This is a genomic window from Nocardia sp. (genome assembly GCF_025465275.1).
Classification (GTDB): Bacteria; Actinomycetota; Actinomycetes; order Mycobacteriales; family Mycobacteriaceae; genus Nocardia.
In genome coordinates, this window is the sequence record NZ_JAODNK010000051.1 from 56,274 (window position 1) to 112,878 (window position 56,605).

At 67.2% G+C, this 56,605-nt stretch carries 54 protein-coding genes (2 of these 54 only partly in view); 29 read left to right on the plus strand and 25 right to left on the minus strand.

Going from position 1 to position 56,605, the window contains the following annotated elements; translation table 11 throughout:
• Positions 1-3,226: the 3' portion of a tetratricopeptide repeat protein gene (locus tag JWN03_RS11505; protein WP_297613678.1), read on the plus strand. It extends 224 nt beyond the left edge of the window; only the last 3,226 of its 3,450 coding nucleotides appear in the window; its start codon lies off the left edge, out of view; it ends in the stop codon at positions 3,224-3,226.
• On the opposite strand, the gene JWN03_RS11510 is transcribed toward JWN03_RS11505, so the two are convergent.
• Positions 3,219-4,628: an ABC1 kinase family protein gene (locus tag JWN03_RS11510; protein WP_297613679.1), complete on the minus strand. Its 1,410-nt coding sequence runs from the start codon at positions 4,626-4,628 to the stop codon at positions 3,219-3,221. The two genes, JWN03_RS11505 and JWN03_RS11510, sit on opposite strands and share 8 nt — an antisense overlap.
• On the minus strand, positions 4,625-5,158 hold the full coding sequence (locus JWN03_RS11515; RefSeq protein WP_297613680.1) for an Imm42 family immunity protein: 534 nt from the start codon (positions 5,156-5,158) through the stop codon (positions 4,625-4,627). The genes JWN03_RS11510 and JWN03_RS11515 overlap by 4 nt, the downstream gene beginning before the upstream one ends.
• A 299-nt stretch (positions 5,159-5,457) precedes the next feature.
• Here JWN03_RS11515 and JWN03_RS11520 point away from each other — a divergent pair, with 299 nt between their 5' ends.
• Together JWN03_RS11520 and JWN03_RS11525 are read left to right on the plus strand one after the other, a co-directional pair.
• A complete protein-coding gene (locus JWN03_RS11520; protein ID WP_297613682.1) occupies positions 5,458-6,132 on the plus strand; it encodes a TMEM175 family protein in 675 nt (224 codons plus the stop codon).
• 48 nt (positions 6,133-6,180) lie between these two features.
• Complete coding sequence (locus JWN03_RS11525) at positions 6,181-6,825, plus strand: DedA family protein (protein WP_297613684.1); 645 nt, start codon at positions 6,181-6,183, stop codon at positions 6,823-6,825.
• Between the two features lie 21 nt (positions 6,826-6,846).
• Here the strand turns inward: JWN03_RS11525 and JWN03_RS11530 are convergent, their stop codons facing one another.
• From JWN03_RS11530 to JWN03_RS11555, 6 genes are all read right to left on the minus strand, one after another.
• Positions 6,847-7,650 carry a transglutaminase-like domain-containing protein gene (locus JWN03_RS11530; RefSeq protein WP_297613686.1) on the minus strand — a complete coding sequence of 268 codons (804 nt, stop codon included), beginning with the start codon at positions 7,648-7,650 and terminating at the stop codon, positions 6,847-6,849.
• Between the two features lie 21 nt (positions 7,651-7,671).
• The gene (locus JWN03_RS11535; RefSeq protein ID WP_297613687.1) at positions 7,672-7,863 is read right to left on the minus strand and encodes a hypothetical protein; all 192 of its coding nucleotides are present in this window, start codon (positions 7,861-7,863) and stop codon (positions 7,672-7,674) included.
• Positions 7,864-8,016: 153 nt separating this feature from the next.
• Positions 8,017-8,973, minus strand: coding sequence for an AraC family transcriptional regulator (locus JWN03_RS11540; RefSeq protein ID WP_297613688.1), 957 nt, complete (start codon positions 8,971-8,973; stop codon positions 8,017-8,019).
• 70 nt (positions 8,974-9,043) lie between these two features.
• Entirely contained in the window at positions 9,044-9,973 is a 930-nt protein-coding gene (locus JWN03_RS11545; protein ID WP_297613689.1) for an AraC family transcriptional regulator ligand-binding domain-containing protein, read from the minus strand.
• 56 nt (positions 9,974-10,029) lie between these two features.
• Complete coding sequence (locus JWN03_RS11550; protein WP_297613690.1) at positions 10,030-10,407, minus strand: DUF5073 family protein; 378 nt, start codon at positions 10,405-10,407, stop codon at positions 10,030-10,032.
• A gap of 3 nt (positions 10,408-10,410) precedes the next feature.
• Positions 10,411-11,235 (minus strand): heavy metal-binding domain-containing protein, encoded by an 825-nt coding sequence (locus JWN03_RS11555; RefSeq protein WP_297613691.1) that lies wholly within the window; start codon positions 11,233-11,235, stop codon positions 10,411-10,413.
• Between the two features lie 120 nt (positions 11,236-11,355).
• On the opposite strand from JWN03_RS11555, the gene JWN03_RS11560 reads away from it, so the two are divergent.
• The gene (locus JWN03_RS11560) at positions 11,356-12,069 is read left to right on the plus strand and encodes a TIGR00266 family protein (RefSeq protein ID WP_297613693.1); all 714 of its coding nucleotides are present in this window, start codon (positions 11,356-11,358) and stop codon (positions 12,067-12,069) included.
• Between the two features lie 274 nt (positions 12,070-12,343).
• Here the strand turns inward: JWN03_RS11560 and JWN03_RS11565 are convergent, their stop codons facing one another.
• Positions 12,344-14,038: a DEAD/DEAH box helicase gene (locus tag JWN03_RS11565; RefSeq protein ID WP_297613694.1), complete on the minus strand. Its 1,695-nt coding sequence runs from the start codon at positions 14,036-14,038 to the stop codon at positions 12,344-12,346.
• Between the two features lie 254 nt (positions 14,039-14,292).
• Positions 14,293-14,700 (minus strand): hypothetical protein, encoded by a 408-nt coding sequence (locus JWN03_RS11570; RefSeq protein WP_297613695.1) that lies wholly within the window; start codon positions 14,698-14,700, stop codon positions 14,293-14,295.
• Positions 14,701-14,903: 203 nt separating this feature from the next.
• Between JWN03_RS11570 and JWN03_RS11575 the strand changes: the two genes are divergently transcribed.
• On the plus strand, positions 14,904-15,380 hold the full coding sequence (locus JWN03_RS11575; RefSeq protein WP_297613696.1) for a hypothetical protein: 477 nt from the start codon (positions 14,904-14,906) through the stop codon (positions 15,378-15,380).
• Between the two features lie 55 nt (positions 15,381-15,435).
• Here JWN03_RS11575 and JWN03_RS11580 read toward each other — a convergent pair whose 3' ends face one another.
• Both JWN03_RS11580 and JWN03_RS11585 read right to left on the minus strand, forming a co-directional pair.
• A complete protein-coding gene (locus JWN03_RS11580; RefSeq protein WP_297613697.1) occupies positions 15,436-16,524 on the minus strand; it encodes a DUF6745 domain-containing protein in 1,089 nt (362 codons plus the stop codon).
• Entirely contained in the window at positions 16,521-16,823 is a 303-nt protein-coding gene (locus tag JWN03_RS11585; protein ID WP_297613699.1) for a hypothetical protein, read from the minus strand. Before JWN03_RS11585 ends, JWN03_RS11580 begins: the two co-directional genes overlap by 4 nt.
• Positions 16,824-17,023: 200 nt before the next feature.
• On the opposite strand from JWN03_RS11585, the gene JWN03_RS11590 reads away from it, so the two are divergent.
• The 5 genes from JWN03_RS11590 to JWN03_RS11610 are packed head-to-tail and all read left to right on the plus strand — an operon-like array spanning position 17,024 to position 22,096.
• Positions 17,024-17,977, plus strand: a complete 954-nt coding sequence (locus JWN03_RS11590; RefSeq protein WP_297613701.1) for an STM4015 family protein — start codon at positions 17,024-17,026, stop codon at positions 17,975-17,977.
• A complete protein-coding gene (locus tag JWN03_RS11595; protein WP_297613703.1) occupies positions 17,974-19,104 on the plus strand; it encodes an STM4014 family protein in 1,131 nt (376 codons plus the stop codon). Before JWN03_RS11590 ends, JWN03_RS11595 begins: the two co-directional genes overlap by 4 nt.
• A complete protein-coding gene (locus JWN03_RS11600; protein ID WP_297613705.1) occupies positions 19,091-19,921 on the plus strand; it encodes an STM4013/SEN3800 family hydrolase in 831 nt (276 codons plus the stop codon). The genes JWN03_RS11595 and JWN03_RS11600 overlap by 14 nt, the downstream gene beginning before the upstream one ends.
• Positions 19,918-21,243 (plus strand): STM4012 family radical SAM protein, encoded by a 1,326-nt coding sequence (locus tag JWN03_RS11605; protein ID WP_297613707.1) that lies wholly within the window; start codon positions 19,918-19,920, stop codon positions 21,241-21,243. The genes JWN03_RS11600 and JWN03_RS11605 overlap by 4 nt, the downstream gene beginning before the upstream one ends.
• Before the next feature lie 4 nt (positions 21,244-21,247).
• Positions 21,248-22,096, plus strand: coding sequence for an STM4011 family radical SAM protein (locus JWN03_RS11610; RefSeq protein ID WP_297613709.1), 849 nt, complete (start codon positions 21,248-21,250; stop codon positions 22,094-22,096).
• A gap of 228 nt (positions 22,097-22,324) precedes the next feature.
• Here JWN03_RS11610 and JWN03_RS11615 read toward each other — a convergent pair whose 3' ends face one another.
• Genes JWN03_RS11615 through JWN03_RS11625 form a run of 3 tightly spaced genes read right to left on the minus strand, consistent with a single transcriptional unit; the run spans position 22,325 to position 25,823 of the window.
• Positions 22,325-23,362, minus strand: coding sequence for an SIS domain-containing protein (locus JWN03_RS11615; protein ID WP_297613711.1), 1,038 nt, complete (start codon positions 23,360-23,362; stop codon positions 22,325-22,327).
• The gene (locus tag JWN03_RS11620) at positions 23,359-24,309 is read right to left on the minus strand and encodes an ROK family protein (RefSeq protein ID WP_297613713.1); all 951 of its coding nucleotides are present in this window, start codon (positions 24,307-24,309) and stop codon (positions 23,359-23,361) included. The genes JWN03_RS11615 and JWN03_RS11620 overlap by 4 nt, the downstream gene beginning before the upstream one ends.
• Before the next feature lie 56 nt (positions 24,310-24,365).
• Positions 24,366-25,823: an APC family permease gene (locus JWN03_RS11625; RefSeq protein WP_297613715.1), complete on the minus strand. Its 1,458-nt coding sequence runs from the start codon at positions 25,821-25,823 to the stop codon at positions 24,366-24,368.
• A gap of 128 nt (positions 25,824-25,951) precedes the next feature.
• Here JWN03_RS11625 and JWN03_RS11630 point away from each other — a divergent pair, with 128 nt between their 5' ends.
• On the plus strand, positions 25,952-27,130 hold the full coding sequence (locus JWN03_RS11630; RefSeq protein ID WP_297613717.1) for an ROK family transcriptional regulator: 1,179 nt from the start codon (positions 25,952-25,954) through the stop codon (positions 27,128-27,130).
• Positions 27,131-27,203: 73 nt separating this feature from the next.
• On the opposite strand, the gene JWN03_RS11635 is transcribed toward JWN03_RS11630, so the two are convergent.
• Together JWN03_RS11635 and JWN03_RS11640 are read right to left on the minus strand one after the other, a co-directional pair.
• Complete coding sequence (locus JWN03_RS11635) at positions 27,204-27,992, minus strand: hypothetical protein (protein ID WP_297613719.1); 789 nt, start codon at positions 27,990-27,992, stop codon at positions 27,204-27,206.
• A 127-nt stretch (positions 27,993-28,119) separates the two neighbouring features.
• Complete coding sequence (locus JWN03_RS11640; RefSeq protein ID WP_297613721.1) at positions 28,120-28,692, minus strand: lipoprotein LpqH; 573 nt, start codon at positions 28,690-28,692, stop codon at positions 28,120-28,122.
• A 146-nt stretch (positions 28,693-28,838) separates the two neighbouring features.
• Here JWN03_RS11640 and JWN03_RS11645 point away from each other — a divergent pair, with 146 nt between their 5' ends.
• From JWN03_RS11645 to JWN03_RS11660, 4 genes are all read left to right on the plus strand, one after another.
• Positions 28,839-30,140 (plus strand): hypothetical protein, encoded by a 1,302-nt coding sequence (locus tag JWN03_RS11645; RefSeq protein WP_297613793.1) that lies wholly within the window; start codon positions 28,839-28,841, stop codon positions 30,138-30,140.
• Positions 30,137-31,153 (plus strand): hypothetical protein, encoded by a 1,017-nt coding sequence (locus JWN03_RS11650; RefSeq protein ID WP_297613723.1) that lies wholly within the window; start codon positions 30,137-30,139, stop codon positions 31,151-31,153. Before JWN03_RS11645 ends, JWN03_RS11650 begins: the two co-directional genes overlap by 4 nt.
• A 67-nt stretch (positions 31,154-31,220) precedes the next feature.
• Positions 31,221-32,675, plus strand: coding sequence for a tetratricopeptide repeat protein (locus JWN03_RS11655; protein WP_297613794.1), 1,455 nt, complete (start codon positions 31,221-31,223; stop codon positions 32,673-32,675).
• Between the two features lie 76 nt (positions 32,676-32,751).
• Positions 32,752-34,017 (plus strand): CHAT domain-containing protein, encoded by a 1,266-nt coding sequence (locus JWN03_RS11660; protein WP_297613725.1) that lies wholly within the window; start codon positions 32,752-32,754, stop codon positions 34,015-34,017.
• Positions 34,018-34,059: 42 nt separating this feature from the next.
• Here JWN03_RS11660 and JWN03_RS11665 read toward each other — a convergent pair whose 3' ends face one another.
• Positions 34,060-34,347: a hypothetical protein gene (locus JWN03_RS11665; RefSeq protein WP_297613727.1), complete on the minus strand. Its 288-nt coding sequence runs from the start codon at positions 34,345-34,347 to the stop codon at positions 34,060-34,062.
• Here JWN03_RS11665 and JWN03_RS11670 point away from each other — a divergent pair.
• The 3 genes from JWN03_RS11670 (at position 34,312) to JWN03_RS11680 (ending at position 37,809) form a co-directional block, all read left to right on the plus strand.
• Positions 34,312-35,814, plus strand: coding sequence for an MFS transporter (locus tag JWN03_RS11670; protein ID WP_297613729.1), 1,503 nt, complete (start codon positions 34,312-34,314; stop codon positions 35,812-35,814). The genes JWN03_RS11665 and JWN03_RS11670 overlap by 36 nt on opposite strands.
• A 150-nt stretch (positions 35,815-35,964) precedes the next feature.
• Positions 35,965-37,395, plus strand: coding sequence for a DUF1254 domain-containing protein (locus tag JWN03_RS11675; protein WP_297613731.1), 1,431 nt, complete (start codon positions 35,965-35,967; stop codon positions 37,393-37,395).
• Positions 37,396-37,608: 213 nt separating this feature from the next.
• Positions 37,609-37,809 carry a hypothetical protein gene (locus JWN03_RS11680; RefSeq protein ID WP_297613733.1) on the plus strand — a complete coding sequence of 67 codons (201 nt, stop codon included), beginning with the start codon at positions 37,609-37,611 and terminating at the stop codon, positions 37,807-37,809.
• Between the two features lie 83 nt (positions 37,810-37,892).
• On the opposite strand, the gene JWN03_RS11685 is transcribed toward JWN03_RS11680, so the two are convergent.
• Together JWN03_RS11685 and JWN03_RS11690 are read right to left on the minus strand one after the other, a co-directional pair.
• Positions 37,893-38,546: a double zinc ribbon domain-containing protein gene (locus tag JWN03_RS11685; protein WP_297613734.1), complete on the minus strand. Its 654-nt coding sequence runs from the start codon at positions 38,544-38,546 to the stop codon at positions 37,893-37,895.
• 126 nt (positions 38,547-38,672) lie between these two features.
• The gene (locus tag JWN03_RS11690) at positions 38,673-38,927 is read right to left on the minus strand and encodes a hypothetical protein (RefSeq protein WP_366914387.1); all 255 of its coding nucleotides are present in this window, start codon (positions 38,925-38,927) and stop codon (positions 38,673-38,675) included.
• Between JWN03_RS11690 and JWN03_RS11695 the strand changes: the two genes are divergently transcribed.
• From JWN03_RS11695 to JWN03_RS11705, 3 genes are all read left to right on the plus strand, one after another.
• On the plus strand, positions 38,891-39,454 hold the full coding sequence (locus tag JWN03_RS11695) for an MmyB family transcriptional regulator (protein WP_297613735.1): 564 nt from the start codon (positions 38,891-38,893) through the stop codon (positions 39,452-39,454). The two genes, JWN03_RS11690 and JWN03_RS11695, sit on opposite strands and share 37 nt — an antisense overlap.
• Positions 39,455-39,509: 55 nt before the next feature.
• Entirely contained in the window at positions 39,510-40,832 is a 1,323-nt protein-coding gene (locus JWN03_RS11700; RefSeq protein ID WP_297613736.1) for a serine hydrolase domain-containing protein, read from the plus strand.
• A gap of 77 nt (positions 40,833-40,909) precedes the next feature.
• On the plus strand, positions 40,910-43,027 hold the full coding sequence (locus JWN03_RS11705) for a heavy metal translocating P-type ATPase (protein ID WP_297613737.1): 2,118 nt from the start codon (positions 40,910-40,912) through the stop codon (positions 43,025-43,027).
• A gap of 121 nt (positions 43,028-43,148) precedes the next feature.
• Here the strand turns inward: JWN03_RS11705 and JWN03_RS11710 are convergent, their stop codons facing one another.
• Positions 43,149-44,573 (minus strand): DUF1254 domain-containing protein, encoded by a 1,425-nt coding sequence (locus JWN03_RS11710; RefSeq protein WP_297613738.1) that lies wholly within the window; start codon positions 44,571-44,573, stop codon positions 43,149-43,151.
• 191 nt (positions 44,574-44,764) lie between these two features.
• On the opposite strand from JWN03_RS11710, the gene JWN03_RS11715 reads away from it, so the two are divergent.
• Together JWN03_RS11715 and JWN03_RS11720 are read left to right on the plus strand one after the other, a co-directional pair.
• Positions 44,765-44,893 carry a hypothetical protein gene (locus tag JWN03_RS11715; RefSeq protein ID WP_297613739.1) on the plus strand — a complete coding sequence of 43 codons (129 nt, stop codon included), beginning with the start codon at positions 44,765-44,767 and terminating at the stop codon, positions 44,891-44,893.
• Positions 44,894-44,941: 48 nt separating this feature from the next.
• Positions 44,942-45,616 carry a DUF3159 domain-containing protein gene (locus tag JWN03_RS11720; RefSeq protein WP_297613740.1) on the plus strand — a complete coding sequence of 225 codons (675 nt, stop codon included), beginning with the start codon at positions 44,942-44,944 and terminating at the stop codon, positions 45,614-45,616.
• On the opposite strand, the gene JWN03_RS11725 is transcribed toward JWN03_RS11720, so the two are convergent.
• Together JWN03_RS11725 and JWN03_RS11730 are read right to left on the minus strand one after the other, a co-directional pair.
• Complete coding sequence (locus tag JWN03_RS11725; RefSeq protein ID WP_297613741.1) at positions 45,605-46,189, minus strand: QsdR family transcriptional regulator; 585 nt, start codon at positions 46,187-46,189, stop codon at positions 45,605-45,607. The two genes, JWN03_RS11720 and JWN03_RS11725, sit on opposite strands and share 12 nt — an antisense overlap.
• Positions 46,186-47,154, minus strand: a complete 969-nt coding sequence (locus tag JWN03_RS11730; protein WP_297613742.1) for a patatin-like phospholipase family protein — start codon at positions 47,152-47,154, stop codon at positions 46,186-46,188. Before JWN03_RS11730 ends, JWN03_RS11725 begins: the two co-directional genes overlap by 4 nt.
• 101 nt (positions 47,155-47,255) lie before the next feature.
• Between JWN03_RS11730 and JWN03_RS11735 the strand changes: the two genes are divergently transcribed.
• From JWN03_RS11735 to JWN03_RS11745, 3 genes are read left to right on the plus strand one after another with little or no spacing between them, the layout of a single operon-like run.
• Positions 47,256-48,422, plus strand: a complete 1,167-nt coding sequence (locus tag JWN03_RS11735; RefSeq protein WP_297613743.1) for an acyl-CoA dehydrogenase family protein — start codon at positions 47,256-47,258, stop codon at positions 48,420-48,422.
• 8 nt (positions 48,423-48,430) lie between these two features.
• A complete protein-coding gene (locus JWN03_RS11740) occupies positions 48,431-49,573 on the plus strand; it encodes an acyl-CoA dehydrogenase family protein (RefSeq protein ID WP_297613795.1) in 1,143 nt (380 codons plus the stop codon).
• Positions 49,573-50,730, plus strand: coding sequence for a zinc-binding dehydrogenase (locus tag JWN03_RS11745; RefSeq protein ID WP_297613744.1), 1,158 nt, complete (start codon positions 49,573-49,575; stop codon positions 50,728-50,730). The genes JWN03_RS11740 and JWN03_RS11745 overlap by 1 nt, the downstream gene beginning before the upstream one ends.
• Positions 50,731-51,002: 272 nt before the next feature.
• Here the strand turns inward: JWN03_RS11745 and JWN03_RS11750 are convergent, their stop codons facing one another.
• Positions 51,003-51,635: a TetR/AcrR family transcriptional regulator gene (locus JWN03_RS11750; RefSeq protein WP_297613745.1), complete on the minus strand. Its 633-nt coding sequence runs from the start codon at positions 51,633-51,635 to the stop codon at positions 51,003-51,005.
• A gap of 463 nt (positions 51,636-52,098) precedes the next feature.
• Between JWN03_RS11750 and JWN03_RS11755 the strand changes: the two genes are divergently transcribed.
• Both JWN03_RS11755 and JWN03_RS11760 read left to right on the plus strand, forming a co-directional pair.
• The gene (locus tag JWN03_RS11755) at positions 52,099-53,940 is read left to right on the plus strand and encodes an alkyl/aryl-sulfatase (RefSeq protein WP_297613796.1); all 1,842 of its coding nucleotides are present in this window, start codon (positions 52,099-52,101) and stop codon (positions 53,938-53,940) included.
• Positions 53,941-53,989: 49 nt separating this feature from the next.
• Entirely contained in the window at positions 53,990-55,891 is a 1,902-nt protein-coding gene (locus tag JWN03_RS11760; protein ID WP_297613746.1) for an alkyl/aryl-sulfatase, read from the plus strand.
• Positions 55,892-56,021: 130 nt separating this feature from the next.
• Here JWN03_RS11760 and JWN03_RS11765 read toward each other — a convergent pair whose 3' ends face one another.
• A complete protein-coding gene (locus JWN03_RS11765) occupies positions 56,022-56,333 on the minus strand; it encodes a hypothetical protein (protein ID WP_297613747.1) in 312 nt (103 codons plus the stop codon).
• A 225-nt stretch (positions 56,334-56,558) separates the two neighbouring features.
• Between JWN03_RS11765 and JWN03_RS11770 the strand changes: the two genes are divergently transcribed.
• Positions 56,559-56,605, plus strand: the 5' portion of a protein-coding gene (locus JWN03_RS11770) for an LLM class flavin-dependent oxidoreductase (protein WP_297613748.1). It continues 1,069 nt past the right edge of the window; only the first 47 of its 1,116 coding nucleotides appear in the window; it begins with the start codon at positions 56,559-56,561; its stop codon lies off the right edge, out of view.

Here is a 56,605-nt window from a genome sequence, read left to right on the forward strand (position 1 = left end):
GGAGCCGGTGCTGGCGACGCTGATCTATCTGGCGCAGCAGAAGCGTGATCAGGTCACCGGGGTGCAGTTGAATGTGGTTGTCTGGCAGCGGCTCTGGGAGGACGCCGTGGTGGAGGCCGGTGCCGGGTCGGTGGCCGCGCCGGTCCCGCAGCAGGTGATCCCGCCGCGCCTCACGCTGACCGACACCCTCCCGCGTGATGTGGACACGCTGATCGGCCGCGAGGACGAACTACAGCGCATTCTCGCGGTCGCCGGGGCCGAGCGGGTGGTATCGATCCACACCATCGACGGTATGCCCGGAATCGGCAAGACCGCCTTGGCAACTCGGGCGGCGCACCGTCTCGCAGACCAGTTTCCGGACGGGCGCTTCTTCGTCAATCTGCACGCGCACACCCCCGGGCACATCAGCCCGAAGCCCGCCGATGTGCTGGCCGGGCTGCTCACCGATCTGGGCATGGACCCCCGCGAGATCCCCGACAGCCTCGACAATCGCCGCAGCATCTGGCGAGATCGGCTGGCGGGCAAGCGAATTCTGCTGGTGCTCGACGACGCCCTGGATCACGCCCAGGTCGAGCCGCTGCTGCCCAACGGGCCCGGCTGTCTGACCCTGATCACCAGCCGGCGGCGACTGGTGGCACTGGACGGCTCCCAGCCCTTCGCGCTGGACACCTTGGATCCGGCGAAGGCGGGTGAATTGTTCTGCACGCTGGCACGCCGCACCCCCAGCGCGGACGAGCGCCCGGCTGTGGCCGAAATCGTCCGGCTGTGTGGATATCTGCCGCTGGCCATCGTGCTGCTCGCCAGCCGCCTGGCCCATCACGCCTCGTGGACCATTCCCGGTATGGCCGCCGATGTCGCGACGGCGCAGGATCGGCTGAGCGAGCTCGAAGCCGGGGAGCGGGCCGTCTACGCGGCCTTCACCATGTCCTATCGGGATCTGCCGCCGGAGCGGCAGCGCCTGTTCCGCCGGCTCAGCCTGCACCCAGGTCCCGATATCGATACGCACGCCACCGCGGTCCTGGACAGCATTCCGGTGAGTGCCGCGCGGCGAGAGCTGGACGCGCTCTTCACCGATCACCTGCTGGACGAACCGGCGGGCGGGCGCTACCGGATGCACGATCTGCTGCGGGAGTACGCGGTCGCGCTCGTCGCGGCCGATCCGATCGAGGACCGGCGCGAGGTTGTCGAACGGCTGCTGGATCACTACCAGCACCTCGGTGAGGCTGCGGACCGCTATCTGGCCGGGCAGCTGCGCCCGGCGGCCGACGCCGGTGCGCCGCATTTCTCGGATCGGGCGCAGGCGCTGGCGTGGCTTCGGGCCGAGCGCGGCAATCTGCTCGGCTGTCTGGAATACGCTGCCTCCCATCATCAGTCGGCCCGGGTGGTCGGGATGACCAGCGTGCTGTCCGGACTGCTGCGGCTGGACGGGCCGTGGCCGCTGGCCATCAAACTGCATCGGCGCGCGGCCACCATTGCCGAGCACAGCGGCGATCGGGTCGGAGCCGCCGACGCGCTGAGCGATCTGGGCATGGTCCGATACGCGACCGGTGACTATCCGGGGACCGCGGATCTGGTGCGGCAGGCGCTGGTGAGTTATCAGGAGATCGGGGACCGGATCGGCCAGGCCCGGGCACTGAGCAGCCTGGGACGCTTGGGATATGCGACCGGTGACTACCCGGCGACGGCGGATCTGGTGCGGCAGGCGCTGGCCATCTATCAGGAGAGCGGCGATCGGCGCGGGCAGGCCTACGCCCTCATCGGGCTCGGGGTGGTGCGGTATTCGACGGGCGACTATCCGGGCACGGCGGAATTGCTTCGCCAGGCCCTGGGCATCTTCCGGGAGATCGGCGACCGGTTCGGTGCAGCTCATGCGCTCAATGAGCTCGGCGTGCTGCGGTATTCGACCGGTGACTATCCGGGTGCGGTGGAGCTGGTGGAGGAAGCGCTGGCCATCTATCGGGATATCGGCGACCGCTTCACCGAGGCGAACGCGCTCGAAGATCTGGTGTCGGTGCGCTTCGCGACCGGCGACTATCCCGGTGCGGCCGAACTGGTCCGGCAGGCGCTGGCGATCTATCAGGACGTCGGTGATCGGCTCGGGGAGGCGTACGCCCTCTGTAGTCTCGGCCGACTACGGCATGCCACCGGCGACCTACCCGGTGCTGCTGAACGGATGGAGCCCGCACTGGCCATCTTCGCCGAAATCGGTGATCGGGTCGGCCAGGCCTACACCGTCAATGACCTGAGCCTGGTGCAGTATTCGACCGGCGACTACGCGGGCGCGGCCGATCGCATGGAGCAGGGACTGGCCATCTTCGCGGAGATCGGTGATCGGGTCGGGCAGGCGTACACGCTCATCGTGCTGGGGTTGGTGCGGTATGCCGGTGGCGAATACGAGCGCGCGGGTGACCTCATGCAGCGGGCGCTGGCGATCTTCCGGGAGATCGGTGATCGGGTCGGTGAGGCCTATGCCCTCTGCAGTCTGGGTCGGCTGGAATACGCGGCGGGCGATCTGCCAGGCGCGGTGCAGCGCGTGCAGCGGGCCTTGGATATCTTCCGGGAGATCGGCGACCGGGTCGGTGAGGCCTATGCCCTCAGCAGCCTCGGCCGATTGCGCTTCGCCACCGGCGATGCCGCCGGAACCGATGATCTGGTGCAGCAGGCCCTGACCATCTACCAGGAGATCGGCGACCGATTCGGGCATGCCTTCGGCCTGGGCGGCCTGAGCATTCTGCGGAACTCGACCGGCGATTACGCCGCCGCGACCCAGCTCGCGCAACAGGCGGTGGATATCTTCCGCGATATCAATGACCGTGTCAGCCAGGCGTATTCGTTCGTCGGGCTGGGATTGCTGCGATATCAGGCCGGCGATTACACCGGTGCGGCCGAACTGGTGGAACAGGCGCCCGCGCTCTTCCGGGAGATCGGCGACCGCCTCGGTGAGGTGTACGCCTTCATGGGGCTGGGACTGGTCCGGTACAAGGCCGGCGACTATGCCGGGGCCGCCGATCTGGTGCAGCAATTGCTGGCCACTTTCCGGGAGATCGGCGAGCGCCCCGGTCAGGCCGAAATGCTCGACAAGCTCGGCGCGCTCTGGGAATTCAGCGGGCCGCAGGATGCGGTGGTGTCGTACGTCGATGCCACCCGGCTGGTGCGCGAGATCCAGGTGCGCTGGAAGAAGCGCCGGGTGTGGCGGGATCTGCCGGTGCCCGATACCGCTAGGTAGCCGTCCCGGCGTGGCTGTCGGCCTGACGGCTGATCTTCCAATCCCGGTGCCGCAGGCCCAATTCGGTGACCGGGTCCGCGCCGTTGATCCATTCCCGTGCGATGTGGTGCCAGTTCGCGGTGGCCCGCAGCTGACCCAGCGTGGCGCAGGTCCAGAAGTCGACGCGGCGGGAGAACAGGTGCTCGGGCGGCAGATTCTGCCGTCGCATCCCGTCGAATTCGGTAATGCGCGGGTCGATGGCGTGCAGGAACGCGCCGGAGGCCAGCTCGGGGGTGATCGGCAGCTCCTCGTCGACCAGGCACCATTCCGCAGCCGAGAGTACGTAGTTGTAGCACTCTTCAGCGGTCACGGTGGAGTGCTCGTCGATGACGCCGCGCTCGATCATGAGCCGGAAGAGATCGTCATAGCGATCCTCGGCGGCGGCGCGCAGGCAGGTGGCCTCGAAGGCGATGTGCTCCGGGGCCATTCGCTTGTACAGGCCGAAATCGAGGAAGACCACCCGGCCGTCGGCGCGCAGCAGCACATTGCCCGGATGCGGATCACCGCAGAACTCGGCGAACTCGAAGAGGGAACCCACATAGAACCGGTAGATGATTTCGCCGATCCGATCGCGTTCGGCGTCCGGGAGCTGCCGCATGGCGTCGAAATCGATGCCGGGGGAGTATTCGGTCACCAGGACGCGGCGGCTGCTGATCTCCGGAAAAGCTTGCGGCACAGTGATGAACGGGTGGCCGGCGTACATATTCGCCACATGGTGCTGAGTACTGGCCTCGACGGTGTAGTCCAGCTCCTTCTCGAAGTTGGTGCGCAGCTCGTCGAGCACGGCCAGCGTGAAGCCCGGCAGTGCGACCTGCTGCAGCATGGCGCGCAGCAGGCCCAGGTTCCGCAGGTCCGCGCGCACCGCCAGGTCGATGCCGGGATACTGGACCTTCACCGCGACCTCGGTGCCGTCGAAAAGTGTTGCGCGATAGACCTGTCCGATCGAAGCGGCGGCGATCGGCTCCGGATCGAAGTCGGCGAACAATTGCTGCAGGGGTGCGCCGAGATCCTGCTCGATGACCTCGCGCATGGCGTCGAAATCGACGGTGGGCGCGTGATCGAACAGCACCGCCAGCCGGCGCTGGAATTCCTCGCGCTGCCGCGGCGGCACCAGCTCCAGATCGAGCAGCGACAGCAGCTGCCCGAGTTTCATTGCCAGGCCCTTCATTTCACCGAACACACCCACCAGCTGTTCGGCCAGGCGCAGCACCGATTCATCGGCCATCCGGGCCCGGACCTCGGCGGAACGGCCGATCATGGACAGCTTGGTGCGGCGCTTGCGCACCGCCTGCGCGGCCACCACGGCCCCCAGCTTGGAACCCCGCGCCAAGCGGGAGGTCGATACCGGCTTCGATCCGGTCATTGCCGATCACCCCACTCCAGTGCACCCAGAAAATCCCGCAGGACCCCGGCGAATTCACCGCGACGCAGACTGCATTCGCGGACTTCCCGCAGACCGGCCAGACCCCACATGAGTCTGGCGCCCGCCTCGTCCTCGACCACGAAAATGTCCCACGGTTCGAAGGATTCGGTGCGCGGACCGACGAAGAACGGCCAGTAGTGCGCGCCGTCGGCCGCGATCTGCGCATCGGAGCGATCATTGTCGGCGAACAGCGCCTCGGTGACGATATGCGCCACCTCGCGCGCGGGCAGCGCCATCAATGCCGGACTGCGGCGGGCATTGTCGCTCACCAGCATTCGATCGGCCGCGGCAGCCACATCTCTGATCGCGGTATTCGGCTGATACCGACCGATCTTCTCACCGCCACACCACCACCGAATTCGACCGAACATCCAGTGTCCTAGCCCCGGTTCTAGTCCCGCGGAGCCGCTGGGCAGGTGATCGAGCTCGTACTCGATCGCGAAGCGGCCACGATCTCCGACCAGCATCATCGCACCCCCTGGAGATCTTTGTCGACGATCACCACCAACCCGATCCGACCCGCCACCACGCCACAGCTCGGTTCCAGCCCAGCACCCCACATGGCTGGGCTGGAACCAGGCCACCACCGCATCGTATGAAGTCCGGAATGTCCACGCCGTCCTACTCCGGCGGGTAGTCGGGTGAAAGACGCTGCTGGGGAGTGTTTTCCGGTCCGGAGAACTGGTATCCGTTGCGGACGGCCGTTCACGGACCCGGCAGCTTGGAAATGGCATGTTCAGGGCCGGTGATCTTGGACCATAATTCGACGATGCAGTATCCGCGCTCGACGGCCGAGACAGCACAGGCCGAAGCTCATACCCGATGGACGCCCGCGCGAGTGGAGGCGTTCAGCGATGGCGTCATGGCCATTGCGATCACGCTGCTGGTGCTCGAGATTCGGCTGCCGGACGACAGCCATGAGAATCTGCTGCGTCAGTTGCTTTCGCTGTGGCCGAGCTACTTCGCCTACGTGGCCTCCTTCGCCACCGTCGGGGTCATCTGGGTGTGCCATCACAACTTCTTCGCCCGTATTCAGCATGTGGATTCGCTGCTGCAGTGGGGCAATATGCTGCTCCTGCTCTGCGTGGGATTTCTGCCGTTTCCGACTACGGCGCTGGCGCACCATATAGACGGCGACGCCTGGAATGCGCGGGTGGCGACTGCCTTCTACGGTGTGGTCGCGGCTGTGCAGGCGCTGGCCTGGCTGATTATGTGGGTGGCACTGCGGCGCGATCCGACGCTGTTCAAACCGGGACATGACGCCGAATTCGTGCGCGTGCAAAGCCGTTTGGCGTGGATGGGGTTCCTCGGCTTCGACGTGATCGCGCTCATCGGACTGGTCCAGCCGATCGTGGCGCTGGTGCTCTACATGCTGGCGCTGGCGGTGTACGCGGCCACCAGCGGCGGCTGGCCCGGGGCGCAGCGCGCGCAGCCGACCGGCTAGTTCGCTGCCGATGACAACGGTCGCCGGGCACTGGGTACCGTTGCGGTCATGAACTCGCTGCTGCACCGGATCCTGGATATCGCCCCGGTGTGGGTGTACCTCATCGTCACGCTGCTGGTGTTCGTCGAGGACGCGATATTCGTCGGATTCGTGGTGCCCGGTGAAACCGCGGCCGTGCTCGGCGGGGTCGCCGCCAGCCAGGGGCACGTGTACCTGTGGGCGATGATTCTGCTGGTGGTGGTCGCGGCGATCGCCGGTGACAGTGTCGGCTACGAGATCGGAAAACGGGTGGGGCCGCGCCTGTTGCAGGCCTCCATGCTGGATCGGCACCGCGGCCGGCTGGATCAGGCCCAGAATTTCCTGGCCCGCCGCGGCGGCTGGGCCGTCTTCCTGGGCCGCTTCGTGGCCTTCTTCCGCGCCATGATGCCCGCGCTCGCCGGCACCTCCCAGATGCCCTACCGCCGTTTCCTCGCCTTCAATGCGCTCGGCGGCGTCGTCTGGGGCACGGCATTCGTGGTGCTCGGATTTGTTGCCGGGCAGTCCTATGAGAAGGTCGCGAAGACCGTGGGCCGCGATGCGGCGATCGGGGCCGTGGTCATCGTGATCGTGGCGTTCATCGTATGGAAGCTGCGCGAGCGCCGCCGCGAGCGCACCTTCGAGTCCACGTACGAGACCGCACACGACGCCGACTGAGCCTCACCAGCCGACTGAGCCTCACCAGAGGGTGGCCGGTTGCAGGAAATCGTCCCGGGGTAGCGGGCCGTCGATGAAGGCCTTGACCCAGAGGCCGTTGACGGTGATGTCGCCGCCGTGATTGCCGAGGAAGGCAATATCGGAAGCGTCTCTGCCGGTGGCGATTCGGACCATGCTGGTGCGCGGTGCCAGGCCGGTCGGGTCGAAGACCTGCCAGGCTCCGTGTACGTAGGCCTCCGGGACCGAATGGAAATCCATCGGAAAGCAGCCGGGCGGGTAGACCGATGCGACCCGGGCGGGCACGCCGATAGCGCGCAGCAGCGCCACCACCAGATGGGAGAAGTCCCGGCACACACCGGTGCCCGACAGCAGCGTCTCCACCGCGCCATCGCTGGGCAGACTGCTGCCGGGCGCGTAGCAGATGCGGCGGGCCACCCAGGCCGAGACCCGCGCCGGCATCTCCGGATCGTCTATGCCGCAGCCGAATTCGGCTGCGGCGAAGCCGAGTATCTTATCCGAGTCGATGAACCGGCTCGGGCGCAGATAGATGGAGCGATCGTAGTCGGTGACCGGTTCCGGCGCCGCCGCGCCGAAAACCGTCGCGCTGTAGTACGCGTGCAGATTGCCTGCGTCACTGTGTATTACATGTATTCGGGTGCCGTGCGGCCCCAGGACCTCCTGCGGCACCAGCTTGCTGCCGTCGAGCTCGAACAGCAGTGATTCGTTCAGATCGATTCCAGGCTGCCGGGCGACGGCAATCTGGAATTCGAGGACGGTAGCGGCATGGACTTTGACGTCGAGATGTACGGAGACGTCGCGCTTCACCCCCCCAATCGTGCCACCGTTCTACTGGTTGATGAACGTGGCGGCGATATTCCAGAAGATCGTCGGGTCGACACTGTCGAAATCCCAGGTGTCGGTGACGCTGTAGGTGGTGGTGACAATGGCCGGGATATCGAAATCATTGCGGGTGGCGGCGCCGGTGGCCTCGAGTGCGGTGATGACATAGACGGTGGCGGATGCTGCGCTGTGGGGCATGGGAGAGCTCCAATCGAAGTACCGGGCCGAAGACGTTTCCGTCCAGTTTCATTCCGGGTGCTGGTGCGGGGGAGGACCGAAAGCGCCAAATCGGTCGGGAACACGACAAACTTTGCTGTGAGGGTGCTGGGATGTGTTCTCGCACGCGAGATTTCAGCCCTCGTCCGGCTCCCGCCAGCGCTGAATGGCACGTCGCAGACTGGCGGCATCGGCATAGCCGAGGATTTCCGCCTGCTCGGCGCGGGGCAGCGGCCCGGCGCGATCCAACCGGCGGCGGCGCGCCCGATCGAGCTCGCCGCGCCAACTCGTTCCGGACTCGGCCAGCCGCCGCTGCAGTGAGCGCGGTGACGTATGCAGTTCGCGCGCAACGGTATCGAGCGTTGCGGCGCCCTGTGCCAATGCTGTGTCGAGTGCCTCCGCCAGCCGATCGGCCCAGGTCGGCGGGAACGGTGGTGGTGTCGGCATAGTGGCCGCATAGCCGTGCAGGACGGCGGACAGGTCGGGATCGGCTGTGGTCAGCGGCAATTCGAGGTCGGCCGCGGACAGGGTGAAGGAATCGGCTATCGCTCCGAAATCGACTGCCGCAGTGCCGAACAGCTCGTCGAAGGCGAGACGTGAGTCGGGTGCGCGCTGGCGGAACGTCACCCGCACCGGATCCACTCGGCAACCGGTGGCCGAGCGCGCCCGCCCGAGGATGAAAGCGAAGGCGGCGTGCACGATCAGATCGCGACCGCGACCGTCGTCCGAGAGTAGCTGTAGCTCGTAGGTGACTCCCCGATCGCTGTGATCGGTGATCCGCAGACCGTAGCTGGTGGTGAGCGAGCCCGAGTTGCGCAGGCAATCATCCAGCGCCGCACCGAGAGTGGGTGCGGAGAGGAACAGATACTCCAGCAGCCCGAGCTCACCCACCGTGCTGTCCGCGGCGGAGCGCAATGCGATATCCGGATCGTTCGACTCCTGTTCCAGCAGTTCCCAGAGCCGCGGGCAGTGCCGGCTGGAGACCCGGGTGCGCTCACCGCCCTCGGACCAGCCGGGCACTCCGGCCCGCTGTGCCAGGCGGTCGGGATCGAGTCCCGCCCGCGCGGCCCGTGCGAGGACGAACCTCGCCATGAGAATGCTGTCGGCTCGATCCGATCGGTTACTCACCGGCGGGCATCACCGGATAGCCGGGGTCGCAACGCTATTCGTCACCCGCATCACCGTGCCGGCCGACCGGATCGCCGGTGGAATCGAGGGTCTCCGACTGCCGCTTGCGAGCCCGATCCACCTCGAGCCGCCACGTCGTGCCCGAATCGGCCAAGCGTCGCTGCAGGGTGCGCGGGCTGGTGAAGAGCCGGCGTGCCACCTGATCCAGCGACGGCTCGCCCCGGCGCAGTTCCTGCCACAGCTCGCCGGCCACCCGGTCCGGCCATTCGGTGGCATGCGGAGGCGGGGGCGGTGCACTCGCCGCGTACCGGCGCAGCACCGCGGCCAGCATGGGATCGGCGGTGACCTGTGGCAGCTCGAAGTCGGTGAGCCGGTAGGTCATGCTGTTGACCGGCGCTCCGAAATCCAGCCGCGTGGTACCGAAGTGCTCGATGAAGGCGCTGTGCTGCTGGGGTGCCCGCTGCTGGAACGCCATTCGCACCGGATGCACCGGCCGCCCGGTCACCTGGCGGATCCGCGAGACCAGAATGCCGAGCGAGGACTGCACGGCCAGCTCCCGCCCGCGCCCTTCGGCATTGATCATGTGCAGATCGAAGGTCGCCTCGGTTTCGGTCTCCTCGCCCGCGTCCATCCGGAAATTGGTGCTCACCGCGCCGACATAGGGCCCCACCACCGCCAGACCCTCGCCGAGCGTATCGGCGGTGGAGATCAGATAGTCGAACAGGCCGAGCTCCCCGACGCGATAGGTGCCGACCACCCGCAGCGTCGTATTCGGGTCGCCCACTTCACGTTCGAGTAGCTCCCACAGCCGCGGGTAGTACTCGCTGGGTGTGCGGGCGTTGCTATCGGTCAGTAACCAGGTCGGCATTCCGGCCTCGCGCGCCAGCCGGTTCGGGTCGATCCCCGCCGCTGCCGCGCGAGACAGGATGAAGCGCGGCATGAGAACGGTGTCGGAGGTGTGCATCGTGCAATGGTGCGGCGAAATCACCGGCGAATAGCCGGAATCGACCGAACTGTGTTTCAGCCCGCTGTTTCCAGGACCTCCAGCGCCGCGGCGATCTGCGGCAGCACCGGCGGCCCGAAACCCGCGACCAGATCCGCGAGCGCCCGCGCCACATGCGGTCCGACCGCCGCGGCGGTGAGCACATCCTCGGCGAGCACGATGCCATTGACCACGTGTGCGGCGCGGACGCGCTGATCACCGGTGACCTCATAACGCCAGCTGCCCAGCTGCAGGCGTTCGGGTTCGGAGCGGAACATCCCGCGCCGCGCCGGTGTGCGGATCACTCCCGGCACCCCGGCGAACACCGTGAAAACCAGGCCGACACCACCGGGACCGTGCAGCGCGGAACCGATGACGCCGGCCGCGCGCTCCGGATCGAATCCGGGAAGGGTCATCGGCTAGCCGCCCATGGGGAGCACGAATTGCGGGGTGATGGTCTCGCCACTTCCGATGCGGCGCACCGCGGTTCCCGCCGCGTAGAACTCGACCGTGTGATGACCCCAGGCATAGTTCTCGATCTGGAACTCCACCCCGGTCACGCCGATGCCGCCATCGCGTTCCGCCTCGGCCTGCATACGGGACATGGCCAGCTCGCGGGCCTGATAATTGCCCTGCGTCCACTGCGGCATCTCGACATTGTTGCCGATCTGGCGAATCGACTGCATGAAACCCTGTACGGCGATGTGGAATACGCAATTGCCCATGACGAAGGCCACCGGCGCGAAGCCGGAACGCATGAGCGTCACCATGTCCTGGCCGGAGAGATGACTGGTGAAGGCCTGCCCGCCGGGCCGCCGGAACTTGCCCGGCTCACCGGTGAAGCGGACGGCCGTGCCGACGGCGATGAACTCCAGATGGCTGGCCTCGGCGCCCAGATGCCGCCACTGCAGCCGCACCCCGACCACCCCGTCCGCGTGCAGTGCGTCCGCCTCGGCCTGCATGCGCGACATGGCATTCCAGCGCGCCCGATAGGTGGCCTCGGTGAGCACCGAAAGCTCCTGCTGCTGGCGGATACCGGTGAATTGGAAGCCGACGTGATAGACCGAAACGCCCATGACCAGGTCGATCGGCTCGAAGCCCGCACCGTGTAGCAGCGCGAACTCATTGACCGACAGGTCCGAGGTGAAGATCTTGCCCGCATGGGACAGGCGTTCACTCGCGGTCGGTTCCAGCTGTGATCCGGGATTCGGTTGCACGGTTCCTGCCCTTCCGATGACGACCATCGCCACTGTACGACGCCGAATCCGGGAATGCCCGGTGATCGGAATTCGGGCAGCGGCGGGGGCGTGGCATCGGCCGTATGCTGGCGTTCGGGTGGGTGAGATGCGGCCGGGGAGCGGGATATGCGGGCAGATGTCAGGGGCAGCACCCTCCCGGTGCTGGAGATCCAGCTGGAGCCGGGGGAGGCGGTGATCACCCCGCACGGTGAATTGTCCTGGATGACAACGAATATCGGCATGTCGCAGACCGCCAGCACCGGTAGCGGCGGGCTGCTGAAAGCGGTGAAGCGGGTCGCCGGCGGCGGCGGACTGCTGGTGACCAGATATCAGGCGAACGACAGCCCGGGACTGGTGGCCTTCGCCGCCAAACTGCCCGGTCACATCATCCCGGTGGATATCGCGCCGCAGCGCAGCATTCTGGTGCATCGGCACGGCTGGCTGGCCAGCCAGCCCGGCGTGCACGTGAGTCTCGCACTGCAGCAGCGGTTCAGCGGCGGGCTGTTCGGCGGCACCGGCTTCCAGCTACAGCGGTTGGAAGGCGAGGGCAGATCCTGGATCGAGCTGTCCGGCGAACTGACCCGCTACACGCTGGAGAAAGGTCAGACCATGCTGGTGCACCCCGGGCATGTCGGAATGTTCGACCAGAGTGTGCAATTCAAGATGACCACGGTGCCCGGCATTCGCAACAAGCTGTTCGGCGGTGACGGCTTCCTGCTCGTGGCACTCACCGGGCCCGGTGAAATCTGCCTGCAGAGCATGCCGCTGCCGAACCTCGCGCACGCGCTCGCGCCCTATTTGCAGCCCTACTTCGACAACGAACGCCGTGCCTCGCAGTAGTTCCGCCCGTCGTCCCGGCAAGTAGCCCCCGTCGTCCCGGCATGCTTTTGGCCGGGATCCACCGAAACCAGCTGAAGCGCAGCCCGTGTGGATCCCGGCCAAAAACGCGCCGGGATGACGGGCCGGTGCTGGGATGACGGGCCGGTGCCGGGATGACGGGCCGGTGCCGGGATTACGGGTGGTGCGCCGGGATGATGGGTGGTGGTGCGGAAACGCGAACCGGCCGCCCTGTGGAAGGGCGGCCGGTTTCGGTCGATCGGGTCGAGCGCTGTTGTCAGCGGCGACCGGTGCGCGGGGATGCGGACTGGTCGCGCGATGCGGCCGCCTGGGGGCGGGAGGCGCGGCGGCGGGCCGGTGCGGCATGTGCGCGGTCGGCGCCGCGGGTAGCGGTTCCGGCAGCGCTGGCGCCGCGGGTCGCGTTTCCGGTGGAACCGGCATTGCGAGTGGAGGATCCACCGCTTGCGCGGTCGTCGCCGGTGCTGGTGGAGTAGCTGTTCGAGGTGCTCGCGCCACGGTCGTAGCTGCCGCCACGGCCGCCGCTCACACCACGGCGTTCGGCGCCATTGGCGCTGCGTGCGGCGGCGGTGCCACCGCTGCGCCCGTTTCCGGCGCCCGCGCCGCGTGCCGCACCGTTGCCGGTGCCTCGCGAACTTCCGGCACCCGCGGTACGGGCCCGCTGCGGGCGGCCCTGACCACTCGGCGCGCCGCGACGGCTGTCCGCGCGCCGGGGATTGTCGATCCGGTCATCGGAAAGAGATGCTGCGGAAGGCGTTACGAGCGCGGCGACGGGGCCTACGAGCTCCGCCACGGCGGGGGAATGCGCGGTCACCCGCTGCGGCTCGACATTGATGCCGGCCTTGCGCAGCAGCATCGCGACATCCTTGCGCTGCTCGGGCAGGACGACCGTGACCACATCGCCGGAGCTGCCGGCGCGGGCGGTCCGGCCCGAACGGTGCAGGTACGCCTTGTGTTCTGCGGGCGGATCCACGTGCACCACCAGCTGGACATCATCGACGTGCACACCGCGAGCGGCGACGTCGGTGGCGACCAGGACGCGAGCGGTACCCGCGGAGAAGGCGGCCAGGTTGCGATCGCGGGCCGCCTGCGACAGGTTGCCGTGCAGATCGGTGGCCGGAATGCCCGCGGCGGTCAGCTGCTTGGCGAGCCGGCGCGCGTGATGCTTGGTGCGCATGAACAGGATTCGGCGACCCGAGCCGGAGGCCAGGGCGTAGACGAGATCACGCTTGGCATCGGCGCCATTGGTCTCGAAGACGTGGTGGGTCATATCCGGCACATGCGAATCCGCCGAGTCGACACTGTGCGTCAGTGGGTTCCGCATGAACCGCTTGACCAGCTTGTCCACACCATTGTCCAGCGTGGCCGAGAACAGCAGGCGCTGCCCGTCCGCGGGCGTCGCCGCGAGAATCCGGGTGACACCGGGGAGGAAGCCGAGATCGGCCATGTGATCGGCCTCGTCGAGCACGGCGATCCGCACCCCGTCCAGCGCCACCAGGCGCTGCTTCATGAGGTCTTCGAGGCGGCCGGGGCAGGCGACGACAATGTCGACACCGGCCTTGAGGGCCTTGGCCTGGCGGTTCTGCGGGACGCCGCCGAAAATGGTCGTCACCGTCAGCCCGGTGGCCTTGGCCATCGGCTCGATGGCGGTGGCGATCTGGGTCGCCAACTCTCGCGTCGGGGCAAGAATCAGACCGACCGGGCGGCCCGGGCGGCGAGCGCCGCCGGTGCCGCCGGCGAGCCGCTCGACCAGCGGAATGGAGAAGGCCAGCGTCTTACCACTACCGGTACGGCCGCGGCCCAGCACATCGTGGCCGGCGAGTACGTCGACCAGCGTGGCCGCCTGAATCGGCATCGGTGCGGTAATACCGCCCTTGGCCAGCGCGGCGACGATTTCTTTGCGTACGCCGAGAGCGGCGAAGGACGTGGTGGGGCTAGATGAGGGAGTCGTCATAAAGGTTCCTGGTGCCTTTCGAGCATCGGGGTGAATCGCAGGGGCGTGCCGGACTGTCGTCCGCACTTGCTGACCTCGCTGCGTGGCCGACGCGAAGAAAAGACATCCACGACGGAGTGGAGTATGCAAGATCGCTACTCGACGGCTACAACCATAGCCCAAGCCCGCTGATTCCCAGCCATCCGCCGTATGTGATGTCGCTTGCCTACGGTTTCAGAGTGACCTGGGCCTCAGCGTGCTCGGGCTCCGCCCGGTCAGTTGACCAGGGCGGCGGTGATTTTGCGGATCAGTTCGGCGCTCGCGGGGTGGGGGCGGGCGCTGTGGTGTTGCTCCGCGGCTGCGATGGCGGTGGTGATGGTGCGGCGGAAGTTATCGGCTTCGGCGGGGGCCTTGGTGGTGAGGATATTGATGGAGGAGGTGAGGGCGGGGAGGACTATGTCGGCTACGCCTGCGACGGTGTGGGCCTTCAGCCGGGGGCGGGGGTTGTGATTGAGGGCGTGGCCTACCAGGCCGGTGGCGGTGCGGAGGGCATTGCCCGCGGCGGTGCCGATCCTGGTGGAGGAGATCAGGCCGGGGTCGCCTGCGGCGAGGAGGGCGACCACGCCGTAGGCGGCGGTCTGCAGGGTGCGGCGGTCGTCCTTGCTGAGGATGTCGGTGCTCATTGTGGGTCTCCTTGGTAGTTCCGAGTGCCTGTCCGGCGTGGTTCCCACAGTGCTCGGGCGCGCTGACAGCGGTCCGACAGCGCGCTGATAGTCGACCGACCGCCACCCTTGCCCGAGGAAATAGGGGCATGTGTCCGATAGCGTCCGCGTTGCGGAGGCTTATAAAGTTGAACCTTCGGGTCGGGGTCTAGGAAGGGAAATGTGTGAGGGTTTCGAAGAGGTTCCTGATCGCCGGACTGGCCTTGGGCGCGACGGCGGTGGCGGGATCGATGGTCATGGGTATGGGAACGGCCTCGGCCGTCGATTCCGCGCTGGTTCCGATGAGCAGCTGTGTCGGGCTCAGCCCCAATATCGTCGACGTTCCCTACAGCAATCAGGTGATCGTGTCGCAGTACGGATTGCCGCCCGGGGTAGCGGGATTCACCGTCCACACCGGGGCCAGCATCTGGGGTGGATACGGGACCAGCCCGACGCTCACCTGGACGAATCTGGCGACGGGCGCGTCCGGCTCGGTCAGCGGATTCTCGCCGATGTCATCGATGTTCGGCTCGGGCAGCACCGTCTATTTCAACAATGTGCCCACCGGATCGGGGCCGGTGCGGATCGATCTGTCGGTCGTGAACAGCGGCTTGGTGCCGGTGCCTGCGGTGGCCTGTTCCGGGACCATCGACCTCGGCTGAGCGGTCGCACGGTCGAAGCCGCGGGCACAGCGCTCGCGGCTTTCCGTGTAGCGGCTCAGGTTTGGCGCAGCGGCTCGTAGTCGGCTGCGGTGAGGCCGAAGGTCCAGGCGACGCCCTCCTTGGCGGTGCCGGTGCTCGGGGGCACGCGTAGCCAGTAGGTATTGAAGGTGCCGTCGGGCTCGGCGGTGGAGTTGACGACCTCGACCATGACCACGTCCTCGTCATCGGGGAGCGGTATGCGCCAGAGGATTCCGGTTTCGTCGCGGTGCACCGGCTCGGCATTCGATTCGGCGAGGTAGCGGTCGTAGCCGAAGATCTCGAGCATGACGCGGCGGAGTTCGGCATTCTCCTCGGTGCGAATGCGCGCGGGAGTCAGTGCGTTCAGATTCGCCAGGAAGTCCGCGGGGACGGGCATACCGCGCCATGCGTGCAGGGCGAAACCATCGGGGTAGACCAGCGCGGGACCATCGGCCGCGTGCAGCCGGCCCGCCTCGTCGCGGAGCAGCCGGACGGGGCGCTCGGAGAAGACGACCACATGCTCGAAGGGCCACCACCAGCCGGCATTCTTCGCGACGGCGGCGAGTCCGGCGAGCCGGCTGCTGCCGTCGAAGGCGGCCAGCCAGGGCGCATCGTGCTGTCCGAGTACGGCATCCAGCAGCAGGCCGCGAATATCGCTCGCGGCGGTGGCGCGGGCCTTGCGGTCCCCGTTCTCGGATTCGGGACCGAGCAGCGCGTCCACGACGCCTGCGCGGATGCGGTCGGTCAGCATGCGGGTGTTGTCCCACAGCTGTGCGCCGGTGGCATTCCACCGCTCGGCCCACCCCTCGGGGCCGAGTTCCTCATGGACACTCCGGCGTTCGGCCGCCCACGGCCGCGTGCGGATCTCGCCGAGCACGGCGCGCCCGGGGTTTTCCAGGGCCCGTACCGCCGCTACGGCCGCGAGCGGCGAATCGACCCAGAGGTAGCGGGTCGGTGCGGCCAGCCCCGCACCGGAATAGGCGCGCCGCACCGCGGCCTCGGCGGCGCGGCGGTCGGCGGGCGCGGTGGCCGCCGCCACGGCGCGCCACTCATCGATGGTCTGCATGAAAATCCCGTCTGTGACCGGTGCTGTGAGGATTCGATACTTGGAGGGTGCGGTGGTCAATCGGCGACGATGCGCACGGCGCCGGGCAGGTACTCGCGCTGCCGCACGACCCGGAACCAGCCCTGCGGCAGCACGATCGCCGCGTGCTCCTCGTGCACCAGCCGCCCGCCCTCGGGTAGGTGCAGGAACATATGCGGTGCGCTCGCCCGCACCAGCCGCCCCGGCGCGGCCAGCGCGTGGGCATGGCCGGTGACCTCGCCCAGTGCCAGCACCATGCGCCCGCGGGCGTCCCGGGGCTCGCCCGGCGCCTGCAGCGCCTGCGCAGGCACCGCTTCGGTGGCGATCGGCACGATCAGCACGTCCCCCCTGTCGGAACATGGGCTCTTCCCTCCTGTGCCGTCACCCCGTGCGCCGGCTCGATATCGAAAGTAGCGGTGGGGTACGACAATTCGCGCCGGCCCGGCAGTGTTCACCGCCCGCGCCCCGGCCTGTCGGACGGACTTGATAGAACTGGCTGGCACATCAGACCACCCACAGCCTTGGCGGGGGAGCACGCGATATGGCAATTTCCGACCACCTGCAGGAGTTCCACGGACTGCCCGTGTTCGAATTCCCCGACATCGCCAGGAAAGTGACGCTGCCGCCGCCGGAGACCGTGGCCTGGCGTATAGCGATCGAACCGTACGGCGACTCCGCGGAGACCTGGCCGGAGGCGTTCGCGCGTTTTCTCGAAACGGTTGACAGCACGCAGGTTCGGGCACTGGTCATCGGCTCCTGGGGTGAGTCCGACGAGGACTCCGCGCCGATCATCGCCGCGTTGATCGAGGCGAAGGATCGGCTGCGCGCGCTGCGCGGCATCTTCCTCGGCGATATCACCTACGAGGAGAACGAGATCTCCTGGATCCACCAGTCCGATGTATCGCCGCTGCTCGCAAGCTTTCCGGAGCTGGAGGAGTTCGGCGTGCGCGGTGGTGAACAGCTGGCGTTCCCGGCCCTTACACATACCGCGCTGCGCAATCTGTCCGTGCAGGCCGGCGGTCTGGGCGCCGAAGTGGTGCAGGGTGTCGGCGCGAGCGAACTGCCCGCCCTGGAAACCCTCGATATCTGGCTCGGTGTCTCCTGGTACGGCGGCACCGCCACCGTCGCAGATCTGGAGCCCATTCTCTCCGGCGCGAAATTTCCGCGCCTGACGCATCTGGCCCTGCGCAACAGCGAGATTCAGGACGAGATCGCCGCCGCCGTCGCGGGTGCGCCGGTGGTGGCGCGCCTGACCACGCTGGACCTATCGATGGGCACGCTCGGCAATGAGGGCGCCGAAGCGCTGCTCGCCGGGCAGCCGCTCACGCACCTGCGCAAGCTCGATCTGCACCATCACTTCATCGGCCCGGAGATGCAGAAGCGGCTGATCGCGGCGCTGGAACCGGCGGGTGTTGTGCTGGATCTCTCGGATGCCGAGGTCGAGGACGAAGCGGAAGATCCGGAGGATCGTCGCTACACCGCCGTCTCGGAGTGACCATTCCGCGCGCACCCCGGATCGCGATCGTCGGCAATCCGGGCAATCGCCGGGTAGCGCTGTTCCAGGATGCGGTGCGCCGGAAGGGACTACCCAAGGCTCGCGTGGTCGGCTGGGCCGAGGTGCTGGCCGGTCGCGCCGAGTTCCACGCCGGTGAGCTGGTTCGCCTCGATTCACCGGGTGAGGATCCGGAGCTCGAGCTGGCGCTGCGCGGTGTCACCGATTCGACGCGGGTGGAGGGCACGGCGCTCTGGTACAAGCGCTTCACTGCAGCCGCCCGGAGGGTTGCCGTGCAGGTGTCCGTGTGCGGCGCAATACTTCTCGACGACCCGTGCGACCTCGAGGTGCTCTTCGACAAGCGCAGGTGCCACGAGGTGCTGCGGAATGCGGGTGTCGCCGTACCGTTCTCGCCGACCTCGGGTGTATCGACGCCGGTGCGCGGCTGGGACCATGCGCGCAGCCTCATGGCCGAAGCGGGATTGAGTCGGGTGTTCGTCAAACCGGCGCACGGTTCCTCGGCTTCCGGCGTGCTGGCCGTCGAGACGGCGAGTGGTGGCCGGGTGCAGGCCAGTACGTCGGTGCAGCGTGACGCGCTGGGCAGGCTTTTCAACTCGCTGCGGGTGCGGCGATACAGCACCGAATCGGAGGTCGCCGCCATTGTCGACACCCTCGCACCGGACGGCCTGCACCTAGAACGCTGGCTGCCGAAGGCTGCTCAGGACGGCCGCAGCGCCGACTTCCGCGTGGTGGTCGTGGACGGCACGGCCACGCATGCCGTTGTGCGCACCAGTCTTTCGCCCATGACGAACCTGCATCTCGGCGGAGCCCGCGGCGATCTCGCCGCGGCTCGCGCTGCCATCGAGACAGCGGGCGGCAGCTGGGCCGAGATGCTCGCACTGTGTGAACGGGCCGCTGCCTGCTTCCCGCGCTTCTCCCGGGTCGGTGTGGACGTCCTGCCCGGAATCGGCTGGCGGCGTTTCGCAATCGGCGAGGTGAATGCCTTCGGCGACCTGCTGCCCGGCCTCCGTGGACTGGACGGCAGCGGCGCGGAGCACGGCGACACCTACGATGCGCAGGTCGCCGCCATAGTCCGTCGAGCCAGGAACGAGCACCATGTCAACGCATAGCGCGCAGCCGGATATGAACGAGGTGATCGGCCGCGACGATCTGCTGCTGGTCACCCTCGATACGCTGCGTTTCGATGTGGCCGCCGAGCTGCTCGCGGCGGGCCGGTTACCGAATCTGGCGCGCCATCTGCCCGGCGGGTGGGAGAAACGCCATGCGCCAGGCAGTTTCACCTATGCCTCGCATCAGGCAATATTCGCCGGCTTCCTGCCGACACCCGCGAGGCCCGGTCCGCACCCACGATTGTTTGCCTCCCGATTCGCGGGCAGCGAGACAACAGCGGGGCGCACCTTCGTCTACGACACTCCGGATCTCGTCTCCGCCTTGGCTGCGGCGGGGTATCGCACGGTATGCCTCGGCGGTGTCGGGTTCTTCAATAAGCAGGGTGCGCTGGGCTCGGTACTGCCGGGCATGTTCCAGGAAAGTCATTGGGAGGCAGAGTTTTCCGTCGCTTCACCGACCTCCTTCGAGGTGCAGATCGAGCGCGCCGAGCAGGTGATTGCCGGACTACCGCAGGACCGCAGGCTTTTCCTGTTCGTCAATGTGTCCGCGCTACACCAGCCCAATTGGTTCCATTTGCCGGGCGCGACCAAGGATGCGGGGGACTCCCGCGAAACCCATGCCGCCGCACTGGAGTACGTGGATCGGCATATCGGCCGGCTGTTCGCCGCTGCCGGTAGCCGTCGCCGCTGCTTCGCCATTGTCTGCTCGGATCACGGAACCGCCTACGGCGACGACGGTTTCACCGGACATCGGCTCGGACACGAAGCCGTTTGGACAGTCCCCTACGCCCAGTTCTTTCTCGAGGCCACTGCATGAGCACGATCACCCGACCGCGCCCGTATCAGAACTATGTCTACGGCTATCCGCACAAGACGGCGTACCGGCCGCTCGGCGCGGACAGTCCGCTTTTGAGCGAGCTGTGGGCGCGCGAGCCCAAGGATGCGCTCTCGCTCTACGCGCACATTCCGTTCTGCGAATACCGTTGCGGCTTCTGCAATCTGTTCACCCGTGTCGGCGCACCCGATGACCTGACCAGCCGCTACTTGGACGCACTCGAGCGGCAAGTCTTGGCGGTGCGCGCGGCCCTGGGCGATGACGGTCCGGTCCGGTTCGCGGCGGCAGCCTTCGGCGGTGGCACCCCCACCTATCTCTCGGCCGCGGAGTTGGAGCGGCTCTGCGATATCGCCGAGCAGCACATGGGTGCGGATCTGCGTGCTATTCCACTCTCTGTCGAGACTTCTCCGGCGACGGCTACGGCGGATCGACTCGCGGTGCTGGCCGAGCGCGGCGCCACCCGGGTGAGCATCGGCGTGCAGAGTTTCGTCGATGCCGAGGCCCGTGCGGCGGTGCGGCCGCAGCGCCGGGCGGAGGTCGAGGCCGCGCTCGAAAATATTCGGGCAGCCCGGATTCCGATCTTGAATATCGATCTGATCTACGGCATCGACGGGCAGACGGAACGGACTTGGCGCACCTCACTGGATGCGGCGCTGACCTGGCAGCCCGAGGAGCTCTACCTGTACCCGCTGTATGTGCGGCCGCTGACGGGGTTGAGCAGGCGCGACGCGGACGCCGACTGGGATGAGCAGCGACTACGGCTGTATGCCTTCGGCCGCGATCATCTCCTCGCGCACGGCTACGAGCAGACCTCCATGCGCATGTTCCGCCGAAGCGGTTCCGCGAGCGCCGGACCCGGCGACTACGTGTGCCAGACCGACGGCATGATCGGCCTGGGTTGCGGTGCGCGTTCGTACACCGCCGGTCTGCACTATTCGTTCGACTACGCGGTCGAGACCCGCGAGGTTCGCGGCATTATCGATACCTACACGCGGACAGTCGATTTCAGCCGCGCCGAGGTCGGTCGCCGCATCGATGAGGACGAGGCCCGCCGCCGCCATCTGCTGCAATCGCTGCTGCAGGCCGAGGGCATGGACGTCGCGGCCTATCGCACGCGTTTCGGCGCGCATCCGGCCGAGCACTTCGCCGCGGAGCTACACGAATTCACCGAATCAGGTTGGCTGGATTCGGGATCGGATCTGCTCCGCCTCACCCCGGAGGGTCTCGCCTACTCGGATGCCCTGGGCCCCAGGCTCTTCTCGCCCGCGGTGCACGCCGCCATGGCGGCCTACGAACCGAAGTGAGTCCATGGACCTGACCATCCTCTACCGCGGCCCGCTGGCCTCTTGCGATTACGACTGCCCGTACTGCCCTTTCGCCAAGCGCCGTGACAGCCGCGAGCAGTTGCGCGCCGACCGCGCGGCCCTCGAACGGTTCGCCGCCTGGGTCGCGCAGCAGCACGATGACCGCCTGTCGATCCTGTTCACACCGTGGGGTGAGGGCCTGGTCCGCTCCTGGTACCGGCGCACCCTGACCGAACTCTCACACCTGCCGAATGTCGCCCGGGTAGCCATCCAGACCAATCTGAGCTGCCGCACCGACTGGCTCGCCGACGCCGACCCCGACACCCTGGCGCTGTGGTGTACCTACCACCCCGGCCAAACGCCATACGACCGCTTCACCACCAAAATCGCCGACCTCGAACGCCTGGGTATCCGTTTCAGCGTCGGCGTGGTGGGCTTCCCGGAACACCTGGAAGCGGCCCGCCGCCTGCGCGCCGACCTGCCCGGCCACGTCTACCTCTGGGTGAACGCGCCGGAGGGACACCAGCTTTCGGGGCAGGAGTCCGCCGACTGGCTCGCGCTGGACCCCCTCTTCGACTACAGTCGACACCCGCACGCCTCAGCGGGAATGCCCTGCCGCACCGGAGAATCGGTCATCTCCGTCGATGGTGACGGCACCGTCCGCCGCTGCCACTTCGTCCGCACCGAACTGGGCAACCTCTACGACGGCTCCTACCGCGCAGCCCTGACCCCCCGCGCCTGCCCACTAGCCCTGTGCGACTGCCACATCGGCTACGTCCACCTCGAAACCCTGCCCCTCTACGACGTCTTCGCCGGCGGAGTCCTGGAACGAATCCCCCAAAAAATCCCCTGACCCCCGAACACCCCCGCGTTCATGCGAATTGGCACGAAACCACCAGTCCTACCCCCTCACCCACCAACCAGCAGAGCGCCGCATCGAGTGGGCTCTCCTGGTGGCGACACGCCGCGAGCGGCCACCATGAGAGCCCACTCGATGAGTGAATCGGGCGAATGCGCCCGCGGGTGGCGGGTTGGGCTGGGGTGCGGTCCGCGCCGACCCCGAATTCACTGTGCTGCTGGTTCAGTGGGTCAGGGTCACTTTGGCGAGGCCTGTCGGATGATCGGCATCGATGCCGAGTGCGCGGGAGACCGCTAGGGCGAGTTGCTGGCCGCGGATGGTTGCCAGTAGGCATTCGCCGAGGTGACCCAGAGCGGGCCAGGTGACGGTGGCTTCGGGTGCGGTACCTGCCAAGACGATCTGGGCGTAGCGGGCGGTGAGGGGGTAGCGGAGGTCGAGGGTGTCGGTGTCGGCGGGGCCGGAGCCGGCGAGGAGGACGGCGGGGGTGCCGGGGCCGGTGACGGCGATCGGGCCGTGGCGGAAGTCGGCGGTGGAGAAGCCGTGTGCCATCAGGCCGGTGGTTTCCTGGAGTTTGAGGGCTGTCTCCAATGCGGCTGGGTAGCAGGCGCTTCGGCCGACGACGGCGAGGCGGTCGACAGTGGCGAGAAGGGCCGCGGCACGGTCCACACCGGCCGTGTCTACGAGGAGTTGGGCTGCGGCGGTGGGCAATTCGGCAGCCTGCCGGGCGGTCACGCCGCCCGTACCGAGACCGGAGGCCAGGGCGAGCACGGCGAGCATCTGGCTGGTGACGGTCTTGGTGGCCGGAACCGCACGCTCCGGCCCGGCCTCGAGTCCCACGGTGTAGTGCGCGGTCCGAGCCAGTGCGGAGTCCGGGTCATTGGTGACCGCGACGACCCGCGCTCCGACAGCCGCATAGCGCCGGGTCAGGTCGACGATCTCCGGTGTGCGGCCGGACTGCGACAGCGCGATGAGCAGCCAGCCCCGGAAGCCGTCGGGCTCACGGCCGTAGGCGGTCGCCAGGCTGGGTGCGACCAGACAGGTGGGCAACCCGGTCTGCAGTTCTACGGCGTACCGGCCGAGCAGCGCCGCATGGTCCGACGAGCCGCGGGCCAGGAACGCGACACCGGCGGGTCCGCCGGCGCCGAAGAGTGCGGCGACCTGCCCGCCGATATCGGCGAAGCGATCGGCCAAGGCCGCCAGCACCGCGGGCTGCTGGCGCATCTCGGCGTCCATCAGGCGGCCGAGCCGGGTGGGATTCATCGGGGTCCTCCGGTGGTCAATGGGGTTGGTGGCGTGGTGATTTCGGCGGTGAGGGCCAGCGTGACGGCCCCGTGCAGGGATGCGTCCGCCAGGAAGTGGGCCGCCCGGATCTCGGGCGGAAACGCGGTGGCGGAGGCCACCAGATCGGTGAGCGGCGGCAGGATGACATCGGCGGCGGCCATCATGCCGCCGCCGATGACTATCCGTGCCGGGTCGACCAGCGCCGCCAGATTGCCCAGGGCGGTGGCGAGGGTTTCCAGCATGTGCCGCACCAGTTTTCGCGCCTCGGGATCGGTGCGCCGGAACAGCTGTTCGCTGGTGATCTCCGAGCCGAGCGCGGCCGAGGCCCGCTGGGCCAGCCCACGCCCGGCGATGTACTCCTCCAAGGGTGCGCGACCGGCGGCGACTGCTCCGACTCGCGCGAAACCCGGGTTCATATAACCGATTTCACCGGCTGCCTGATGTGCTCCGGGCACCACCTGTCCGCCGACGATCAGCGCGGCCGCGATCCCGGTGCCGAGGCTGACATAGATCCCGGTGTCGATGCCGCGCAGCGCCCCGAACCTGACCTCGGCCAGCGCCGCCGCCCGCACATCATTGGCCACCCGTACTTCGGCCACCCCGAATTCGGCGGCGAGCCGGGCCGACAGCGCCAGCTTCTCCCAACCGGGCAGGTTGGGGGTGAGCTGAATGCCGTCGGCCCGGATCACGCCCGGGCACACCGCCGCCCATCCGGTAACCGGCAGACCGAGCCCCTCACGCGCGGCCTGCTCGAGTCGGCGCACGGATTCGGCGGTGCGGGCCAGGATGTGGTCGGGACCGAGATCGGTGCGAGTGTCCAGGCGCACCCGCTCCAGCACCGCGCCGTGGGCGTCGGCGAGGGCTATCGCGGTCTTGGTGCCGCCGAAATCGACGCCTATGACGGCGAATTCGCTGGCTTCATGCATGCGGAGTCCTCGGAGTCGGCCGGGCCGCGCGAGTGCGTCGGCCCGGCGGGAACGGGTCAGTCGGCGACGGCGTCGGCGGGTTCGGTGTTGCGGTACTCCTCTCTAATGTCCTTGGGGCCGAACGGCCAGACGTGTTCGACGCGGGCCCAGACGGCGAAGGCGACAATGCCCAGTGCGACCCATACCAGCGACCATTCGATGGGGTGCACGCCCGGATTCGACTTGTCGGCATAGCCGTAGATGACCAGCCAGCCGATCGCGGCGACGATCGCGGGCAGCGGATAGAGGAACATGCGGTAGGGCCGGGGGAGATCCGGCTGGCGGCGGCGCAATACGATGACGGCGGCGATCTGCGCGAAGGCCTGGACGATCACCATGACCGTGGTGAGCAGCGAGATCAGCACCGTCAGCGGTGGGTGTGCGGTGCTGGTTCCGATATGGCGGGCCAGCAGGAACCCGCCCGCGGTCACCACACCCATGGCCAGCAGCCCGAGGACCGGGAACTCGTGCTTGGGATGCAGCTTTCCGAAGGAGCGGAAGAACACTCGGTCGTGTGCCGCATTGAAAGGCACGCGGGAGCCGCCGAGCAGTCCGGTGAAGATCGAGGCGAAGGCCGTGATCAGGATGAGCGCGGTGACCACCTGGGCCGCGCCCTTGCCCATGGTGGATTCCAGTACCGCCGAGGCAACCGATTGTGAGGCAACATTGTTCGGATCGAGCATGTCCTGCCAGTGCGTGACGCCCAGTACACCGATCTGCATGAGCAGGTAGACGACCATGACGCCGGCAATGGCGAACACGATGGACCGCGGCAGCACCCGGCCCGGATTCTTGACCTCCGCGCCGAGGTAGGCGCTGGTGTTGTAGCCGAGGTAGTCGTAGATGCCGATGGTCAGGCCGGAGGCGAAGCCCAGCCAGAAGCTGCCGTGGCCGAGTTCGACGGCGTGCGCCGGCCAGGTGAAGGCCAGGTCGGGGTGGAAGTGCGTGAACGAGGCCAGAATGACCGCGCCCACCGAGATGATCATGATCGTCCACATGACGACGGTGATCTTGCCGATGCTCTCGACGCGTCGCCACAGCAGCAGCACGACCGCGACGACCACCGCGATGCCGACCAGATCGCCCTGGCCGGTGCTCATGGACGGCCACAGGTAGCCGAGGTATTGGACCAGGCCCTGCACGCCCGTGGACATGATGAGCGGGATGAAAAGCATTGCGGTCCAGACGAACAGGAACGGCATGAGCCGCCCGGTGCGGTACTGGAACGCCTCACGCAGATAGACGTAGGTGCCGCCGGCGCCGGGCAGCGCGGCGCCGAGCTCGGCCCAGATCAGGCCGTCGACGAGGGCCAGTACCGCGCCGGCGACCCAGCCGATGACGGCTTGCGGGCCGCCGAAGGCCGCGACCATCAGCGGGATGGTGACGAACGGGCCGATGCCGACCATCTGGCTCATATTGATGGCGGTGGCCTGGAACAGGCCGATTCTTCGGGGGAGTTGGCGGGGACCGGACATGTGTTCCTCCGGTGGGAGCGGAGCGAGTGGTTTAGTAAAGTTAAATTCCTTTACTATTGGCGTCAAGAGGTCATCAAGATTCGACTGCCTAGAGTTGGGTCGGCAACCCGAGCGAGAAATGGAAGGCGATGGACGAAGTCCCCTGGAACCGGCAACGCCTGCGCAGCAATAACGAATGGCTCCTGCTCGAAGAGCTGCGCACCGCGGGCCCGTCGAGCCGTGCCCAACTCGCGAGGGACACGGGGCTTTCCAAGCCCACGGTGTCCAGTGCCCTTGCCGCGCTGCAGCAGAGCGGGCTGGTCCGGGAGAGGGGGACGGTGTCGCCCGAACGTGGCCGGACCGCGGTGCTCTACGAGCCCGATCCGACCGCCGGTTATGTGCTCGGCATCGATATCGGCCGCGCCAACCTCCGCGCCGCCGTCGCCGACATGTCGGGAAAAGTGCTCGCGCGCACCGATATTGCCAATAGGGCGCGCACCGCGACCGCCGTTGCCGATATCGCGGTGCAGGCCGCCGAAGAGGTGCTGGCCGCTGCGAACGTCACGGCCGATCAGGTGATCCACGCGGCGCTCGGCAGCCCCGGCGTCTTCGATCCGGAGGACGGCCGCATGCACTTCGCGGTGAACCTGCCCGGCTGGGGTCGTGCCGGACTGCTCGACACCATCCGGCAGCGGCTCGGCGGGCCGGATCTCTCGGTGCACAATGACGCGAACCTGGCGGCCCTGGGCGAATACGTGTTCGGGGTGGGTCGCGGCAGCCGGTTGTTCGTCTACGTGCTGATCGGCACCGGCCTCGGCGTCGGCATCGTGTCGCAGGGTGAACTGTTCACCGGCGCGCACGGTGCGGCAGGTGAAGTCGGTTTCCTGCCGACAACTTTCGGGGTGCCGGAAGCGGATCCGCCACGCCGGGGTGCGCTGGAGGAGGCGGTCTCGGCGGAGGCTGTTGTGCGCGCCGCCCGGGCGCAGGGGATGACGGGCCGCCTCACCGCCAAACGCGTCTTCGAACAGGCCCGCGCGGGACACCCGATCGCGGCGAATGTCGTTCGGCAGGAAGGCGAACGCGTCGCCCTGGTCGTTGCCGCAGTCACGGCGGTACTCGACCCGGATGTGATCGCTCTGGGCGGCGGGCTCGGCCACAGCGCCGACCTGTACCTGGACCAGGTCCGCGAGGCTCTGGCTCGATCCACGCCGCTGCGCCCACAGGTGGCGTCGAGCGAATTGGGTGATGACGCAGTGCTTTTGGGGGCTATTGCCACCGCACTGCGCGTTGCTCGCCCCCAGGTGTTCGACCGGCGAACAGGGCACTGACGGCCGGTGGCCGAAACGCAGGAACGCCGCAGGCTCTCGGCCTGCGGCGTAGTGCTTTTCGGCGGCACCGGCGTCAGGCGCCGGTATTGACGGGCAGGGAGATGACGAGGTCCTGCTCGTTCTGGGGCAGGTAGTGCACCTGCACCACCCGGCCGATCTGGACGAGGCCGACCTGGGTTGGCGGGAGGAACTTTTCGGTGCGCGCCTCGAAGGTGCTGCCGTTGGGGCGGGTGACGATCAGCACGAGATCCAGGCGGGGGTGGCCGTCGCGGATTTCGCCGGGAACCGAGAGCGAGCGGACGACCGCCTGGGCGGGGATGCCGTTGCGGGCGATATTCAGCTTGGCCTCGGTGGTGATGCCCTTGCGAATCATGGCCTGGTTCATGGCGTCCTGCGCCGCGCTGCTGTCGCCGGAGAGATCGACCTCCACCCGGCCGGGGCGGTCGGGCAGGTAGCGGACGGGCAACACCACACCGGTGCGCAGCAGGGCCAGTTCGGTGAACGGCACGATCATCTTGGCGTAGGCGGGGAAGGTCTTGCCGTCGATGCCCTCGACGCGGAAGTCGATGCGCACCTGCGGCTGCTCATTGAGGGAGACTCCGGTATTGCGGACCGATTCGACGGTGCCGAGGCCGATCGGGCCGTGGCGGAATTCGGAGCTGTTATTACCGGTCAGGGCGGTCAGAATGCCGTCGCCGGTGAAGGCGAAGGCAATGGGGGCGAGGGTGCCGGCGGCGATCAGCAGCCCCATCTGCCAGCCGACCCAGGGGAGGAAGTCATCGGAGGTGAGGCCGTGCCACAGGTAGTAGGCGATGGACAGCACCAGGAAAGCGGCGGCGGCGATACGGATCTGGGTCTTCATGATTTCCTCGAAATCAATTGCGGGGCAGGGAGTATGAGTCCCGCTCATGCCGGGCGCGGCATGAGCGGGGCGGGTGGAATCGCCGTCGCGGGGAGGCGGCTCCGCCATCGCGGGGAAGGCGGAGGGCTCAGCCGCCGACGATGCTGGAGCAGGCGAAGGTGATGTCGAACTTCGAGTTCTTGACTCCGGCAGTCGGATTGGTGAGATCGGGTGCGCCGACGCCCTCACCGGTGACGTGATAGGTATTGCCGCTCTTGGTGACCGTGGCGGTGCCGCCGGGCGCGCCATTGCCGTAGCCGACCGCGTACGGCATACCGTTCTGTCCGCCCTTGGAGCCGGCGATGCCGACCGCCTGCACCGTATTGTCGCCGACGATGGCGGCGCTCACGCTGAGCTGGCCGTAGGTGGAATTCCCGGTGTCGGTCAGGGCCAGGGCCAGCGTGCCGCCCTGCTTGGCGCAGGTGGTGGTGAAGTTGGCGGTGAGGGCGTTGCCGTCGACGGAGGCGCTCGACTTTCCGGCGGGAGCGGCGGTGCCCGGTGCGGCCGAGGAAGCCGAGGAGGCGGCGGAGGCCGAAGTGGTGGGGGCCGCCGAGGAGGAGGGTGAGCTGCTGGAGTTGCTACTGCAACCGGTGACCAGCAATGCGGTGGCGGCGGTCGCGGCGAGGGCGGCGGTGGTCAGGCGAATCGACTTGGTGTTCATGGTGGTTCCTTGTTCTCTGGTTCGGTTCGCTGTCGGAGCCGATGAGAGAACCGTAGGAAGCACCCCCTGCCCTACCGATACCAAGTTTCACCGAGCGAGAGTCGGGGAAACTCCGCTAACCTGGGCGAATGCGACAGCCGCGGGCAATGGTGCTTGATGAGGTCTGGCGCCGGCTCGCCGGCGTCGAAGCCTTGAGCGGGCCGAATGGCGGGCCGCTGCGCCGTACCGTGAAGTTGATTCTGGATCCGCTGGTCATCCGCCCGGTTCAGCATCCCCTGTGCGCGGGCTCGATCCTGACCGCCGACGGGGCGGTACTGCTGGCAACCCGCATCCACGCCGCCGCCGACGTCCTGCGGGCCACCGCCGCCTGGTTCAACCTGCTCAAGCAGACCCGGCGGTCGCTGCGCATTACCGAGGGCAATGCCCAGGACCTGTACTTCCAGCGCTGCTTCGAGCTGGCGACCGTCTCGGGCATGCCGGACGCCGGGCGCGACCGGGCCGCCGCCGAAGCCGCGCTGCGGGAGATCCACGATCTGACCGCCGGGCGCACCACGCAGGCATTGAAGGAGTACCTGACCGATCCGGGACGGGCACGCGAGGTGAGCGAGCTGATCGGCACGGCCTGGCGGCGGCGACCGCTCACCGCCACCCCCGATCACGCACAGGCGCTGGCCGAACTGCTCGACGCCTGTGCGGCCGGGCGGCTCGGCGCAGCCGGTAAGGACGTCGATATCGACGATCTGGTCGCGGCGTCCATGGGAACGCACAGCGGAATTCGGCTGTGGCGGGAGGAGAACGGCGGTGCGGCAGCGGAATTGGGGCTGACCACACATCCGCTGCCACAGCCGCCGCGGGTGGGTGAGTCGGCCTCGAAATCGAGCCTGAGCCTGCCGTTCGACCGCACCATTCACGAACGGGTCTTCACCGTGCTGCAGGCCGCCAGCGAGCGTGCCGACCTGCCGCCGATTCCGGAGCTCGTGGACGCCGAGATCGCCCGCGCGTGCGCGCCGTGGGCGCTGCTGGACGAATCGCTGCGGGTCACAGCCGCGGCGGGAACCGTGCTCGCGATACAGCTGCGGCCCATCGACGAATCCCGGGTCGTCGCGACGGAGGGCGCCGCGCGCGTGATCAATGGGCGTTGGCAGCGGGAAGCGTACGTACTGCAGGCTCGTAGGATGGTGGTGCGGGCGGATGCGACAGCGGGACCGCTGGCGGTGATCGCGGCCGATCTCCAGGTGCCCTGGCGGCCGTATCTGCGCCGGCTGTGGCCGCGACTGCACGGGCGCGATGTGCGGGAAGTGCCGGTGTACGCGCCGGATGAGCTGTGGGATCTGCTCGACGGCGTGGCGCGCTCGGTGATTCTCGATCACCGGATGCGGGTGAAGCGGGCCTTGGCGGCGACAGCTGTCGCGGCCGAACTCGATGACCTGGAATCGAGGGTGGGATGACCGGCTCGGCATTGCAGATCCGGCGCTACGGGGGCGGGTTGAGCGGCATTGTGCCCGCCGGCGCCGCGACGGTGCTCGATGCGGCGGCCGCGGTGGACACCATGGTGCTCGAGGTCGCGGGCGGCTATCTGACCTGGAGTGTGCTTGCGGGGCAATCGATTCCGGCGGCGGTGATCGATGATGTGGAGCTCGCGCAGGAATGGGTGTGGGCCCTCTACGGCGCACCGATCGCGCTCGCTCTCGATCGGGACCAGCCCGCCGAGGCGACGGCCGCACCGGCATTGCCGGCGCTGGCGGTGAGCGCCTGGCGACTTGCTTACGCGCACTGGGCTGCTCGATGGTGGCCCGCCTCGACGCTGGATGGGATCGCGCCGCTCGATCCGGGGCTGCTGGAGCGTGAGATCGCGGCACTCACGCTGGAGTGTGAGTCGCTGGTGGGCGGAGCGGACGCCATCGTGCCCGCAGTGGCCGAGGTGGTCGAAACACGTTTGCGGGCTTCGGATTACGCGCTGGCGGCGGGTGACGAGACACCCAATGGGCTGGTGCTGGCTCGCGGCGTCGGCAGCTGGGATTGGCGGCGGTGCCCGCCGGGGCTGGTCGATGCGTCCGAACGGGCGGTGTCCTGGCAGGTCGTTCGCGAGGCGGGCGCGACAACCGTGGCGGTCAGTGTGGTGGTGGCGCCGGGGGTGCCCGCCGAGGTGCCCGCGTATCTGCGGCCGTGGGCGCGTATCGATACCGGTGCGGGAGTGGGGGAGATCGCGCTGCGCGCAGAGGGTGGCGCCTGGGTCGGCGATCTTGCCGTGCCCGGCGCGGATCCGATTGTGCGCGTGGATATTCACGTTCCCGGGTTCGGTGTCGACCCCGAGTCGGATTCGGCCGAACTGCGGCAGCGCGTTCGCGAGTTCGCGGCCGGCCGCCTGCGGCGCACTGCCGTTCCGGGCTCGGTCGACGGGGCGCCCGATGCTCCGCTGCTGGCCGAGATTGCCGCGGCTGCCGACGATTCGGACTTCTGAGTTGGTGAGCACGACTGGCCGGGGGGCCGGCGACGAGTCTGCGGTACTGCGAGCGGGGGCCGAGGCGATGGCGCGCGGTGAGCTGGGGGAGGCGCTGCGGATCTTCGAGGATGCGGTGCAGACGGAGACCGGGGATATCCGGGTGTGCGCCATGGTCAATTCCGCCTGTGTGGCAGATCAATTGGGTGATCACGCGGGTGCGGTGGTGCGCTTTCGGGAGGCCCTGGAACAGATGGGGCCGGAGGCGCCCCGTATGCGTCCGGCCGCGCTGATCAATCTGTCGCAGGCATTGCAGCGACTGGGTGATCTGGACGGTGCGCAGGAGGCGCTGGAGCAGGCGCGGGAGTTGCTGAGCGCCGATACCGCGCCCGGCGAGTTGCGGTACGCGTGCCTGGTGTCATTGACGGCGGTGGCACTGCACCGGCAGCAGTGGGCGCGCGGGATCGAGCTGGCCAATGAATCGCTCGACGCCGCAATTCATTTCGCGCCCGGACAGGTCGGCCATTCGCTGATGAACCTGGCGACCGCGCACTTCGAGACGGGGCGCTGGGAGCTGGCGGAGGATTTCGCGGGTCAGGCGCTGGTCGCCTTCGACGCCGCGGCCGACCACGACGGTGTCGCCGAGACTCGCCAGAATCTCGCCGTGATGTACACGCGCTCCAGCCGTTTCGATGATGCGGAGCGACTGCTGATCACTGCGCAGGAGTATTTCGAGGCGTCCGGATATGCGCACCGGGCCGGAATCGGCTGGAAGGTCATGGGTTTCATTGCCGAGGATCGAGACCAGCCCGAACTGGCCGTCACCCGATACCGGCAGGCGCTGGAACGATTCGACGAATCCGGCGCGGTGGTGGATGCCGCCGATGTGCGGACCCGGCTGGCGACCGTCGCCTTCGCCACCGGCCGGCTGGAGGAGGGCGAAGCCGAACTGGCCGCCGCCCGCAGCACCTACGCCGAACACGGCCTGGGATTGCTTTGCGCCCAATTGGATTACTGGCACGCAGGATTGGCGGAACCGCTCATCGACACCGTGCCCGGCCTCCTTGCCCAGGCCGTGGACCTCGCGATCCCCGCCGCCCTCGCCCTCGACGCGGTTCGCTACGAACTCCCCGACGGCGCACAGCGCGAAACCTGGAACCGCCGCATGGCCGATCCGGCGCTGCGCCTGGCCTTCCGCTACGCCTACCTGTCCGGCGACGCACAGTTGGTGGCCGACCTCATCGAAACCTCCTGCGCGGGAACCACCCTGGACATCGACCGCCTCTCCGCCGCCCCACCCCGTCTTCCGCTCGACACCCTGGACCCGCTCGCCCCACCCCCCGCCAGCTCCGCCCCGGTGAGCGACGCCCTCCAACTCGGCACCGCCCTGGCCTCGGTCGCCGCCGGCGCCGGACTCCCGGTAACCCCGCCCCCACATGTCGCGGTCGCCCCCGACGGCCACATAGCCCTCGCCGCTTGGATATCCGTCGCCGAAGAACGCTACGGCCGCCGCATCCGCGACGATCGCGTGGTCCAGGCATGACGGGCGCTGGATACCTACACGTGACGGGTGAGCAGTTCGCAGCGCCGCAATCCGCTGTCGGACGGGAGGTTCAGGCATGACAGAGGAGCAGCCGACCGCGTATGTGCGGATGGCGGATGCGGGGGATTTGTATCTGACGTGGCGGTGGGTGGATCACGATGCGCCCGGGGGTATCGGGGTGGTTCCCGAGGCTCAGGTGGAGGAGGCGGTGCGGCGGTTTGCGGGGGCGCTGCCTGCGCCGGGGCTGGAGGGTGGGCTCGAAGCGGCGCTCACCAGTGGGGAATTGGCGTCTTACGAGGCGGAAAATGCCTTGGCGCAGGTGCTTTCGGCGACATTCCTGCCACATCAGTTGGCGGTGGCGCTGTATGACCTGCATGTGCGAGGGGTGCGGCCGCGGTTGCGGATTCAGCCCTCGCCGCGGGTAGCGCAGATTCCGTGGGAGTTGCTGGCGCCTGATCCGGGGCTGCGGCTGGTGGATATCGCCGAGGTGAGTCTGCTTGCGCCGCCGGGCATTGTGCACGCACCGGCGCGGGTGGCGCGGTCCTGGGCGGAGACCCGGGAGCAGCCGGTAGTTGCGGTGCTCGATCCCCGGGTGCCCGGATTCCGGGCCGATTCCGCGCTGGGATCGGTGCTCGGTCGGATGGATGAGGATGCGCCGCTGGCGGCGCTGGTCGCCGGTCTCGCGGCGCGGGATCGATTGGTGCCGAAGGTGAGTGATCCGGTCGCCGCATTCCGGCGCACCGATGTGGATCGGGTGTGGCTCGGCGAGGTCTTGCGGGCCGGGGCGGCGCGCATGCTGTACGTGGGACATGTGACGGCGGCGCCGCCGACCTCCGGGCAGAGTGAGTCGGCCACCATGCATTTGGCGTGCACGGCCGACATCGTGGGATTCGCACCCGCGCAGCGTGATCACCGGCCGCTCTCGGCGCGGGATCTGCTGCTCGGTACCTACACACTGGCCGCCGAACCGCGCAGCGGACCGCAATTGTGGCCGATTCCGAGCCGGGTCGCGCTCATTGCGTGTGAGAGCGGCGGTGATCTGCGTTTCGGTGAGGCGCTCGGCCTGGTCGCCGCAATGCTCACCGGCGGTGCGGAATTGGTGACGGCCGGGCGTTGGGCGCTACCCACCGATCTGGCCTTCCAGCGCTTGGGTGGCGCAGCGCCGGAATGCCGCCCGCTGCAGGAAGCAGTGTGCGCCATCGATGCCGCCCACGAGCAGCCGGATCCGGTAGCAGCGCTCAATAATTGGCAGCGTGCCCGTTTGGCGGCCTGGCGCGAGACCGGCGGCATCGAGCATTCGCCGCTCGTCTGGGCGGCCTTCGCAACGGTGGATGCCCGCTGACCGTCGTCGGTTCATCCGGGTGAGAGTCCGCCTCGATCGTGCTCATGCTCCCGGAGAGTGACCCCCGCCGCTCGATCTGGCGCGCAGGAAGTCGTCCACCAATCGGGTGCAATCTTCGCGGGTGAAAGCGCGCAACCCGGTCAGCTTGGTGAAGACGATCGGGCCGATGAGTTGTGCGAGCGCGAAGGTGGTGTCGAAATCGCCGAGTTGTTCGTATGCCTCGGGGGTGCCGAGCAGATCGTCGAAAGGCTGGCGGTATTGCTCGATGACGCGATCACGCAGGCTCGTGAAGGTATGGGGCGCGGCCTCTTTCGGCTCGGGTGTACCCATGGCAAGCCAGGCGAGCGTGGTCAGCTGCATCGGCGCCTCATCGATGAGCGCGGACTGGCGGGCGAGCAATTCGACGAGCCGATCCCGCAGTGGCCAGGTCTCCGGCAGCAGCTGACCTGGGTCGTCGACGGCTACACCCTCGCGCTGGCCTGCCTGGTGCTACCCGCGGGCGCACTGGGCGACCGGTTCGGCCGCCGGGTGGTGCTGATCATCGGAATGGCCATATTCACACTGGCTTCCGCGATACCGCTGCTCATCGGCGGTCCGCTCTGGTTGATCGGGGCGCGGGCGGCCGCCGGGGTGGGTGCCGCCTTCGTCATGCCGTCCACCCTGTCGCTGCTCACCGCCGGATTCCCGGACGAGCGCCGTGGACAGGCGGTGGGGGTGTGGGCCGGTGTGGCGGGATCCGGTGGCGCACTGGGGATTATCGGATCCGGCGTGCTGTTGCAATGGCTGTCGTGGCAGTCGGTGTTCGTTGCCATGACCGCCGTCGGTGCGATACTGCTGGCGGCCGGGTGCACGGTCTCGGAATCCATTGCGGCGCAACGGCCACCGCTGGATCCGTGGGGTTCGATGGGCGTTGCCACCGCGGTCGGGTTGATTGTGGTGGCCGCCATGGAAGTGCCTACGCGCGGCTGGGTGGACCCGCTGGTCCTCGGTCTGCTGGCCGGCGGTCTGGTCGCTACCGCGGCCTTCGTGCTGGTCGAATTGCGTGTCACGCATCCGCTACTGGATGTACGACTTTTCGCCGATCGTGGATTCGCTAGCGGCACGCTGTCTCTGGCCGTGCAGTTCCTGGTCTCGTTCGGTCTGTTCATGCTGGTCGTGCAGTACCTACAGCTTATTCTGGGCTATTCGCCGCTCGCCTCATCGCTGGCGCTCGGGCCGATGATTGTTCCGCTGATACTGGTTTCGCTCGTCGCGCCCTGGCTGGCCGACCGATTCGGGCTGCGCTGGGTGACGCTGATCGGCCTGGCGACGGTGGGTATCGGTCTGCTCGCCATTGCGCGGCTGAATCTGTCGAGCGGCTACTGGGGCGTGCTCTGGTCGTTGTTGATCATGAGCACCGGTATGGGTCTGTGCACCGCGCCCGCCACCGCGGCCATTGTTGCGGGGACCCCCGTGGAGAAGCACGGCGTTGCCGCGGCGGTCAATGACGCGGCCCGCGAAATAGGCGCTGCGCTGGGCATTGCCGTGGCCGGCAACGTGCTCGCCGCCGGATACTCCCAGCGCATCGCGCCCGCGCTGCCCCGGCTCCCGGAGTCGGCGCGCGGCCCGGTCGGTGATTCGCTCGCCGCCGCACTGCAGGTCGCCGAGCGCGGCGGCCCGCAGGCGCAACCGCTCGCGGACTTCGCCAAAACGGCCTTCCTGCACGGCTTCCAGCAAGCCGGTGTCGCCCTCGGTTGCGCGGCGCTGGTGGCGGCCGTGCTCATTGCGGCCTGGGCGCCCGGAATTGCCCGTCGCTGAGCCTATTTCTGTGAGTTCACCCGCTATGGGTGAGGCCGCTGCGGACCGATCATGCCAGCGTGGGGTGTCGGCTCTTGCTCCAGCTCACTGCTGGCAAACTGTCGATGCTCGTGATCGTGCCGCGCCAGTTGCACTGAGGCAAGGAGTCCGATGACTATTCGCAGGATGGGTTCACGACGAGCGCTGGTGGGCGCTACGGCAGCCACCCTGTCCGTGATCCTGGCCGCAGTGGGATTGAGCGCCTGCAGCAGCGATTCGTCGTCGAGCAATAGCTCGGCAACCTCTACCACCGCGGCCTCGAACGATCCGAAGGACATTGCGGTCGACGCCTTCACCTACGGCTACCCGCTCGTCCTGATGGACGCCACCCGCGCCTCGGCGGCGGCGGCCAATCACTTCGATCACGCCGATACCCTGCCGACCCCCGCCGACCGGCAGGTCGTGCGGCTGAATCTGGACACCTTCTACTCACAGGCTTGGCTGGATGTGAAGAACGAGCCCATGATCGTCCAGGTGCCGGAGATGGATCCCAATCGGTACTGGCTCATGCAGTTCCTGGATGCCTGGTCCAATACCGCGCAGGACCCCAGCAGCGTCGACCCGCAACTGCGCTCGGGCGCGAAGACCGGCCCCTTCACCTACGCGATCACCGGACCGGGCTGGAAGGGCACACTGCCGGACGATGTCACCCCGCTCGCCATGCCGACCGATACCACCTGGCTGCTCGGCCGCGTGCAGGTCAACGGCCCGGACGACGTCGAGAAGGTGAAGGCCGTGCAGAGCCAGATGAAGCTGGTGCCGTTGAGTCAGTGGGTGAGCGGCAATCACGACAATCCGCCGCCCGCGGCCCCCAGTGACAAGTCGATCAACCCGTCCCAGCAGGTCGCGCGGATGGACGGCCCGACGTTTTTCGACAAGTTGAACGAACTCATGGTCGCCAACCCGCCCGCCGCCGCCGATGCCTCGGCTATGGAGCGATTCGCCGCCATCGGCGTGACGCCCGGCGGCACCGCGGACAAGGTCTCCGCCGATGTGCTGAATCTGGGCGCGGCCGCGGGCAAGAAAGCCATTGCCGCATACGTGAATCCGCAGATCAAGGTGGAGGACGGGTGGCAGTTCGCCACCAATGTCGGCACCTACGGCACCGACTACCCGCTGCGCGCCAATATCGCGCTGCAGGGCCTGGGCGCGAACCTGGCCAAGGATGCGGTCTACCCGACCGTCTTCAGCACCGCTGACGACAATGGCACGCCGGTTCGCTACACCCTGCACTTCCCGGATGGTCAGCTGCCGCCGGCCCGTGCCTTCTGGTCGATCACCGCGTACGACGCCGACAGCTTCCTCATCGACAATCCGGCCGGCATCTACGCGGTCGGCCATCAGATTCCGGTGGTGAAGAACGCCGACGGTTCGGTGGATATCACTGTGCAGAACGCGGATCCGGGCACCGCCGTGCCCGCCGGCAACTGGCTGCCCATCCCGGCCTCCGGCAAGTTCTCGCTCACCCTCCGGCTCTACGCACCGGATCAGAAGGTCCTCGACGGCACCTGGAAGCCGCCGAATCTGCGGAAGGTCGCCTGAGCAGACCCGCCGTCTCGCCCAGTCGGATTCCCAGGGTTTTGCCAGGGTTCTCGGATGGCGCTGTGAGGAACACGCCGTTCGATAGGTGGATGAATCGTATTGCTGCGATTCGTCGCTAGAGAGAAAGGAATTCCGATGCTCTCCAACCTGATGAGGACGTCCGGTACCCGAAGGATTGCTGTTCGCGTTGCGTTCGCGGGTGTGCTTGCCGCTGTGCCGCTTTCGGCTCTGGCCATTCCGGCCTCCGCCGATGCCACCGTGCCCACCGCCACCGATGTCGATTGGCACCACCACGATTGGGATCACCACGACCGGGATCACCATGACTGGGATCACCACGACTGGCACAATCCGGGCGACTGGAACCAGGGCATTCCGTTCCCGGTTCCGTTCGACACCGGCTCTGCCGGGTAACGAGCACTACTTGAAGGACCCCGTCCGGTCACTCGTGACCGGACGGGGTTTCTCATGAACGGCTACCGCGTGAATATCCGAAGTTACTGCGACTGACCGCAATTCGAGCAGAAGGCCGTACCCACCTGCAATTGGTGCCCGCAGCCCGTGCAGTGCGCGCGCATATCGAGGCCGGTGCCGCAGGCGCCGCAGAAGCGGCCACCCGTGGTGGTGGTCCCGCAGGTCGGGCAGGTGACCCGGGCCGGTGTGGACAGATCCTGGTTCTGCGTCCAATTCTGCTGGTGCGCGGCATCTCGGATTTGCGAGCCGCGCGCCTCGGCCTGCGCCTGCGCGATCTGATTGGCCACCAGCGGTGAACAGCGCGTGCACTGGCTGACATGGTCGTTCCAGCAGATCCGTGCGCAGACCCAGGACCCGCAGCCGCTGCACAGCCGGAAGTCGTCCTTGACGTGATCGACCGCGTTGTTGAACGCCTTGTCCTTGGTGGCCGAGGCCGAGCCGCCACCCCAGGTGTTGGAGAAGTCCTCGGCGGCGTTGGACACCTTGTTGATCGAACTGAAGTGGTCACCGAGCAGATCTCGCACCACACGCAGCGCGCCGCGCCCTCGCGAGAGGTAGTTCTGCTCGAACGGGGATTTGTAGGCGGTGCTGCAGCGATCGCAGCGGAACTCCCACTGGAATCCATTGTCGTTGGACTCGTCGTAATAGGAGCTGGTGAAGACGACCGGTGCGGCCATGATCGGGCGATTCCTTTGCGGCTGAGCGGACTACGTACGCACGCGCCCGGAACCCCCCGGACCACGTATTGTCAGCTTCTTATCGTATGCCCGGGCAGGTGCGCAACACGGGGAACCGGCGGGAGGTCAACGCGGCACGGAGACCGGTCGGACGACCACCTCGTTCACATCGACCTGCGCGGGCTGTTCGATCGCAAACGAGACGGCCGCGGCAATGGCGTCGGCCGGCATCGCCACCGCCCGATAGGTTTCCATGGCGGCACGGGCGGTGGGATCGGAGATGCTTTCCGCCAGTTCGGATTCGGTGACACCCGGCGTGATGACGCTGACCCGCGGTCGATCCGATGCTGCGACGGCTACTGGACAGCTTCCCTGCGACACCGGCCTTCATTCTCAATCCGGCGCTCGATCTGCTCGCGGTCAATGCCTTGGCCGACAGCCTGTTCTCGCCGTTCGAGCGTGCGGACAATCTCGCCCGCATGACCTTCCTCGATCCGGTCGGCCGCCACTTCTTCGCGCGCTGGGAGGAGGCCGCGGAATCGGTTGCCGCTGGCCTGCGCCGGGCGATCGGTATCGACCCCCGGGATCGGCGAGCGGTGGAACTGGCCGATACGCTGGTTGCTGCGGATGCCGACTTCGCCGACCTCTGGAATTCGCACATAGTGCGCGGAAAAACCTTTGCTACCAAGGATTTACGCCATCCCGATGTCGGTGCGCTGACACTGGCGTATCACTGCTTCGACGTGCGTGGCGCATCCGGTCAGGAGCTTGTCGTCTACCACGCCGAACCGGGTAGCCCGAGTGTCGCCGCGCTGTCACTCCTTGGTGCGCTGGGGGCGACTCGCAGGCAGGCCGCACCGAGCCCCGAGAAGTTCCGCCCCGATAATTCGGGGGTCACAGAAAGATAACGAACCGCTCTACCCGCCGATGTGCCGAATGGGACTTCGGGAGAGGTGGTTTGGCGTGATTCGGACTTGGACGGTCGGTGTGGTGACAATGGTCGCCGCCGCAATGCTGCTGGTCGGTGCGCCCGGCGCGCAGGCCGGGCCGGCGGAGCTGCGGCAGTGTGCGGTCAGCTCCGGCCGAACGCCGGAGACCGCCACACCCGAAGCGGTGGGGCTGGATTCACAGCGGTTGCGGCAGGCGATGGGATTCGTGGCGGACCCCTCGCGGTTCACCGTGTCGGTGTACCGGAACAACTGCCTGGTGGCGAGTGGGCCGAACAATCAACGCGCGGGCGGGATGCCGTGGAATCTGTGGAGCAGCACCAAGAGTGTGGTGTCCATGGTGGCGGGGCTGGCGGTGGATGCCGGGCGGTTGCGGATCGATGATCCGATCGACGCGTATCTGCCTGCGGGGCTGGGTGATTCGGCGCATCGTGCCATCACCGTGCGCAGTCTGCTGACCGAGACCTCCGGTATGGAGGTGGCGGTGGCGTCGGAGGGGGTTACGGGGCTGATACAGCTCGACCCGAATGTGGTGGCGCAGGCGCTGGCCATGCCCATCGTGCACCCGCAGGGCACCCAGTGGCAGTACAGCCAGCGGGCCGTCGACCTGCTCGCCTATGTGGTGCAGCAGGCGGTGGGGGAGGATTTCCAGGCTTTCGCACAGCGAAAGCTCTTCGAGCCCTTGGGGATCGAGCGCACCGATTATCACTGGGCGCGCGATCGCAGTAACAACACCTACGGATACGCGCATCTGGTGCTGCCGCCCGACGACTTCGTCAAGCTCGGGCTGCTGGTTGCGAACCACGGGAATTGGCATGGCGCGCAGGTGATTTCCGCGGACTACCTGACCCAGGCCACCACCCCTATCGCCGCCAATGATTGCTACGGCTTTCTTTTCGTAGTAAATGGCCCGGACTGCGGGTCGATTTTCCCCGGCATGCCCGCCGACGCAGTGCAGATGTCGGGAATGATGCGGCAGGACAACACCATCGTGCCGAGCCTGGGGTTGCTGATCAGCTGGACCGGGGTGACTGTGCCCGGTGGTTCGGTGAGCTTCCCGCACGAGGCGATGCGCGCGCTGACCGCCGCCTTCCGTGATCCGGTGCTGCCCGATCCGGGGCCCTATGTGGCCGGGCCGGATATCAGCCTGTCCGATCCCATGATCTCCAATCCGGATGCGACCCTCGCCGCCCTGGGCCTGGGTCCCATGGCCTATCCGGGCTGCGGGTTGCTGACCTGTCTCGATAAGCCGCTCGCTCCGCCGGTCTCGGATTGGCCGCCCGGGTGCTACATCGTCGGTTGCTTCGGATCGGATCCGGCCACTCCGGGGATTCGGTAGCGGCTGTATGCGGCGCTGCCCTGGCGCGCCGGTCACACCTACTGGCCAGATACCCCTGGAGGGTATATGGTCGGGGCATGGACCAGCAGAACGGACATAGCGGTCACATGGAGATGGACCACTCCGCCATGGATCACTCCGCCCATGCGGGAATGGACCACTCCGCCACGGCCGACACCGGTCACGCGGAGATGGGCCATGCCGGGCACGGCGGCATGTCCATGGAGGACATGGCGAAGGACATGCGTAATCGCTTCCTGGTCGCGCTGGTCTTCTCGCTGCTGGTGATGTTCTGGTCGCCGATGGCGAAGGATATGTTCGGGCTCGATCTGCCCACCCCGTTCGGGCTGCGGCAGGACATCTGGGCGCTGATCCTGAGCCTGCCGGTGATCTTCTACTCCTCGACCCTCTTCTTCACCGGTGCGGTGGCCGCGCTGAAGGCGCGCACGCTCGACATGATGGTGCTGGTCGCGGTCGGTATCGGCGCGGGCTGGCTGTACTCCCTCGTCATCACCCTGACCGGCGGCGGTGAGGTGTTCTACGAGGCCTCCACCATGCTGGCCACCTTCGTACTGCTCGGGCACTGGTTCGAGATGCGGGCGCGCGGCGGGGCCAATGACGCCATTCGCGCGCTGCTGGATCTCGCGCCGCCGCAGGCCGTGGTGATCCGGGACGGGCAGGAAGTCGAAATCCCCACGGCCGAAGTGATTGTCGGCGATGTGCTGCTGGTGCGGCCGGGCTCCAAGATCGCGGTCGACGGTGAGGTGCTCGAGGGCGAGAGTGAGGTCGACGAATCGATGGTCACCGGCGAAAGCCTGCCGGTGCACAAGGATGCGGGCGCGACGGTCATCGGCGCGACACTGAACGAGAATGGCGTGCTGCGGGTGCGGGCCACCAAGGTCGGCGCCGATACCGCCCTCGCGCAGATCGTGAATCTGGTTCGGGAAGCGCAGAGTTCGAAGGCGCCGGGCCAGAAACTGGCCGACCGCGCGGCCTTCTGGCTGGTACTGGTCGCATTGATCGGTGGCGCACTGACTCTCGTGGTGTGGCTGCTGGTCGGGGCCACCTTCGCCAAGGCCATGCTGTTCGCCATTACGGTCGTGGTCATCACCTGCCCCGATGCGCTGGGACTGGCCACTCCGACCGCCATCATGGTCGGCACCGGGCTGGGCGCGAAACGCGGTGTGCTGTTCAAGAATGCGATGGCGCTGGAGAGTGCGGCGCGGATCCAGACCGTGGTCATGGACAAGACCGGCACCCTTACCAAGGGCGAGCCGGAGGTCACCGAAATCGTCACCGACGGGGTGGTCACCACCGCCGAACTGATTCCCCTGCTGGCGGCGGTGGAACGCGAATCCGAGCATCCGCTGGCCGCGGCGGTCGTGCGCTATGCCGAGGGGCACGGTGCGAATGGTGAACGGGCACAGGACTTCGAGAACATTCCCGGGCACGGCGCGGTTGCCACCGTGAACGGTCGCCGTGTGGTGGTCGGCAATCGTCGTCTGCTCGAGCGTGAGGGAATCGCGCTGGGAGACTTGGCTACTGCGCGTGATCGGGTAGCGGCCGGGGGTCAGACTGCTGTCCTGGCCGCGGTCGACGGCAAGGCAGCCGCGGTGATCGGCATTGCGGACGCGGTCCGCGAGACTTCGGCCAGGGCGGTGCAGGATCTGCACGATATGGGCGTCGAGGTCGTCATGCTCACCGGTGACAACCGGGCCACCGCCGAGCGCATTGCCGCCGAGCTCGGTATCGATACCGTGATTGCCGAGGTACTGCCCGGCGACAAGGCCGACAAGATCGCCGAATTGCAGTCCGGCGGAAAGAAAGTCGCCATGGTCGGCGACGGTGTCAATGACGCTCCCGCCCTCGCCCGCGCCGACCTCGGCATTGCCATCGGCGCCGGTACCGATGTCGCCATCGAGACCGCCGACCTGGTCCTCATGCGCTCGGACCCCCTGGACGTGCCCACCGCCCTTCGCATCGGCCGCGGCACCCTCCGCAAAATGCACCAGAACCTGGCCTGGGCAGTCGGTTACAACACCATCGCCCTGCCCATCGCCGCCGGCGTCTTCGAACCGTTCCTGGGCTGGACCCTCCGCCCGGAGATCGCCGCCCTCTCCATGTCCGGCTCCAGCGTCATAGTCGCCTTGAATGCCCTGGCCCTCAAGCGACTACACCTCCCCGACCGCAACTGAGCCCCGCTATCCCAGCGCGTTCGCCCTCGTCATCCCGGCGCATTTTTGGCCGGGATCTACGCCGGAAGGGTGGATCCCGGCCAAAAGCATGCCGGGATGACGAGGGCTTCAGTCCAATCGCTCAGCTGACGGGGTCGAGGGCGGGGGGTTGCCAGTCGCCGTCCAATGCCTGCTTCTTCGGGGCGTAGAGGCGCATGCTGAGGGAGAATTGGCCGCCTGCGGGGATGGGGAGCCAATTGCCCTGGGGGACTGAGGGGCCGGGGTCTTCGCTTTGGACGGCGATATCGACCGAGCCGTCGGGGTTGGGGACCGGGGGAATCTGGTGGCCGACGGCGTAGACGTCGGCGGCATTCGGTACCAGGTAGCTGTCGCCGTCGTAGGCGGTGATGGACCAGAAGGCGGCTACCGGCGGCAGTTGTCCGGCGGGGAAGTGCAGGCGGAAGCGCTGGGGTTGGCCGTTCTTGTCGGCTGCGCCGAAGAGGCTGGGGTACACCGCATCTTCGGCCAGGTTCGCGCCGAGCGCTTGAACGGCGGTGATGGCCCGCAGGGCGTAGTTGGTGCCGTAGGCGCCGAGATCGGTGGAGAACTTCCAGCCGTTCTCGTTCTTCGACTGCGGATCATTGAACTGGGTGACCTGCGATTTCGCCTGGGTGACACCGGCATTCAGGAGATCGGCGGAAAGATTGTCCACGGTCGCACCGGGTTTGATGCCGATCTTGGCGAAACGCTCCAGTGCCGGAGCATCTTCCGGCGCGGGCGGCTCGGCGGCCATGAGTGCGCACATCTTGTCGAAGAAGGTCGGCCCGTCCATGGCCGCCACCTGCTTGGGCGGCGGGGGTGCGGACTGGTCCACCGCGTACACCCGGCCGGGGGAGTCGGTCTCACCGCGCAGCCAGGCACTCAGCGGTACCAGCTTCAGCTCATCCTGCAGGGCGCGCACCCGGTCGACATCCGCTGCGCCATTGACCTGGATACGTCCGATCACCCAGGAGATGGTCGTGGGCATGGGCAGCTGCGTCATGCCGTTCGGCACCGGCCCGTGCCAGTTCGGTCCCGTCACCAGGTAGGTGAACGGCGGCGTCTCGATACCGGCGGCGACCTTCGCGCTGACGCTGCTCGGATTGTGGCGGGTATTGGTCCAGGCGTCGAGCACCTGCATGAGCCAGTACCGGTCGGCTTCCATGCCGGGTACCTGCAGTACCAGCGGTTCGGCGGCCAGATCCAGCCAGGCCTGCGAGTAGAGGGTGTCCAGATTCAGCCGCACCACCTGCTTGTCGTCCGGCGTGGGCAGGTGGACGGCATTGGCGAACTGGTTGACGGCGCCGCCCGACGCGCGGGTGGCATCCATGAGCACCAGCGGATACCCGAACGTATAGGCATCGGCGGCAACGGTTTTGGGATCACTCGACGCCGCGGTGGTGGCCGTCGTGGACTTGTCGTCGTTCGAGCTGCAGGCGGCGAGGGCCAGTCCCGCCACGGCGGCGGTTCCCATGCCCAGCACCCAGCGGCGTGAGAAACGGGGAGTGGTGGGGAGTGGATCCTGCACGTCGCGCTCCTTCGTCTGTCCGGATGGCAATGCCACCGGAGCTTAGCCATGGATTCGCTGAGCGAGTGAACCATCGCTTCTCGGTCGAGGTATGTGTCCTGGCTCACGGAAACCGGAACTAGCGAACCGGGTCATATCGGTATTGCCCAACGGCGCCGAGCTTATTACAGTCAGACTGCAATAGGAACTCGATGAGAAAGCAGGACGTCATGAACTTCCCGATTATCAACCTCGGCTCGGCCACCCTCGACCTCGCGAGCACGATCACCTCGACGCTCGCCAATATGACCTACCTGCTGCAGTCCTGGGGTTCGATGTAATCGCTTTTGCTGATCATTAGCTCTTCACCCTTAGGACTAGGAGTGGTAGTGGAGTCCATCGATCCTTCGGTCCACATCGACCAGCGCTCGGGCGCCGCTGAGATGTGGGGCAAGTTCCGCACCCTCGGCGGTCTCGGGCACCTCGTCGACGGGGCCGCGCCCGCGGTCGGCTTCCTCATCGGCTACGCCACGGTCGATGCCAAGATCGGCGTGCTCATCGCACTGGTGGTGGCCTGCGCGGTCGCAGGCTACCGGCTGCTGCGGGGCGATTCGGTCAAGGTGGTGGCGATCTCGGTCGCCGTCGTGGTGGTGTTCTCGCTCTTCGTCGGGATCACCGGCGAGGGTCGCGGCTTCTATCTGCCGGACCTGATCATCTGCGCCGCGGGCACGCTCGCCTTCGGCCTCACCCTGCTCAGCGGTCGCCCGCTGTCGCACTGGATCAGCCGGAAGGTGGGGCTCGAACCCGCTGCCCATGCCGACCCGCAGCAGCGAATTCGGTTGCACCGCAGGGTGACTCTGGCGTGGTTCGTATTCTGGGCGTTGCATCTGGTGGTCATGGTGCCGCTGTACGTCGCGAACCAGGTGGTGCTACTCGGTTCCGTCGCACTGATTCTCGGTAAGCCGGCGCTGGTGGTCATGCTCGCGGCCAGCTGGCTCTGGGTGCGGCGCTCGCTCAACCAGCACCCGGGTTCGCATGCGGCCGTGGCAGGCTCACGCGCGTAGCAGCGCCGCCTGCACCTGTTGCAATCGCTCCACATCGCCCCGGAATCCGGCAACGGCATCGTTGTAGAGGAACGCCTCCCAGAGCCGGACCAGGGCGTAGGCCAGGGTATTTCGCTCGATCGGCGGCAGGTAGCCCTGCTCCTGCGCCCGCTCGATCAGCTGCTCGACAATCGCCACCGCCGCCTGATGCACAACCCCGTCGCTACGGGTGATCAAGCGCAGCGCGGCGGTGGATTCATTGTCGAAATACGTTCGCAGCGAATCGTCTTCGACCAGCCAATGAATGGTGTGGTCGAGCACCTCGTTGAGCCGCTGCCCGCCGCTGCTGCGACTGCGCCGATCGGCAGCGCCGACCATGCGCTCCAGCTGGCCGGCAATGGCCGCGCCGAGCAGTCCGTCGCGGGAGCCGAACCAACGGTAGATACTGGCCCGGCCGACACCGAGCTGTGCGGCAATGGCATTCACGTCGATACGCTTGCCGGCCAGGAACATGGTGATGGCGGCTTTCAGTACATCGTCACGACTGGCCGATGCCGGTCGCCCCGGTGTCCTGGTTCCCTCCGCGCGCGTCACGCCGAAAGCATAGGGGCCAGGTACGCCGACAGCGTCCGCGCGGTCACCACCCGGCCCAGTGCCAGGGCCTCCCGCAGTATCAGTGGATCGCGGTCGACCCGGCCGATATCGGGTGCGTTGTGCGGCGGGCGGATCTGCAGCACGGCCGGATCGGTGGCGAAGTCCTCCTCGTCGCGCACGTGCTGTTGCATCCGGGTCCGCCACGGTTCGACGGTGCCCGGTGCGTGCCGGGCCAGGAAGCGTGCCACCACCCGGTTCTCCAAGGACGAAGGCGTGCGCATGGGTTCGTCCGCGCGCCGGGTCCGCAGCACCAGCACGCGGGTCGCCCCCTGCGCCAAAGCGGTACGAATGGGCACGGATTCGGAGAGTCCGGCATCGACGAAGCGCCGTGCACCGACGTGCACCGGCCGCCCGGCCAGGATCGGCAGGCAGGTCGAGGCGCGCAGCGCGGCCTGTACCGAGGCGCCGTCGCTGAGTTCGGAATGCAGATCGACCGCCTCGCCGGTATCGGCGTCGGTCGCGATGGGATGGAAGGTGACCGGATTGGCCAGGATGGCGGGGAAATCCATCGGCACGATCCGTTCGTACACCGTGTGCACCAGATACCGGGTATCGACCACCGGACCGCCGCGCAGGGCACGCACGGGCGAGATGACCCGATTGATCACCTCGGGATGCCAGGCGCGCTCGGATTCCATGGCCCGCCCGCACAGCAGCCACGCACCGTTGAGGGCGCCGGCCGATGCGCCGTACACGGCGTCGAAGCACGAGAGCACGCCGAGTTCCTCTATGGCCATGGCCATTCCGTGCGAGAACGCGCCGCGGGAGGATCCGCCCTCGATGACCAGTGCGAGCCGGTGACCGTCGGTGCGCTGCTTCGGCGCGCTGCCCTCGCGATGTCGGTGGGCGATCAGTTCGCCGACTCCGATGGTCGTGAGGTCACCGATGTAGTTGTGGTCCGGCATGGGGCACCTTCCTGTAGCCATCGAGTCTACGGCGGCTATTTGAGACATCAGAGTCTCTGTGTATCATATTCCGCGACGAACACTGCACTGGAGGTCAACGCATGAAATTGGCGCTCACCGAGGACGAGCTCGCGTTTCGTGACGAGCTGCGCGCGTTCTACCGGAGCGAAATCCCGGCCGACATCCGGAACCGGGCCCGGCACGGACAGGAGCTGAGCAGGGACGATTTCGTCACCACGCAGCGCATTCTGAACGCGCACCGGCTGGCGGTCCCGAACTGGCCGGTGGAATGGGGCGGGCGGGACTGGACGCCCATCCAGCGGCACATCTGGCACGACGAGATGCAGCTCGCCTCGGTCCCCGAACCGCTCACCTTCAATGCGAACATGATCGGCCCGGTCATCGCGCACTTCGGTACGCAGGCCATGAAGGAACGCTTCCTGCCGCCCACCGCGAATCTCGATATCTGGTGGTGCCAGGGCTTTTCCGAGCCGGAAGCCGGTTCCGATCTGGCCTCGCTGCGCACCACCGCGGTCCGCGACGGCGACAGCTATGTGGTGAACGGGCAGAAGACCTGGACCACCGCCGCCCAGTCCGCCGACTGGATGTTCTGCCTGGTGCGCACCGATCCGGACGCGCCCAAGAAGCAGGCGGGCATTTCCATGCTGCTGTTCCCGCTCGATACGCCGGGCGTCACCGTGCGGCCCATCGAGCTCATCGACGGCGGCTACGAGGTCAACGAGGTCTTTCTGGACAACGTCCGGGTGCCCGCGGAAAACCTTGTCGGCCAGGAGAATCAGGGCTGGACCTACGCCAAATTCCTGCTCGGCAACGAACGCACCGGCATAACCGCCGTCGGCCAGACCAAGGTCCGGCTGTGGCTGGCCAAGGAATATGCCAAGCAGGTCCGGCTGGGGGATCGGACACTGCTGGAGGATCAGCTCTTCGCCACCCGCCTCGCCGAACTCGAAAACGAGCTGCTGGCACTGGAATTGGTGCAGCTGCGGGTCGCCGCTGCACCGGCGGACGGTAAGCCGAACCCGGTCTCCTCGATTCTCAAACTGCGCGGCACCGAACTGCAGCAGGCCGTCACCGAACTTCTCGTGGATATCGCCGGGCCGGATTCGCTTCCTGTGGAAGATCCCGCGCAGCCGGATTGGGCACGCCGCAGCACTGCCACCTATCTGAACTATCGCAAGACATCGATCTACGGAGGATCGAACGAGGTGCAGCGCAGCATCATCGCCTCGACGATCCTCGGATTGTGAGGCCCGCCATGGATTTCGAGCTGACCACCGAACAGGAAATGCTGCGCGATACGGTACGCGTTGTACTGGCCCGCAGCTACACCCCGGAGCGCCGTCGCGAGGTCATCGGCACCGAACTCGGCTGGGATCCGCAGCTGTGGAGCACTTTTGCCGAGGTCGGGCTGCTGGGTCTGACCTTCGCCGAGGAAGACGGCGGTATGGGCGCCGGACCCATCGAGGCCATGCTGGTGCTCACCGAACTGGGCCGCCGCCTCGCGCCGGAGCCGCTTCTGGACTGCGCGCTGCTGCCGGGCGGGCTCATTGCCCGGCTCGGCGCGGATAATCAGCGAAAAGAGCTGCTGCCCAAGGTGGCCGAGGGTGATCTGCGGCTGGCCTTCGCACATGCCGAACCGGGTGTGCGCTGGCCGTCCAACGAGGTCGGCGCCCAGGTGATCCAGCGCGGCGACGGCTGGACGCTGGCCGGTCGCAAACACGCGGTGCCGCACGGTGATTGCGCCGATCTGCTCATTGTCAGCGCGGCACTGCCCGGCGAATTCGGTGCGGAACGCGGCATCGGCCTGTTCCTCGTCGACCCCGCCGACCCGGGCGTGCGGCGCACGACCTACGCCACCCACGACGGACTGCGCGGCGCGGATATCGAATTCGGCGGCGTGCGAGCCGAACCGCTGGGCGAGGTGCGCGATGCCACCGATGTGATCGAGGCCGCGCTGGCGGGTGCGCAGGCCGCGCTGTGCGCCGAGGCGGTCGGGGCCATGGAAGAGGCGCTGCGCCTGACGTCGGAATACCTGAAGACCCGCAAGCAATTCGGCGTTCCGCTGCGTTCCTTCCAGACGCTGACCCAGCGCGCCGCCGATATGTACGTCTCGCTGGAACTGGCGCGCGGTATGAGCATGTACTCGTCCATGTCCCTCGCCGACGGCATTACCGATCCGGTGGTCGCCTCCCGCGCCAAACTGCGAATCGGCCGCTCCGCCAGGCATATCGGGCAGGAAGCCATCCAGCTGCACGGCGGTATCGGCATGACCGCCGAATATCCGGTCGGCCACTACACCGCGCGGCTGACCGCCATCGAGCGCACGCTCGGCGACTCCAGTGCTCATCTGCGCCGCCTGGGCAATGTTGTCGGCGATTATCAGATGGTCGAGATCTGATGCGCATCACCGGCGCGGTGCTCGAGGAGATCGGCCGCTCCCGTCCGTTCGCGGAATCCCGGCCGATCACCGTGTGCGAGTTGGAACTCGGCGATCCCGGGCCCACCGAGGTGCTCGTCGCCATCGAGGCGGCCGGGGTGTGTCACTCGGATCTGAGTGTGGTGGACGGCAATCGGCAACGGCCGGTGCCCATGCTGCTCGGGCACGAGGCGGCGGGGCGGGTGGTCTCCGTCGGCGAGCGGGTCTCGGATCTCCTTGCGGGACAGCGGGTTGTCATGTCCTTCCTGCCGCGCTGCGAGGACTGCGAGGCCTGCGATCGGGACGGGCAACTGCCCTGTTCGGCGGGTTCGCGCACCAATAATGCCGGTGAGCTGCTGCATCATGCGGGCCATCTGTCCCGCGGCGGCAGCCGGGTGCACCATCATCTGGGTGTTTCCGGCTTCGCCAGCCACGCGATCGTGGATCGGGCGTCGGTGGTGCCGGTCGGCCTCGATGTGCCGCCCGAGGTCGCCGCGCTCTTCGGCTGCGCGGTGCTGACCGGCGGCGGGGCGGTGCTGAATGTGGCACGGCCGCGGCCGCAGGACAGCCTCATGGTGATCGGGCTGGGCGGGGTCGGTATGGCCGCCTTGCTCACCGCGAAAGCCATTGGCGTGGAACGCATTATCGGTGTGGACCGGATCCCCGAGAAGCTCGACATGGCACGGGAACTCGGCGCGACCGAGACCTATACCCCGGAGCAGGTACGCGCCGACGGAGTCCGGGCGCGGTATGTCATCGAATGCGCGGGGCATCCGGCCGCACTCGAAACCGCTTATGCGGCTACGGCTCCCGGCGGCACCACCGTCACCGTCGGACTGCCCGCGCCGTCCGCGACCATTACCCTGCCGCCACTGAGTCTGACCGCCGAGGCCCGCACCATTGTCGGCAGCTATCTGGGCTCGGCCGTTCCGGCTCGTGATATCCCGCGCTACGAGCAGCTGTGGCGGGCGGGCAGGCTGCCGGTCGAGCGGCTCATCTCTGCGCGCATCGAACTGTCCGAAATCAATGAGGCGATGGATTTGCTGGCCGATGGCCATGCTGTGCGACAGGTCATAAGCTTCGGATCCGTATCGCACGCTGTGCCGCAGAATAAGGGGAGCATGCAGGGGATTTATTGACTGAACAGTGTGTGCTGAAACGCTTGCTGTTCGATTGCTCTTGTTCCTACGGTGTAGGTGCAATGTGATCGAACGAAAGCGAGGATCCCGCAATGAATTTCCCGATCATCAATCTGGGTTCGGCCACCCTGGACCTGGCGAACACCATCACCTCGACGCTCGCGCAAATCACCTACCTGCTGCAGGCGTGGGGCTCGATGTAGGTCGGCTTCGTCACCCGCCGGTCCTGATCGGATCGGCGGTATCGGCGTGTCCGGGGTAGTCGGCGCAGCCTAGGCGGCGCCGGAATCCTTGCCGCCCAGCAGTGCCCGCAGTGCCCGGGCGATCGCCCGGGACGCCGCCCCCTGTGACAGGCCGCGCCGATCGACCAGCTGGTGCCGGTACGCCCAGCCCACCGTGGCCTCGACCAGATCCAGCAATTCCTGGTCCGTGCCGCCGTCACGATGCAATTCGGTGGCGAAGGCACGCGCCAGACCGTCGCGGGTGCGGCCGTCGGTCGTGCGCATGCGCTCGTCGAGCACCGGAATCGATTGCGATTCGAGCAGGCCGAGCAGTCGCGGATTGCGTTGCGCGGCAAAGATCGCCTCGCTCTGCGCGATGACCGCGTCGATGCGCGCGTCCAGGGGCAGCTGCGGATCCGGTGCCGCGATAAGCGTTTCCACGTACTCCGACTGCGCCTCGACCGCGGCGATGCGCAGATCGTTGCGGCCCGGGAAGTGCACGAAGATGCTGCGCTCGGAAACGCCTGCGCGGTCGGCGATGTCCTTGGCGGTCGGCAGGAATTTGCCGTCCTTGATGGCCGTCAGCAGGGCATCGACGATCGCCTTGCGGGTCTGCTCCGGATTGCGCCGGCGGCGCCGCACTGTGGGGCTTTCACTCGCGGGTTCGGTGGTGCCGTCACTCATGCCTGCATCCGATCACAGCGCCTCCCAGCGGTCCATGGTGGGTTCGAGAGATTCGCGCCCCCACTATTGCAGTCTAACTGCAATAGTGGTTAGAGTAGCTACAGACGGCAAACACGGGTTGCGCATTGGAATGCGTCATCAGGGCCGTGAGCAAATCCTTATCAATACACTGGCGAACCTCTGGCTAATTTCTGTGTGGCTGGCTTGCGGTGCGCTCGGTCGGAAGAGGCAGGAGAGCGACGTGGTCGACGGCAATCGGAACGAGGGCGGGCAGCACCCGGAGAACCCCCGACTCAGGGTGTCCAGGCGCGGCATGCTCGGCGTCGGCGCGGCGGCCCTGGCCGCGGTGGGCGTCGGCGGCGCGCTGAGCGGCTGCGGCACCTCGGACGAGGTGAACCCGTCGACCACCCAGACGGACCCCACTGATGCGATCGCCGTGGCGAACAAAAAGGTCACCGAGACCATGCCGTTCTCCGACACCACCGACTTCGCCGATGCCGACCGCGGTTTCATCGAGGCGCTGAAGCCGGGTGTCATCAAGGACGACAAGGGCAAGGTGGTCTGGGACACCGACTCCTACAACTTCCTGCAGGGCACCTGCCCGTCCTCGGCCAACCCCAGCCTGTGGCGGCAATCGCAGCTGACCATCAAGCAGGGCCTCTACGAAATCGCGCCCGGCTTCTATCAGATCCGCGGCCTCGACCTGTCGAATATGACGCTCATCGAGGGGCAGACCGGCGTCATCGTCATCGACCCGCTCATCTCCAATGAGACCGCCGCCGCCGGGCTCGCGCTGTACCGCGCGCATCGCGGCAACAAGCCGGTCACCGGATTGATCTACACCCACGCGCATGTCGACCATTTCGGCGGTTCGCTGGGTGTGACCACTCGGGAAGATGTCGACGCGGGCCGCTGCCCGGTGGTCGCGCCCTCCGGATTCCTCGAGCACGCGGTGGCCGAGAACATCTACGCCGGCACCGCCATGGCACGCCGCGCCGCCTATATGTACGGCGCCGCACTGCCGCGCGGGCCGAAGGGGCAGATCGGCGCGGGCCTGGGCCAGACCACCTCGGTCGGCACCACCACCCTCCTCGATCCGACCCTCACCATCAACACCACCGGTGAGGAGCACGTCATCGACGGCGTGCGCATGGTCTTCCAGATGACCCCGGGCACCGAGGCCCCGTCGGAGATGAACTTCTACTTCCCCGATCGCCGCATCCTCTGCATGGCCGAGAACGCCACGCACACCCTGCACAATCTGCTCACCCTGCGCGGTGCGCTGGTGCGCGATCCGCATGTGTGGTCGAAGTACCTGACCGAATCCATCAATCTCTATGCGCGCCAGTCCGATGTGGTGTTCTCCTCGCACCACTGGCCGCTCTGGGGCACCGCCAAGATCGTCGAATACCTTTCCGCACAACGGGATCTGTACGGCTACCTCAATGATCAGACGCTGCGCATGCTCAATACCGGCATGGTGGGCAGCGAGATCGCCGAGGCCATGCAGATGCCGCCGGAGATCGAAAAGGCTTGGTACTCACACGGTTACTACGGCAGCGTGAGCCACAATGTCAAGGCGATCTACCAGCGGTACATGGGCTGGTTCGACGGCAATCCGGCGCACCTGTGGGAGCACCCGCCGGTCGACAACGCCAAGCGGCACGTCGATGCCATGGGTGGTGCGAGCGAGGTGCTGAAGAAGGCGAAGAAGGCCTACGACGACGCCGACTATCGCTGGGCCGTACAGCTGCTCAACTACGCGATCTTCGCCGACGACAGCAATAAGAAGGCAAAAGACCTGCAGGCCAGTGCTTTCGAACAGCTCGGTTACGGCTCCGAGAACGCCACCTGGCGCAATTTCTACCTCTCCGGTGCATACGAACTGCGCAACGGCTCCTTCGGCACACCCACCTCGGCCAACTCCAAGGGCCTGCTCGCCGCGCTCACCGTGGATCAGGCGTTCGACGCCATCTCGCTGTTCGTCAACGGGCCCAAGGCCTGGGACGTGCACGTGGTCACCGACTGGAAGTTCAGCGACCAGAGCGACAAGGTGCACCGCTCCGAACTGCGCAATGGCGTACTGGTGCACTACGACCGCTGGCCGAACGACGGCCTGGCAGCGCCCGACGCGACCATCACCCTCACCCGCGGCGGATTCATTCAGAACATGATCGGCGGCGGCGATATGAAGGCCGCGGTTGCCAAGGGCGACATCAAGATCGACGGCAATGCCGCCGTACTCGCCCAGATGAAGGGACTCTTCGACAAGCCGGACCCGAACTTCGCCATCGTCACGCCCTGACCCGGAACACCCTCGGCCCAGTCATAACCGCCAGGAAAAGGAGTAGGTAGTGAGCGCACAGACCGAACCCAGCGATTTCATCTTCCAGCAGCATCAGCAGGCGCTCGCGGAGATGCCCTTCAACGACACCGCCGACCAGCAGGACTGCGATCGCGGATTCATCGCCGCGCTCGAACCTGGCGTCGTGCACGATGCCGATGGAAAGGTGGTGTGGGACAGCGACACCTGGGGCTTCCTCGAGGGCACCTGTCCCTCCAGCGTGCACCCCAGCCTGTGGCGGCAGTCCGGCTTGAACGTCCGGCAGGGCCTGTACGAGGTCACCGAGGGGATCTACCAGATCCGCGGCCTCGACCTGTCGCAGATGACCATCGTCGAGGGTAAGACCGGCGTCGTCGTCATCGACCCGCTGGTCTCCGCCGAGACCGCCGCGGCCGGTCTGAAGCTCTACCGCGAACACCGTGGCGACAAGCCGGTCACCGGCCTGATCTACACCCACTCGCACGTCGACCACTTCGGCGGCGCGCGCGGCGTCACCACCATCGAAGACGTCGAGGCGGGCCGCTGCCCGGTCATCGCCCCGGCCGGTTTCCTCGAGCACGCGGTCGCCGAGAACGTCTACGCGGGCACCGCCATGTCGCGCCGCGCCAGCTACATGTACGGCGCCGTGCTGCCGCGCGGACCCAGGGGCACGGTGGGATCCGGTCTCGGACAGACTAATTCGCTGGGCACTATCACTCTCATCGCGCCCAACAAGGACATCACCCACACCGGGCAGGAAGAGATCGTGGACGGGGTCCGGATCATCTTCCAGATCACGCCCGGCACCGAAGCGCCGTCGGAGATGAACTTCTACTTCCCCGACCACCGCGCCCTCTGCATGGCCGAGAACGCCACCCACACCCTGCACAACCTGCTCACCCTGCGCGGCGCGCTGGTGCGCGATCCGCACGTGTGGTCGCAGTACCTCACCGAATCCATCAATATGTTCGCGCGCGATTCGGACGTCGTCTTCGCCTCGCACCACTGGCCGACCTGGGGCACCGACCGGCTGGTGGAATTCATGTCGCTGCAGCGGGATCTGTACGCCTACCTGAACGATCAGACGCTGCGGCGACTGAACCAGGGCTTCGTCGGCAGCGAGATCGCCGAAATGATCGAACTGCCGCCGGCCATCGCCGACGCCTGGCACACGCACGGGTACTACGGCAGCGTCAGCCACAATGTGAAGGCCATCTACCAGCGCTACATGGGCTGGTTCGACGGCAACCCGGCGCACCTGTGGGAGCACCCGCCGGTCGAGAACGCCAAGCGGCACGTGGAGTTCATGGGCGGCGCCGACGAGGTGCTGAAGAAGGCGCGGGTCGCCTACGACGCCGGTGACTACCGCTGGGTGGTGCAGGTGGTGAACTATGTGATCTTCGCCGACCCGGCCAACGAGGCCGCGAAGATCCTGCAGGCCACCACCTTCGAGCAGCTGGGCTACGGCGCGGAGAACGCGCCCTGGCGCAACTTCTTCCTGATGGGCGCCTACGAACTGCGCAACGGCGGTGTCGGCACCCCGACCGCGGCCAGCTCACCCACCATGCTGGCGGCACTGACCGTGGAGCAGGTCTTCGACGCCATCTCCCTGCGCCTCGACGGACCCAAGGCCTGGCACGAAACCGCCGTCAGCGACTGGAATTTCACCGACGAGAACCGGACTCACCGGCTCGAACTGCGCAATGGCGTGCTGGTGCACTACGACCGTCCGAACACCGGCAAGCTCGCGGCGGCGGATGTGACCTTCACGCTCACCCGCGGCACCCTGATCGGCGTCCTGCTCGCCGGACAGGACCTGGCCGCCGCCGTGAAGTCGGGCGCGATCAAGGTCGAGGGTGATGTCGCCAGCTTCGGCAAGCTCGTCACCCTGTTCGACGAACCGGATCCGGGCTTCAATATCGTCACGCCGTAATGACCGTCTCCACAACGTAATTCGGAGCGCGTACCTCATCCGTGCTGCGAATTACGAATGCGGGGCCCTGCCGCCGACCGTCCGGCAGGGCCCCGTTTCGCCTCTGAAAATGGCTGTGGCACAGCGGTTTCTATGCGCGCAGCGCGGGTTCCGGTCGGTGCCGGACCGCCGCGCTGAAGAGTTGATACTCCGCCGGTGGAACGCACACCTCCCGGTAGGGATGTCGTGGTGCGACGCGGCGCTGCGGGCCGGGAATGACCACGCCGTGCCGGACGGGCACGCCCGTGGCCTCCTGCGCGCGGACCCAGCTCTGCATGGCCTGTGAATCCAGACTGGGCAGATATTCCACCGCCCGTTCCCATTCGAGACCCTCCACCTGCATCGGGTCGCTGACCGCGGTGACGACGACGGCATATGCCGTACCGACGCTCGTGTCCGCCATTCGGATCTACCCCCTGGTCCCTGGTTTTACCGGCGTTGCGCGGGGAATGTTCAGCTTAACTTGAAACATATTGCACTACTGTGTGTTTCGCTGTTGTCGCAGGTTAGTTGCGTGTGATCATAGCCATGGGGTGGGCTGGGTCACCCCGCCGGAATAGGGTCGCGGGGGTCTGTGTTCATTAGGTTGACATATCCACCAAAAAGGGTGTGAGCCCAGGAGGTCCCCGTGCAGTTCGGAATTTTCACCGTCGGCGACGTCACCGCGGACCCGAC

Bases quoted from the DNA above. Each gene is read 5' to 3' on its own strand.
- JWN03_RS11510 (WP_297613679.1), bottom strand. From the start codon at position 4,628: ATGACCGGATCGAAGCCGGTATCGACCTCCCGCTTGGCGCGGGGTTCC.
- JWN03_RS11515 (WP_297613680.1), bottom strand. From the start codon at position 5,158: ATGATGCTGGTCGGAGATCGTGGCCGCTTCGCGATCGAGTACGAGCTC.
- JWN03_RS11520 (WP_297613682.1), top strand. From the start codon at position 5,458: ATGCAGTATCCGCGCTCGACGGCCGAGACAGCACAGGCCGAAGCTCAT.
- JWN03_RS11525 (WP_297613684.1), top strand. From the start codon at position 6,181: ATGAACTCGCTGCTGCACCGGATCCTGGATATCGCCCCGGTGTGGGTG.
- JWN03_RS11535 (WP_297613687.1), bottom strand. From the start codon at position 7,863: ATGCCCCACAGCGCAGCATCCGCCACCGTCTATGTCATCACCGCACTC.
- JWN03_RS11540 (WP_297613688.1), bottom strand. From the start codon at position 8,973: ATGGCGAGGTTCGTCCTCGCACGGGCCGCGCGGGCGGGACTCGATCCC.
- JWN03_RS11545 (WP_297613689.1), bottom strand. From the start codon at position 9,973: ATGCACACCTCCGACACCGTTCTCATGCCGCGCTTCATCCTGTCTCGC.
- JWN03_RS11550 (WP_297613690.1), bottom strand. From the start codon at position 10,407: ATGACCCTTCCCGGATTCGATCCGGAGCGCGCGGCCGGCGTCATCGGT.
- JWN03_RS11555 (WP_297613691.1), bottom strand. From the start codon at position 11,235: ATGGTCGTCATCGGAAGGGCAGGAACCGTGCAACCGAATCCCGGATCA.
- JWN03_RS11560 (WP_297613693.1), top strand. From the start codon at position 11,356: ATGCGGGCAGATGTCAGGGGCAGCACCCTCCCGGTGCTGGAGATCCAG.
- JWN03_RS11565 (WP_297613694.1), bottom strand. From the start codon at position 14,038: ATGACGACTCCCTCATCTAGCCCCACCACGTCCTTCGCCGCTCTCGGC.
- JWN03_RS11570 (WP_297613695.1), bottom strand. From the start codon at position 14,700: ATGAGCACCGACATCCTCAGCAAGGACGACCGCCGCACCCTGCAGACC.
- JWN03_RS11590 (WP_297613701.1), top strand. From the start codon at position 17,024: ATGGCAATTTCCGACCACCTGCAGGAGTTCCACGGACTGCCCGTGTTC.
- JWN03_RS11600 (WP_297613705.1), top strand. From the start codon at position 19,091: ATGTCAACGCATAGCGCGCAGCCGGATATGAACGAGGTGATCGGCCGC.
- JWN03_RS11605 (WP_297613707.1), top strand. From the start codon at position 19,918: ATGAGCACGATCACCCGACCGCGCCCGTATCAGAACTATGTCTACGGC.
- JWN03_RS11610 (WP_297613709.1), top strand. From the start codon at position 21,248: ATGGACCTGACCATCCTCTACCGCGGCCCGCTGGCCTCTTGCGATTAC.
- JWN03_RS11615 (WP_297613711.1), bottom strand. From the start codon at position 23,362: ATGAATCCCACCCGGCTCGGCCGCCTGATGGACGCCGAGATGCGCCAG.
- JWN03_RS11620 (WP_297613713.1), bottom strand. From the start codon at position 24,309: ATGCATGAAGCCAGCGAATTCGCCGTCATAGGCGTCGATTTCGGCGGC.
- JWN03_RS11625 (WP_297613715.1), bottom strand. From the start codon at position 25,823: ATGTCCGGTCCCCGCCAACTCCCCCGAAGAATCGGCCTGTTCCAGGCC.
- JWN03_RS11630 (WP_297613717.1), top strand. From the start codon at position 25,952: ATGGACGAAGTCCCCTGGAACCGGCAACGCCTGCGCAGCAATAACGAA.
- JWN03_RS11635 (WP_297613719.1), bottom strand. From the start codon at position 27,992: ATGAAGACCCAGATCCGTATCGCCGCCGCCGCTTTCCTGGTGCTGTCC.
- JWN03_RS11640 (WP_297613721.1), bottom strand. From the start codon at position 28,692: ATGAACACCAAGTCGATTCGCCTGACCACCGCCGCCCTCGCCGCGACC.
- JWN03_RS11645 (WP_297613793.1), top strand. From the start codon at position 28,839: ATGGTGCTTGATGAGGTCTGGCGCCGGCTCGCCGGCGTCGAAGCCTTG.
- JWN03_RS11650 (WP_297613723.1), top strand. From the start codon at position 30,137: ATGACCGGCTCGGCATTGCAGATCCGGCGCTACGGGGGCGGGTTGAGC.
- JWN03_RS11655 (WP_297613794.1), top strand. From the start codon at position 31,221: ATGGCGCGCGGTGAGCTGGGGGAGGCGCTGCGGATCTTCGAGGATGCG.
- JWN03_RS11660 (WP_297613725.1), top strand. From the start codon at position 32,752: ATGACAGAGGAGCAGCCGACCGCGTATGTGCGGATGGCGGATGCGGGG.
- JWN03_RS11670 (WP_297613729.1), top strand. From the start codon at position 34,312: ATGGGGCGCGGCCTCTTTCGGCTCGGGTGTACCCATGGCAAGCCAGGC.
- JWN03_RS11665 (WP_297613727.1), bottom strand. From the start codon at position 34,347: ATGGGTACACCCGAGCCGAAAGAGGCCGCGCCCCATACCTTCACGAGC.
- JWN03_RS11675 (WP_297613731.1), top strand. From the start codon at position 35,965: ATGACTATTCGCAGGATGGGTTCACGACGAGCGCTGGTGGGCGCTACG.
- JWN03_RS11685 (WP_297613734.1), bottom strand. From the start codon at position 38,546: ATGGCCGCACCGGTCGTCTTCACCAGCTCCTATTACGACGAGTCCAAC.
- JWN03_RS11695 (WP_297613735.1), top strand. From the start codon at position 38,891: ATGCTGCGACGGCTACTGGACAGCTTCCCTGCGACACCGGCCTTCATT.
- JWN03_RS11705 (WP_297613737.1), top strand. From the start codon at position 40,910: ATGGACCAGCAGAACGGACATAGCGGTCACATGGAGATGGACCACTCC.
- JWN03_RS11715 (WP_297613739.1), top strand. From the start codon at position 44,765: ATGAGAAAGCAGGACGTCATGAACTTCCCGATTATCAACCTCGGCTCG.
- JWN03_RS11730 (WP_297613742.1), bottom strand. From the start codon at position 47,154: ATGCCGGACCACAACTACATCGGTGACCTCACGACCATCGGAGTCGGC.
- JWN03_RS11735 (WP_297613743.1), top strand. From the start codon at position 47,256: ATGAAATTGGCGCTCACCGAGGACGAGCTCGCGTTTCGTGACGAGCTG.
- JWN03_RS11740 (WP_297613795.1), top strand. From the start codon at position 48,431: ATGGATTTCGAGCTGACCACCGAACAGGAAATGCTGCGCGATACGGTA.
- JWN03_RS11745 (WP_297613744.1), top strand. From the start codon at position 49,573: ATGCGCATCACCGGCGCGGTGCTCGAGGAGATCGGCCGCTCCCGTCCG.
- JWN03_RS11750 (WP_297613745.1), bottom strand. From the start codon at position 51,635: ATGAGTGACGGCACCACCGAACCCGCGAGTGAAAGCCCCACAGTGCGG.
- JWN03_RS11755 (WP_297613796.1), top strand. From the start codon at position 52,099: ATGCCGTTCTCCGACACCACCGACTTCGCCGATGCCGACCGCGGTTTC.
- JWN03_RS11765 (WP_297613747.1), bottom strand. From the start codon at position 56,333: ATGGCGGACACGAGCGTCGGTACGGCATATGCCGTCGTCGTCACCGCG.